We start from the raw sequence: 55,861 nt of genomic DNA, 5'->3' as shown, positions 1-55,861 counted from the left end.
ACAACATGCCAATCCATGCAGGCCTTTTCAATTATATCCTTCTGATTCTTCTGGCTATTTCGTGGGGATCCGTCAGGGTCTGTCCCCGATTAGCCTCCCTGACACGGATGGAACCATGGCAAGGCGCTTCGTTGCCCCTCTCACTGAATCTGAACAACAGACGCTGACCTCTGCCTATCACCATGGTGAGAAGCGCGCCCTACGTCGGCGTGCGCATGCCATCCTGCTGAGTGATCAAGGCCATACAATCAACCAAATCAGTGAGATACTGCAGGTTCGCCGCGATGCTGTATCACGCTGGCTTAAGCAGTGGGAAGCCTCAGGCCTCGACGGGCTGATCGACAAGCCCCGCAGTGGCCGCACGCCGATCCTGGATGAGCACGACCACCAGCGATTGCAGGAACTGGTCGCCGAGCAGCCTCACCAGATTCGATCCTTGCAGGCTCGCTTCCAAGAAGAGACCGGCAAGACGGTCAGCACGGTGACCCTTCGCCGGGCGTTGAAAAAAAAATGATCTCAGCTTCAAGCGCATTCGGCACTCACTCAAGGCAAGGCGTGACGAGACGGATTTCCGCAACACTCAGGGCCTCCTCAAGGCGCTTCACAAGCGGGAAGACCAAGGTGATCATGAGCTCTATTACTTTGATGAATCAGGGTTTTCGCAATCATCGGCGGTACCGTACGCCTGGAGCCCCATCGGTAAACCCTGCGAGGTGACCGCCTACTCACATAGCCGAAGGCTGAACGTATTGGGGTTCCTCAGCCGAGCCGGGAAGCTGGTCTACCACACCACCACCGAATCCGTGACCACCGAGACGGTTATCGAGGCATTTGACCAGTTTGTAGCCCAGAAAGACCCCGATACCTTCGCCGTCGTAGTGCTCGACAATGCCAGCATGCATCGCTCCAAGGCCTTCAGACGAAAGATCGTGGAGTGGATGTCGCATCGTGTGTATCCGATCTATCTGTCCGCCTATTCGCCGGAACTGAACCTGATTGAAATTCTGTGGCGGCAGATGAAGTACGCATGGCTGCCACTGAGTGCATACCTCTCGTTTGACCGCCTCTGTGATGAGGTACACCGGCTGCTCAGTGGCTATGGCACTGAGTGCGCGATTAATTTTGAATAAGCACTTACCAGAGCAACAGTATTCGGCACCGGAACGTGCTCTCCGTATGGCGCTTGGGCCTGGAATGGCTGCGGCGTCATCGTGTCGGTGCTGTCCCTTGGCCTTCCTGGAAAGCGCTTCAAGCAAGCCTTCAGGAGGAGGTCAGGGGGCAGGCTTTATGCAACGGATAGCCGTAGTTCGTGGGGATCCGTCAGGGTCTGTCCCCGATTAGCTTACCCGCACTCAAAGTACGGGGTATCTCGCGCAAGACTGATGAAGGACGCCCCTAACGCCAGCGGCCGGCATTTCTGCCGGCCGCTGGTTGGTTCAGGCTAGGTGGGGAATGGGGGTCTGTCCCCGATTAGCCTTATTATATCCTTCTGATTTTGTTGCCTATTTCCTGGGGATCCCTCAGGGTCTGTCCCCGATGATTAGCCTCCGATCAATGTATTGCCGCTGAGCCGAAAACGCCAGCGGCCGGCATCGCTGCCGGCCGCTGGGTGATTCTGGATCAGGCTAGGTGGGAAATGGGGGTCTGTCCCCGATTAGCCTTCAATTAGCCTTAAGCCCTCTTAGGGATTAATTGCATCGGCGGCAGTATCACTAAAAGTATTTGTTGCAAAATCGTAAGAAATAGTATTTTTCCTTTCAGGAGTAGTTGCAGAAATTTGTCCTGTAATATCTCCAGTAGCAGAATCGTAAGACACGGCATTTTTACCCGTAACGGTCCCACATGCCTCACCTGTCACCTCAAAAGTGGCAGTTGGACTTTGAGTGAGATCTGCTAGATACTTAGTTCTATCAGCCTTAATTTGAGATTGGCACGCAGCCACATCAGCCCTGTCTAAGTAATTCTGATACTGCGGAATCGCAATCGCCGCCAAAATGCCAATAATCGCCACCACGATCAGCAGCTCGATCAGGGTAAAACCGCCCTGCGCCTTGTTGAGCTGAGTCTTCCGGTTCATCATTTCTTTCATCGTCCTGTCCCTTACTCGTTCGTTCCGCCGTGGCGCGTCTGGCGTGAGCCTTCTTCTGCCGCCCGTGCGGGTTTACATTGGTGCCAAAGCAGCTATCGAGGTCTTCATCGCGCTGCAAGCAGCGCTCCCTCGAAGGCTCATGCCCTGCCACCGGTTCGATACAACCTGCCTGTCGCGCTTCCCATCCCTGTGGGTCTTGCTCCATGCTCGCCGACCCTACGCTTACATTAAATTACGCTCCTGCCCCCTGCAAGCAGTATCACCAACGGCAGGCGAGGCATCGGCAGCGGTGTGATGCTAAAGCATTGGTCAAAGTGCTAGAAAAACGTGGAATGGGCATGATACGGCGCTGGGCGGGGGGTGGCCACAGGAGCTAGAATCAGCACTGCCGACGAACTCCTGCTGCCCCCTACCTGCGACACCACGAGGCGCCATGAACGACTACCGTCCCCCGTCCACCGAGCAGCCCCCCAGCGTGCTGGCGCCCGAGCCTTCGGCGCTGCAGGGCGCCGCCCGGCGTAGCGGGCTGCGGGGCCTGTCGCGGCGCCTGGTGGCCGATGGCCTGCTCGGCGAAGCGGCGGCGGCGCGCGCCGAGGACGAGGCCCGCGAGGCGGATCGCTCGCTGCTCGAGCATCTGATCGAGGCGGGCATGGTCCCCGCGCGCCAGGCCACGTTGAGCGCGGCCTGGGAGTATGGCCTGCCGATCATCGATCTCGACGCCCTGCGCCTGGGGAGCCTGCCGCCGGCCAGAGACTACCCGGCCAAGATCCTGCGCCGGCTGGGAGTGCTGCCGCTGGTGCGCCACGGCCACCGCCTCACCGTCGCGGTGCCCTACCCCTCCACGCTGGCGCTGCTCGACGAGCTGCAGTTCGCCACCGGCCTGACCCTCGAGGGGGTGCTGGCGCCGGTGGATCAGCTGCACCCGGTGCTGGAGAGCTATCTCGCCAGCAGCGAGCGCAGCATGCTCGACGAACTGGCCGACGTCGACGACGCCGTGGGGGAGCTCGCCTTCGATGAGGGCGTGGTCGATGCCACGGACGAGCAGGCGATGGCCGCCGCCGGCGACGACGCGCCGATCGTCAAGTTCGTCAACAAGATCCTGCTCGATGCCATCCACCGCGGCGCCTCGGACATTCACTTCGAGCCCTACGAGACGAGCTACCGGGTGCGCTTTCGCATCGACGGCATCCTCCACGACGTGGCCCATCCGCCCTTCGCCATGCGCTCGCGCATCTCGGCGCGCTTGAAGGTGATGTCGCGGCTGGATATCTCGGAGCGCCGCCTGCCTCAGGACGGCGCCATCAAGCTCAAGCTCTCGTCGACCCGCTCCATCGACTTTCGCGTCAACTCGCTGCCCACGGTCTACGGCGAGAAGGTGGTGCTGCGGATCCTCGACCCGAACTCGGCGCAGCTCGGCATCGAGCAGCTGGGCTTCACCCCCGAGCAGCGCGCCCATTATGAGGCCGTGCTCGACGCGCCCCAGGGCATGATACTGGTCACCGGCCCCACCGGCAGCGGCAAGACGGTCTCGCTCTACACCGGCATCAATATCCTCAACCAGGTGGAGCGCAATATCTGTACCGCCGAAGACCCGGTGGAGATCAAGGTGCCGGGCGTCAACCAGGTCAACGTGCTGCCCAAGATCGGCCTGACCTTCGCCAGCGCCCTGCGCGCCTTCCTGCGCCAGGACCCGGACGTGGTGATGGTCGGTGAGATCCGCGACCTGGAGACCGCCGAGATCGCCGTCAAGGCCTCCCAGACCGGCCACCTGGTGCTCTCGACCGTGCACACCAACTCGGCGGCGGAGACGCTGACCCGCCTGGCCAACATGGGCGTGGCGCCCTTCAATATTGCCAGCTCCGTGAGCCTGATCATCGCCCAGCGCCTGGCGCGCCGGCTCTGCCAGCGCTGCAAGCAGCCGGCGGAGATCCCCCGTGAGGCGCTGCTCGCCCAGGGCTTCACCGAGGAGGAGGTGGCCCGCGCCACCATCTATGAGCCGGTGGGCTGCCAACACTGCACCCAGGGCTTCAAGGGCCGGGTCGGCATCTACGAGGTGGTGCCGATCAGTGATGCCATGAGCCAGCTGATCATGACCGATGGCAACTCCCGAGACTTCGACACCCAGGCCCGCCGAGAGGGCTGCCCGGACCTGCGCCGCAGCGGCATCCTCAAGGTGATGCAAGGGCTGACCAGCCTGGCCGAGGTCAACCGGGTCACCAAAGACTGACACCTGAAGCAGAAGCGCTCTTCCTTCATAACGCGACGCAGGGAGCGAGACGATGAACATGGCAACACGACCCACGCGCAAGCACCAGAAGCTCAAGCTCTATCGCTGGCGCTGGACCGGCAAGGGACCCAACGGGCGCAAGGTGGCCGGCGAGATCATCGCGACCAAGCGGGCCGAGGTGGAGGGCGTGCTGGCCGGGCAGAACATCATCGTCAAGCAGATCCGCCGCAAGAGCGGCTTCGGCGGTGGCATGGGCACGATCAAGCCGCGGGACATCATGCTCTTCGCCCGCCAGATGGCCACCATGATCCGCGCCGGCGTGCCGGTGCTGCAGGCCTTCCAGGTGGTGGCCGAGAGCCTCAAGAAGCCGGCGATGAGCGCGCTGGTGCAGGAGCTGATGAATGAGGTGGCGGCCGGCGCCAGCTTCTCCGAGGCCCTCAAGCAGCATCCCCAGCACTTCGACCGGCTGTTCGCCAACATGGTGGAGGCCGGCGAGCAGTCCGGCTCGCTGGACCGCATGCTCGAGCGCGTGGCGGCCTACAAGGAGAAGATGGAGTCGCTCAAGAGCCGGGTGAAGAAGGCGCTCTGGTACCCGGCGGCGGTGATCTCGGTGGGCTTCGGCGTCACCGCCCTGCTGCTGATCAAGGTGGTACCGCAGTTCGAGAGCCTCTTCCACGGCTTCGGTGCCGAACTGCCCGCGCCGACCCGTATCACCATCGCGCTCTCGGAGTTCGCCCAGCAGTACTGGTGGTGGGGGGTGCTTGGCCTGACGGCCTTCATCTTCTTTATGCGCTCCGCCATGCGGCGCTCCGAGGCCTTCCGCTACCGCATGCATCGCATGGCCCTGCGCATTCCGGTGCTCGGCGATATCCTCGACAAGTCCTCGGTGGCGCGCTACTCGCGTACGCTCGCCACCACCTTCGGCGCCGGCGTGCCGCTGGTGGAGGCACTGGAGACCGCAAAGGGGGCGGCGGGCAACCTGGTCTACGAGCGCGCCATCGACCAGATTCGCGAGGACGTGTCCAGCGGCCAGCAGCTCAATTTCGCCATGCGCATGACCGAGCAGTTCCCCGCGCTGGCGGTGCAGATGGTCGGCATCGGCGAGGAGGCGGGCTCGCTTGACGCCATGCTCAACCGGGTGGCGGACTACTACGAGGAGGAGGTCGACAACAAGGTCGACACCCTGACCTCACTGCTCGAGCCCCTCATCATCGTGGTGCTGGGCGTGCTGGTCGGCGGCCTGGTGGTCTCGATGTACCTGCCGATCTTCGAGCTGGGGAGTGTGATCTGACAGCGCCGAGGGGCAAGGGGCAAGGGGCAAGGGCCGTGCGGCCAAGCGGCCAAGCAGCCAAGCAGCCAAAAAGTCAGGATCATCGCATTGTGGCGTGAAGGAGGCGAAGAACCCTTGTGGGAGCGCAATTTATTGCCGGTTCGACGCCTCGACGAATGGCGCCGACAGGCGCCCTGGGCTTAGTGCCTTTTGCCAGGAAGGCCTTCGGCCTTCTTTCGCAATCTGAAGTCGGAGCGCCGAATCGGCGCTCGGCGCTAAATCACGCCGCCTCGCTCTTGAGCAGCGGCCAGGCTCCCTGTTTCGACGCCTCCAGGATCACCACCTCGACGATGGTGCCGTCCTCCGCATAGCTGATATGCGTATTCCAGTCCTGTGAGCGTTCACGAACGATCGGCTTGTCTGCCAGGTGCAGGACCAGGATGTCATCCGCCTCATCGTAGGTGGTGCGCATGGTCAATCCTCCCATTGGAAATGATGCATCACGGTCTTGACGACAAGCTTATCTTCCAGGATTACGGCTGCACAGACCAGATTGTCCTTGCGGCCTGGCATCTCCTTGGCGATCCATAGCCTGGCATCATCCTTGTAGCATGTTGCGCCAGTTTCGAGCAGGTCGTGCAACTCACTCTCGAGGATGTTCCTTTCTGCCATACGCTCACGGGCATGACGTGTGATGTGTACTCTCAAGTCAAACCGTTGACAGTGCATGACTTCTCTCATTCCTGGCCCTGGCTTCTGGTCCCTCATTTTCTCGGCTGGCCGCTTGGCTGCTTGGCCCTCAGTCGTGCAGCCACACCGGGGTGCCCGGCACGGCGATCTCGAAGAGCGCCAGCAGATCATCATCGCGCAGGCGAATGCAGCCGTGGGAGCGGGCCACGCCCATGGGCTCGCTGGGCGGGGTGCCGTGCAGGTAGATGTAGCGGCGCTGGGAGTCGACGCGGCCGCCGCGGTTGTGCCCGAGCTCCAGCCCGCCGAGCCAGAGGAGGCGTGTGAGGATCCAGTCGCGCCCCGGGGACTCGGCGGCCAGGGCCGCGGAGTAGACCTCGCCGGTGGGCCGACGCCCACGGTAGACGCTGCCCGGCGGCTGACCCGCGCCGATGGCCGCGCGCACATAGTGCCAGCCCAGCGGCGTCGCGCCGCTGCCCTCCTCTTGCCCGGTGCCATTCACGCCCGTGGAGACCTCGCACGTCCACTGCCGCTCGCGCCCTCGCCAAACGCTGAGCCGCTGGACGGCGGTATCGATCTCCAGCCATACGGCGTCTTCCGGCGGCAGCTCGGCCAGCACGGGTGTGCGCATCAGCCGGCCTCCCGCTGGGAGGGGAGCGACTCGGGCAGCGGCGCGTTCATCGCCGCCACCACCACCGGGCGCAAACGACGCACCAGGTCGCGCACGCCGACGTGCTCGCCGTAGTCCTGCTCGGCGATATCGCGCAGCGCATCGAGCCCCGAGAGCGTGAAGATCACCGTGCCGAGCATGAAGTGCAGCCGCCAGAAGCGCTCGGCGTCGGGCAGCTCCGGTGTGGCCAGCCGTACCAGCTCGGTGAAGCGAGTAAAGGCGCTGCCGTACTCCTCCTGGATGTAGCGCCGCAGATGCCCCTGCGCCTGGCTGTAGGCGAGCCCCAGCAGGCGCATGAACACCTTCAGGCTGTTGCGCTCCGCCGGCACCTCCAGCACGCAGCGCGCCATGGTCTCGAGCAGTTCCTCCAGCGGAATGACACCGCCCGCATGGCGCGCCTCGAGCTCGTCGAGGGCGGTGTGGAAGCGCTCGGTGAAGGGGTCGAGATAGCGGGCGAACACCGCCTGGATCAGCGCCTTCTTGGAGCCGAAGTGATAGTTCACCGCGGCGAGATTGACCTTGGCCTTGCTGGTGATATTGCGCAGCGAGGTCTCGGCGAAGCCACGCTCGGCGAACAGCACCTCGGCGGTGTCGAGGATACGCGTGACGGTGTCGGGCTGCTGGGCCATGGGCGGCTCCACGTGATTGGAAACAATTGTTTGAATGTCACGCGAGTGTATGACAGCCATAGGGATGGCTCAATGCCGCCAGGGTCGGGGCGTTTGAAACGACTTCGAAGAGCCGCCGAGCGACGAGCGCCGAGCGCCGAGCGCCGAGCGCCGAGCAGCCAAGCGGCCAAGCGGCCAAGCGGCCAAGCGGCCAAGCGGCCAAGCGGCCAAGCGGCCAAGCGGCCAAGAAATTCTTGACGCTTCGAGATTCAGCACCATCCCGATCATTGTCGCTCGGCGCTCGGCCGCTTATCGCTTTTACTGGATGTAAAGACATGCTGTATACTTGACCAGACGCGTGACGATGGCATCGTCCCCCACGGTTACAGACCCCGGAGGCCTTATGAGCCGCTCCCTTACCGCTCGGCAACAGAACGTGTTCGATTTCATCGTCAAGACCATGAACGAGCTGGGCTATCCGCCGACTCGCGCGGAGATCTCCCGGGCGCTCGGCTTCAAGTCGGCCAACGCCGCCGAGGAGCATCTGCGCGCCTTGGAGCGCAAGGGGGCGATCCGCGTGATCCGCGGCACCTCGCGGGGCATCCGCCTGCCGGCCCAGGAGCCCGAGGCGCTCGGTGAGCATCCCCCGGAGGAGCCTACCCAGGGTCTGCCGATCATCGGCGAGGTCGCCGCCGGTAGCCCGATACTGGCCGCCGAGCATATCGATCGCTACTGCCCGCTGCCGCCGGAGTACTTCACCCCGCGCGCCGACTACCTGCTGCGGGTACGCGGCCTCTCCATGAAGGACGTCGGCATCCTCGAGGGCGACCTGCTGGCCGTGCACCGCACCGAGCGCATTCGCGACGGCCAGATCGTGGTGGCGCGCCTCGAGGACGAGGTCACCGTCAAGCGCTTCCACCGCCAGGGGCACGTGGTCACCCTGGAGGCCGAGAACCCCGACTTCGCCCCCATCGAGGTGGACCTGCGCCACGATCCCCTGGAGATCGAGGGCATCGGCGTGGGCGTTATCCGCGGCGGCAACGGCCAGGCGCTGGGCTAACCCTGAAGCGGGCTGCGCTCGGCCATACTGCGTTAAAAATCAGCTTAAAATGCTCATTTACTGACTTGTAGACTCCGCTTTTTCGCTGATTTTTGCCTTGTCTGGCCTTCGCTCGCCTCGCTTCAGAACCTGCCATCTTGATCACATGAGCGAGCTGCGCAAGATCCTCCACGTCGACTGCGACTGCTTCTTCGCCGCGGTGGAGATGCGCGACGACCCGAGCCTGCGCGATATTCCGCTGGCCATCGGCGGCTCCCGGGAGCGGCGCGGGGTGATCGCCACCTGCAACTATCCGGCCCGCGCCTTCGGCATCCACTCGGCGATGCCCACCGCCCGGGCCCTGCGCCTCTGCCCCCACCTCACCCTGCTGCCCGGCCACTTCGAGAAGTATCGCGAGGTCTCGGCGCAGATCCAGGCGGTCTTCCATGAGCTGACGCCGCTGGTCGAGCCGCTGTCGCTGGACGAGGCCTTCCTCGACGTCACCGCGGTCGAGGGCTTTCGCGGCAGCGCCACCTGGATGGCTCGCTGGATCAAGGAGGAGTGCTACCGGCGCACCGGCATCACCGTCTCGGTCGGCGCGGCCTCCTCCAAGTTCCTGGCCAAGATCGCCAGCGACTGGGAGAAGCCCGATGGGCTGACGGTGATCCCGCCGGCGCGAGTCGATGCCTTCGTCCGCGAGCTGCCGGTCAAGAAGCTCCACGGCGTGGGTCCGGCCACCGGCGCCAGGCTCGACGCCATGGGCATCACCACCTGCGCCCAGCTGCGTGAGCTGCCCATCGAGCGGCTGCTCGACGAGTTCGGCAAGTTCGGCCGCCGGCTCTTCGAGCTCGCCCGGGGCATCGACGAGCGTCCGGTGCGCGTCGAGCGCGAGCGCAAGTCGGTGAGCGTGGAGACCACCTTCGACCGCGACCTGCCCGACCTGGCCAGCGCCCGCGCCGCCCTCGCACCACTCTGCGAGCGGCTCGAGGGGCGCCTCGAGCGCCACGGCCACCCGCCGCTGGCGGGGCTCTTCGTCAAGGTACGCTTCGACGACTTCAGCCTGACCACCCTGGAGAGCCGCGGCCTCTCCCCCGCCCCCGAGAGCTACACCCGCCTGCTGGAACAGGCCTGGGCCCGCGCCCGCCGCCCGGTGCGTCTGCTCGGCGTCGGCGTGCGCCTGTTGCCGGAAGATGCGAGGCAGCAGCTCTCGCTGCCGTTATAAGCGCCGAGCGCCGAGCGCCGAGCGCCAAGCGGCCGAGCGGCCAAGCGCCGAGCGGCCAAGCGCCGAGCAGCCAAGCTCTGAGCAGCCAAGGTATCAGTGCGCTATGTTGAAAGCCTATGGAGCTTGGGTGGGAGGCAGGGATGCGATTCGAGGATCTGCTGGTATGGAAGCGTTCAGCAAGGCTGTGCTCAGAGGTTTACCAGTCTTTCAGCCAATCGAGGGACTTCGGGTTTAAGGACCAGATCACCCGATCCGCCTTATCGATTGCAAGCAATATTGCAGAAGGCTACGAACGAGACGGCGACAAGGATCGCGTCAAGTTCTTTAGCTATGCCAAAGGTTCCTGTGCTGAGTTGAGAACTCAGATCTACATTGGCATCGAAATTGGATACATCGATAAATCGTCAGGCCAGCGCTGGGCCGAAGAGACGCGAGAGATTTCTCGTATGCTCTACGGACTCATGACCCGGTTCCGCGACTGAACCGCCCTGCTTGCTCGATGCTCGACGCTCGGCGTCCTCGTTTGATGGTTTATCTTGGCTGCTCGGCGCTCGGCGCTCGGCGCTTGGCTGCTTGGCGCTACCCCCTTGGCCGTTCACTTGGTGTCGATATAGCGATGGTCGTTGAAGGTGGCGACCCAGCCGGGGTGGTAGACCATCAGGATGCTCATCAGCATGCCGGTGATGAAGGCCTCGGAGGGCATCAGCAGCGGCAGGAAGCGCGCGTACTCCAGCGCCTGGCGCAGCGCTTCAGCATCGACAGCCCCCAGCGCCATCAGCCCCACGGCGGACAGGCCGGCGGCCAGGGTGGCGAGCGCCGAGCCGAAGAAGGCGCAGACGAACAGGAAGATCATCAGGTTATCGGGCAGGCGACGGTCGACCAGCCGCCAGACGATGCCCATCACCAGCGCCGGCACTACCCCGGTGATCAGCACGTTGACGCCGAGCAGCGGCCAGTCGATGCGCCCCAGCAGCACCATGGCGACGTTGATGGCGGTGATCGACAGCAGCGCCAGCGGTGCCTTGAAGATCAGGGTCAGTAGCGCCGTGAACATCAGGTGCAGGGTCAACCAGTCCACGGCCTGGGCGCGCAGCTGCCAGAACAGCATCACGATGACGGTCGCGGCCAGCCAGCGATGCTGCAGGGCGGTATCCTCGATCAGCGCCACCCAGGGCCGCCGGCTCAGCGCCAGGCCGACCACGGCCAGCGAGACCAGGCTGCAGAGCCACAGCAGCCAGGGGGCGAGTACCGGTTCGGCGATCGTCATCTCGACTCCCTTTGATCAGGGCAATGCACCTCGCGATTCACCTCACGATCGTCAGCCTAGCCATCACGCGAAGACCACGGTCTTGTTGCCGTGAATGAGCACGCGATCCTCCAGGTGCCAGCGCAGCCCCCGGGCCAGCACCGCCTTCTCCACGTCGCGGCCGAAGCGCACCAGATCGGTGGGCGTGTGGCAGTGGCTGACCCGGTGGATGTCCTGCTCGATGATCGGGCCGGCATCGAGCTCCTCGGTGACGTAGTGGCAGGTGGCGCCGATCAGCTTCACGCCGCGCTGATGCGCCTGGTGGTAGGGCCGGGCGCCGGCGAACGAGGGCAGGAAGCTGTGATGGATGTTGATCATGCGGCCCTGGAAGCGCTCGCAGAGCGCCGGCGGCATGATCTGCATGTAGCGGGCCAGCACCACGCAGTCGGCGCGCGCCTCGTCGACCAGCCGCTGCACCGCGTCGAAGGCGGCCTGCTTGTCGTCGGCCTTGACCGGCACGTGATGGTAGGCAATGCCGTGCCACTCGACAAGGCCACGCATGTCCTCGTGGTTGGAGATCACGCCGGCGATGTCGCAGTCGAGCTCGCCCGCCGTCCAGCGATAGAGCAGGTCCACCAGGCAGTGGCTCTCCCGCGAGACCATCAGCACCACCCGGCGCCGCTGGCGGGTGTCGGTGAGCGCCCAGGTCATGTCGAACTCGGAGGCAACGGGCGCGAACGCCTCACGCAGCGCTTCGGGCGGCATGCCCACGGAGTCGGCCAGGATCTCGTAGCGCATGAAGAAGCGACCGCCCTCCAGGTCGGAGTGCTGGCTGGCCTCGGTGATCGAGCCGCCGTGCCCGGCGATGAAGTTGGAGACCCTGGCGACGATGCCCAGACGGTCCGGACAGGACACCACCAGGCGGTAATAGTGTGACATCGAATGATCCCGGATTGCGGCTGTGACTGGGGGCAGCTGTGACTGGGAGCAACAGTGTAGCCAAAACAGGGGCTTCGGGCACGTGTGGCGCCGAAGCGGTATGGTGACATCAATCCATCCACGACCGACATGAGGCACTGCGGCCGATGCTCAACACCCGCGCCCTCTCCTACCTGAGCGAAGTGATTCGTCGCGGTTCTCTGCGCAAGGCGGCTACCTACCTCGGCATCGATGTCTCGGCCATCAGCCGGCAGATCCGCTACCTCGAGGAACAGCTCGACACCAGGCTGCTGGAACGCCATGCCGGCGGCATCAAGGTGACCGAGGCGGGACGCCTGCTCGTCGATCATTACCATAGTCAGCAGGCGGCAGAAGACGCCGTGATCTCCCGCCTGTCGGCGCTGCAGGGTCTGGTCAGCGGCCAGGTCCGGATCGCGGTGGGCGAAGGCTTCATCGCCGACCTGATCTCCGCTCCCCTGCAGTCCTTCATGACCACCTACCCGGGAATCGAGCTGGAGGTGGTGATGGCCGGAGTCAACGAGGCCATGGCCTTGGTCAAGGATCGCGAAGTCGAGCTCGCCCTCCTCTATGCGCCCCCCGTCGACCCTCAGCTGACCTGCCATGTCGAGACACGCCAGCCCCTGGACCTGATCGTCCCCACCGACCACGAACTGGCCCATTTCTCGCGGCCGGTCGCCCTGCAGGACCTGGTGCGCTGGCCGATCGGCCTGATGGACAACCCCTTCGGCATGCGCCAGATGGTCAATGCCGTGGCCCACCAGGAGCGCATCTTCCTGCAGGCGCGCCTGCACACCAACTCGGTAGCCGTGTTGAAGAATTTCGTGCGCTCGGGCATCGGGGTGACCTTCATGCCCGAGTTGACCGTGGCCGAGGAGATCCAGCAAGGGGATATCACCGTCCTGCCCATGGCCTATCCTGTGCTCAGCGATGCCCGGGCCCAGATCGTGAGCCTCACCGGCCGCGAGCTCACGGTGGCAGCGAAGGCTTGTCTGGAGCATCTGTGCCGGGGGATGCGCTTCTTCAATGCCGATGCCCCGCGCCTGCTGGGCGCCAAGCGTTGATATAAAAGCAACGCTTAAGGGTTTGATTAGTCAACGCAGCAACGCCTAGTCTGCTCATATACCGGCCAGCAGGCCGGCCGTTCCGCCAACAACAACGCCCGGAGTTAAAGCATGAACCCCACTCGTACGTTCGCCGTGTCCTCCCTCACCGCCGCCGTCCTGGCCGCGGGTGTGCTGGCCAGCCAGGCGCAGGCCGCCACCACCGTGGACCTGAGCTACAACGGCGCCCCGGATCCCGACAAGAACGCCGTGCATGTCTTCGCCACCAACCTCAAGGAGCTGGTCGAGGAAAAGACCGACGGCGAAATCGAACTCAAGCTCTACCCCAACAGCATGCTGGGGGAGGAACAGGAGCGCATGGAGCAGACGATGAACAGCCCCAGCCTGAACATCGCCTCCTTCGCCGGCATGTCTCCCCTGGTGCCGGAAGTGTTCGTCAGCGCCATTCCCTTCCTCTTCGACGATTTCGAGTCGGCACGCACCTTCTTCGACGAAGGCCAGTACTGGCAGGCCGTCGAGGACGCCCTGCGCGAGCGCACCGGCGTGGAGCTGCTGGCCGTGGTCGAGGAAGGCGGCTTTCTGGCCTTCACCAACGATGAGAAACCCATCTCCTCGCCCGGCGACTTCGAGGGGCTGCGCTTTCGCGCCATGGACCCCAGCCAGGTCGCGCTCTATGAGGCCTTCGGGGCTTCCGGCACGCCGATTCCCTGGACCGAGGTCTACATGGCGCTCAAGACCGGCGTCGCCGATGGTCAGATGAACCCGCCGATGTACATCATCATGGGCAGCCTCTATGAGGTGCAGGACTACCTGACGCTGGCCAACATCCAGTACTCCGACCAGTTCCTGGTCGGCAACGGCGCGATGATCGACGGCTGGGACGAGACGACGCGCGAGGCCTTCATGGCGGCCGTGGAGGAGGCCAATCAGATGGCCCGCGAACACAACGAGACCCGGGTCGACGAGCGCATCGCCTATCTCGAGGAGCAGGGCATGGAGGTGATCCGGCCCTCCGAGGAGGAGCTGTCCGCCTTCCGCGAGCAGGGCCAGCCGGCCTACCTGGAGTGGCTCGGCGAGCAGGACATTGATCCGTCCTTCATCGACATGGCGCTCGAGGATGCCGGGATGACACATCTGGCCGAGTAAGCCAAAGCGTCCCTGAGACATCCGCAGTTCGGGCAGGGGGCTCCCCCCCCTGCCCCATGACAGATGGCATCCCTCCATGACGTTATCGAACTCTCGCGTGCTGGCCATCAGCCGGTCCGTGTCACTTAGTATTGCCAGCAGCCTGCTGCTTATCGATCTGGCGGTGATCCTCTTCGGCGTGTTCATGCGCTACCTCGCCGGCGGGGCACCCATCTGGACAGACGAGCTGGCCCGCTTTCTGATCATCGGCAGCGTGCTGCTCGGCGCCGGTGCCGTCTGGGTGGAGGGCGGCCACATGCGCGTCGCGCTGATCGAGCGCCTGCTGCCAGCGCCGCTGTGCCGCCTCCTTAACCTCTACCAGTGGCTCCTTACGCTGGGCATTGCCGTCGGCGCCGCCATCATCAGTTATCGCTATGCGATGTCCGTCTCGATGTTCACCAGCCAGGGGCTGGGCATCAGCAGGACGATTCCCATGCTGTCGGTGCCGATTGGCTTCGCGCTGCTGGCCTGGCATGCCCTGTGGCATGGTCCGGCGCCCCTCAAGACACTCACGGAGGACCCCGCATGACCTTGACCATGCTGGCTGTCTTCCTGGTGCACGTCCTGCTGGGGTTACCGCTATTTATCTCACTACTTGCCACGGCGGTGGTGGGCTTCATGTTCGTCGATCCCGCGATGATCCCGCGCATGATGCCCCAGCAGTTCTTCGGCGGCATCAATGTCTTCTCGTTGATGGCCATTCCGCTGTTCATCCTGGCCGGCAACCTGATGAACGTGACGCGGCTGACGGACCGACTCATGGCCTTCGCCAAGCTGCTGGTCGGCCACCTGCGCGGCGGCATGGGCCATGTCAATGTGGTCTCCAGCATCTTCTTCGCCGGCGTGAATGGCTCCGCGGTGGCCGATACCTCGGCGCTGGGCTCGCTGCTCGTGCCGCCCATGCGCAAGGAAGGCTACTCCACCGCCTTTGCCGCGGGCCTCACTGCCGGCAGCTCGCTGATCGGGCCGATCATCCCGCCCAGCATCTTCATGATCCTCTACGCTTCGCTGACCAATACCTCGGTCGGTGACCTGTTTCTCGCCGGCGTGTTCCCGGGCTTGCTGCTGGGCCTGGCGTTCATGACCATGAACGCCTGGTATGCCTGGCACAAGGGACTGGAAAAACGCGGCGGACTCCCTTCACGCCGGGAGCTGGTGGTCACGGCCCTGGGCGCCCTGCCCGCGCTGGTGGCCCCCTTCATCATCGTCTCGGGGATCGTCATGGGCTTCGTCACGCCCACCGAATCCGGGGCGCTCACGGCGCTCTACGTGGCCCTGTGCGGCCTGGCGCAGGGCAATCTGCGCCTCAATGATTTCTGGAAGGCCATGGTCGACACCACGCGCCTGACCTCGGCGATCTTCCTGATCATGGCCGCCTCGGCCACCATCAGCTGGCTGCTCTCCTATGCCCAGGTGCCCAACGAATTCGTGGCGCTGCTGGCTCCCTACATCGAGCAGCCGGTGGTGATCCTGCTGCTGCTGAGCCTGATCACCTTCGTCACCGGCATGTTCATGGAGGAGGTCTCGGCCCTGATGCTGCTGACGCCGATCTTCTCTCCCGTGGCCATGATGGCGGGCATCGACCCGGTGCATCTGGGCATCATCATCACCTTGAACATCACCATTGCCCTGATCACCCCACCGATGGGCGCCTGTGTGTTCGTCGCGGCCGCGGTCAGTCGGATCGAGATCACCTCGCTGTTTCGTACCATCTGGCCATTCGTGGTGACGGCGATCCTGGTGCTGATCCTGCTCATCCTGTTCCCTTCCCTGACCCTCTGGCTACCGACTCAGCTTGGCTGACCCCATGGAGACCGTCGTGAACCGCTCACTGTCATCACCCATCGACCGCCACCCCGACCCCGACTGGTCGGTGGTGAGCCGCATCCCCATCACGGGAAGTGGCGAGCCACTGGTTCCGTTGAGCCTGGCACCGTCACCGATCAAGATCTTCCCGGTCTATGCCAAGCAGGACATTCCCGGGGCAATCAGCGAATGCTATGTCCGTGAAGGGGTCTATCGGCGGCTGCTGAAAGTGGCACGCTCCCTGCCCGCGGAATACGGCCTGGTGATCCTGGACGGCTGGCGACCCTGGCGCGTGCAGCAGTACCTCTTCGATACGCTGCAGGAGGCCATCCGCTCTCACCATCCCGAACTCAGCGACGAGACACTGCTGGAGCGAACGCGGGAATTCGTTTCCGTGCCCAGTCGCGAGGCGAACTCGCCGAGCCCCCACCTCACCGGCGGCGCCGTGGATGTGACCCTGAGCGATGCCGACGGGCTGCCGCTGGACATGGGCACCCTGTTCGACGAGGCCGTGCCGGCCTCCCACACTGCCGCGCTGGAAGAGATTGTTCGCCCGGATGCCCGACAGCGACAGGCCCGCGACAACCGCCGCCGCCTCCATGGCACCATGCGCGAACAGGGCTTTACCAACTTGCCGAGCGAGTGGTGGCACTACGATGCCGGCGACCAGCTATGGGCCCATTACAGCGGGCATGCTCAGGCCCTCTATGGGCCGGCGGAGCTCGAGACCATTGAAAGTCGTTGGCGGCGACAGCTGTGAGCCCAGAGCCTGCTGCGCTGCTGGCCTGACACGAGGGCACTAGGCATGAGGCTCAGGACTGTCGCACATAGCTGCCAGGGGCGTCTTCGAGCGGCGGGAAGCGCTCGCTGCCCATCGGGGGTGGCGAGACCTTGCCGGACGAACGTGAGCCTAGCCAACTCTGCAAGGCCGGCCACCAGGAGCCTTCGTGTTCCGGGGCAATCTGCTGCCAGGTTTCCGGATCCAGGTAGGGCTCGCCCTGACGCTGGGTGCGCATCTGGAAACGCCGGTGTGGGTGCTGTAGCTCGCTGACAATGCCCGCGTTGTGTCCGCCGTTGGTAAGCAGGAAGGTCACCTCCTCGGCATCGGTCAGCAGATGAATCTTGTAGACCGACTCCCAAGGGGCGACGTGATCCTTGGTCGTCCCCACCGCCAACACGGGCACCCGGATGTCCTGGATCGCAATGGGTCGATGATCCACCTGATAGCGACCACTGGCCAGGTCGTTGTTCAGGAACAGGGAGCGCAGGTAGTCAGAATGCATGCGATAAGGCATGCGTGTGATATCGGCGTTCCAGGCCATGAGTGCGTTCATCGGCTGCCGCTTGCCCAGCAGGTAGTCATGCACCATGCGCGACCAGATCAGGTCGTTGGAACGCAGGATCTGGAAGGCGCCGGCCATCTGATAGCCGTCCAGGTAACCCTGGTCCCACATCATGTTCTCGAGATAGGCCACCTGACTCTCGCCGACGAATAGCATCAGCTCGCCCGCCTCGGTGAAGTCCACCTGTGTGGCCAGGGTGGTGAGCGAGGCCAGCCGCTCGTCACCGTCACGCGCCATGCCCGCCGCGGCAATCGACAGCAGGGTCCCGCCCAAGCAGTAGCCCAGGCCATGCACCTTGGGCTGGCCGGTGATCTCGGTCACCACGTCCAGTGCCGCCATGGGGCCGAGCCGGCGGTAGTCTTCCAGGCTCAGGTCGCGATCCTCCGAGTCCGGATTGCGCCAGGAGATCATGAATACCGTATGGCCCTGGTCCACCAGGTACTCCACCAGCGACTGGCCGGGGGCCAGGTCGAGCACGTAGTACTTCATGATCCAGGCCGGCACGATCAGCACCGGCTCGGCATGGACCTGTGGCGTAGTGGGCGAGTACTGGATCAACTCGATCAACCGGTTACGATAGACCACCTTGCCGGGGGTGACGGCCAGGTTCTCGCCGACAGAAAATCGCTCGGCGCCTATCGGTGGCTTGCCCGAGATGTTGCGTTCCCAGTCCTCGAGGAAGTTCTGCCAGCCATCCACCAGGTTCATGCCGCCTGTCTGCAGCGTGGCCGCGGTCACCTCCGGATTCAGCCAGGGCGCGTTGGATGGCGACCAGTGGTCCAGCAGCTGACGGGTCATGAAGTTGACCACCCGTTCGCGAGGCGGCGACAGGCCCTCGACACCGGTCGTGGCGTTGTGCCACCACTGCTGAGTCAGCAGAAAGGACTGATACATGACGTTGTACGGCCACTGCTGCCACGCCTCATCCGCGAAACGCTTGTCCTGCGCCATGGGCTGGATACAGGGGCTGGCCGCCGGGTCGCTGGCGACACGACTCACGTAATGTCCCAGCCGCAGGCTCTTGCGCAGGGCCTTCTCGCCCAGCTCCACCTGCTTGCCCGGCGACAGCGCAAGGTGCGCCAGCCATTCGACGTACACGCTGACTACCCCCGCCGGGGTGATGCCCGCGGTCATCCGCGCCAGGTTCGCCTTGAAGGCGCGGTCGAGGGCATGGGTGGAATAGAGCCCCGGATTCGGCCGTTCCTGCTCGGTCGGGGCTGGCGGACACGAAAGGTCTTCTGCGCCACGGGATATCGTCCGGCTCTCTTCGGTCATCGCCCTGCCCCCTTCAACGAAAAATTGCCAACCGCAGCGCCTTGGTTACCCTTCATGGCACTCGCCCCTCAGCCTAGCAGATACTGCACCGCATCATGACACCTCGTCGCCGTCCAGAGCGACTCCCCTACTCCCCCGCGGAAACCGGTTGGGTGGCGTCGAGGAATTCGATAAGGCGCTCCAGGGGCATGGGACGCGCAACGTAAAAGCCCTGGAAAAGATCGCATCCATGGGTCATCAGCAAGTCGTGCTGCTTCTCATGCTCGATGCCTTCAGCGACCACCTTCAGCCCGAGGTGGTGCGCCATGGAGATGATGCCCTGGATGATCGCCGCGTCCTCCGCACTGTGGGTGACCTCGTTGACGAAACTGCGGTCGATCTTCACCGTGTCGATGGGCAGGTTCTTGAGGTAGCTGAGGCTGGAAAAGCCGGTTCCAAAATCGTCGATGGCGACGCCCACCCCCATGCCCCTAAGGGCGTGCAGGGTATCGATGGCACTTTCGGTATCGTTCATCAGCACGCCTTCGGTCAGCTCCAACGACAGTTTCGGCGCCGGTAAGCCGGTGACGGCCAGGGTCTGGCGCAGGTTGCCGAGAAAGCTCGAACGGTGGAACTGCAGCGGCGAGAGGTTGACCGCAACATTCAGGATGCCCTGCCCTGCCTCGTCGAGCATGCGCAGGTCATGGCAGGCCCTCGAGAGTACCCACTCGCTGATCGGGATGATCTGGCCGGTCTCCTCGGCCAAGGGAATGAACTGTGCGGGAGAAACATAGCCGCGAATGGGGTTTGGCCAGCGCAATAGCGCCTCCACGCCCACTACCCGTCCCTGCCGGTCGATCAACGGCTGATAGTGCAGCTCGAAGGCCTGCACATCGATCGCCTCCTGGAGCTCATTACGCAGTGCGACGCGATCTCCCAGCCGATGGGTGATCTCGGGCGTGAACCAATGGTAGGCATTGCGCCCTTGCTGCTTGGCCAGGTACATGGCCATGTCCGCCTGCTGGATCAGCTCGTTGGGCTGGGACACCTCCGAACTGCTGACGGCGATGCCGATGCTGCAGGAGAGCGAAAGTTCATGCTCGCCGACCCGATAGGGCCGGGCAATGAGCGCCAACAGCCGCTCTGCCACCTGCAGCGCCTGCTCGTCATGGTGCAGGTCCGGCAGCAGCACCACGAATTCGTCGCCCCCCAGGCGCGCCAGGGTATCGCCCGCGCGCATCGCCGCGGACAGGCGCTGCGAGACTCCCAGCAGCAGCTGGTCGCCGATGGCATGCCCCAGGCTGTCATTGATCGGTTTGAACTCGTCGAGGTCGACGAAGAGGACCGCCAGCAGGTGCCCTTGACGCCTGGCCAGCTCGAAATCATGGACCAGCCGATCCTCAAGCAGCGCGCGGTTTGCCAATCCGGTCAAGGCATCGTGGCTGGCGTGGTAGGCCAGGCGGGCCTCATAGGCCTTGCGCTCGGAGATATCATGCTGGATGCCCACATAGTGGGTGACCTGCCCCTCCTCGTCGCGCACCGGGGCGATGTAGAGATCGTTCCAGAAGGGGGCGCCGTCCTTGCGATAGTTGCACAGGGTGACATGCACCTCACACTGGCGTGCCAACTGCTGGCGAACCTGCTGCACTGCCGCCACGTCGGTCTCGGCGCCCTGCAGGAAGCGACAATTGCGGCCGATGATCTCTTCGCGTGTGTAGCCCGTCATGCGCTGGAAGGCATCATTGGCATAGATGATCGGCAGATCGGGCTCGCCTGCATCAGCGATCAGCACCCCGTTGACACTGGCCTCCACCCCGCGCTCGAGAATCCGCAGCCGGGTCTCGTGTTCCCGGCGTTGCGTGACATCCTTGGCGATGCCGTAGACCCCCTGGATGCGCTCATCGATCACGATCGGCAGGTTGGTGATATCCAGACGACGGACCTTGCCGTCTCGATGAGGAATCTGCAATTCATAGCAGCAGGGTTCGCCGGCCGCGGTGATCTCGAACTTCTGCTGAACATGCGCCAGGTCGTCGGGTTGCAGGAATTGCGAAAAGTGCGCGCCCAGGATCTGTTCGACGGGGAAGCCAGTGAGCGCAGAGCAATGATCATTGGCCGTGGCGAAGTGTCCTCGCAGGTCCAATGAAAACACCGCATCCGGGTTATAGGCGAAGAGCGACCGGTAGCGCTGCTCGCTCTCCCACAACGAACGCCGATCCTGCTCGCGCTCCACCGCCAGCGCCACCAGATCCACGGCCTGACGCGTCATTTCCAGTTCGGTACCGTCCGGTCTGGCCGGCCGCCGATAATAGGTCGCAAAGGTACCGAGCAACCGACCATCACTGGCGATCACCGGATAGGACCAGCAGGCCCTGAGCCCCTCACGCGTGGCCAGGGTCCTGACCCCCTTCCAGCGTGGATCATTCTCGAGGTCCTCACAGACCACCACGTCACGGTCATGGGCCGAGCTGCCACAGGCGCCCATGCCGGCGGCGATGGGAACCGCGCCGAGCGCCTCTCGGTAGCCCACCGGCAGACTGTTTCCCGCCACCAGGCGCAGCTCGCGGCCTTCGTCATCGGCCAGCATGATCGAGCATAGCCCTCCGTGCAGCTGATCCTCGAGCATGAGGCAGATGGCGTCGAGGGTCTGACCGAGCGGGACCTCCTCGGCAATCATCGCCTGGATGGAGTGCTGCTGCTCGAGCTGCCCCCGCGCCGCCATCAGCTGACGGGAGTGCCCCAGGACCAGGCGCACCATCCCCAGGCTGAAGACCAGCAGATAGGTCAGCGTCAAACCGCCGAGGCCAACGGCCGACGGCACGATAGCGGCCTGCAGCCAGCTCGCCTCGGACGCGGGGTGCACGGAGGGGCTGAGCATCGGTCCGCCCGGCAGACCGATGTGGCGTGCCGCGAAGATGGGGGCCGTCACATCACGCGCGACCCTGCCCGGTGCTGCCAGGGAGAGAAGCACCACGTCATCACGAGAGAGGTTGACCTGAAAGTCGGCCAGTTGAATGCGCAGCCCACGCTCCAGGAGCGTCGCCATGTCCAAAACGGCCACCAGCTGCTGGTCGCGACGCGGTACCCCGATCACCATGATCGCCAGACCCGGGGCGCTGTCATCGGGCACTATCATGCGCGGCTGGGGAAAGGGCATGTCCAGCCAGTCGCTCACGCGCTCGGCATCCTTCCATTGCGCCAGCCAGCGCCGCGCCGCGCCTCGTCGCTGCGCGCGCGGTGCCAGAGCCAGTCCTGGTCGCTACCCAGCAGGCCGATGACCTCGAGGCTGGGGATATCACGCAGGTAGTTGGCCGTATCGCGATTCAGTACGGCGGGTTCCAAGCCCGCAGCGGAGGCGTCCATCCGCTCGGCCATACGCTGCATCAGCATCAAGTGCGCGCTCATCACCTGCTCGGCATTAAGTCGAACGTTGTCGAGCAGATACCCCGCCTGCTGGTCAATCCGCTGTTGCTGCTGCCAGCCCAGTAGGGTCCACGCCAGACTGCTGGCCACCACCCCGGCCAGGCCTGCCAAGACGGCCGCTCTTCCCAGCTTGAGCTGCCGCTGAGCCGTCCGGGCACTCGCCGCCACCATGGCGCTGCCGAACATCAGCGCGAACAGGGCCACCACCAGCGGGGATGAGGTCATCCCCGCCCATCCAGGACCATCCGCCGAGAAGACGAGCAGCATCCCTAGCAGGATCAGCCCGAAGAACAGCAGCAGACAGCCGCCCACCTGCCACAGCCGGGGCAGCCCCGGCCGCCCGAGCCCCGAGACTAGACAGCCGGCAACCACCACCAGCAAGGCGGCCAGGAGGGAGCCAACCCGCGGCTCCCCGGACAGCCAGGAGACGCCCGCCTGGCTCCCGCCGAGCGCGGCATTGTGCAGCAGAGTATAGCCCATCAGGGCCAGCAGGCCGCCCCCGGCCAGCAACCGCATGCGCCGCCACTGCTGCACCACCGCCAGCAGGCCCGCCCCGCACAAGGCGGCGGCCAGCGCGGCATCCGGGGCCAACAGTGTTTGCAGGGGGTAGTGTAACCACTCCAGCATCCCGGCCAGGCCCATCAGCACAAAGGCCGCCGATACCATCAGCAGCCAGCTATCCAGGGCGATATCGCGGGTCTTGAACGGCATGAACGGGGTGCTCCCTGCGCGTGGCCAACAAGGTATCTGGACGAGCCCGCTCCAGTGGCCTCCTTGTTGCAGTGCTCCAGATGGTGCGGTGCTACGCATGAGAACACCAGCCTCTAGTCTCATCCAATAGGCTGAGAGTCCTCAGCTTACCACTCCCGCGCCACGCTGTTGTCGGCATCCGTCCGGTGGAACAGCCAGGCAGGGGCCAATGCCAACCGGCAGGATGTTGCGGCAACTGCCCACACGACTAATAACCAAAGGCTATTGGAAATCCTATTTCATATTCTCTAGCGTATTTCCCCAAGATCGCCACGGCCACCGTGACGGATTTGCTGGTTTCACCGAATAAACAGGAGTAATCCCATGCTCAAGCGCATAGCCCTTACCGCCCTGGCCGCGGGCCTGATGACCGCCGGCAGCCTGGCCCAGGCCGATGACCACGCTATCCGAGTCGGTATGTCCGGCGGCTATTTTCCCTTCACCTTTGTCGAGCAGGACAAGCTCCAGGGCTTCGAGGTGGATGTCATGGAGGCCGTGGCCGAGGAGATGGATGTCGAGGTCGAGTTCGTCACGGCGAACTTCTCGGGACTGTTCGGCATGCTCGAGTCGGGGCGCATCGACACCATTGCCAACCAGATCACCATCACCGAGGAGCGCGCCGCCAAGTACGCCTTCACCGAGCCCTACGTCTATGACGGGGCGCAGGTGGTGGTAAAGGCCGGCAACGAGGCGATCGAGGGCGTCGAGGACCTGAAGGGCAAGACCGTCGCCGTCAACCTGGGCTCCAACTACGAGGAGCTGCTGCGCGAACTGCCCTATGCCGACGAGATCGACATTCGTACCTACGAGAGCAACATCGAGCAGGATACCGCCCTGGGCCGCGTCGACGCCTTCGTCATGGACCGGGTGAGTGCCAGCCAGGTGATCAAGGAGAAGCCGATGCCGCTGGCGCTGGCCGGCCAGCCGTTCTCCGAGATCCGCAATGCCCTACCGTTCCGCGACACCGAGGAAGACCGCGCCCTGCGTGATCGGGTAGACGCCGCCCTGGCCACCCTGCGCGAGTCAGGCGAGCTCCAGGCGATCTCGGAAGAGTGGTTCGGCACCGACATCACGCGTCCCTGAGGCGCTGAGTCGCTCCCATGCCTTTGCTCGATGTCGACTACATGCTGGGGCTGGTGCCCATCCTGCTGCGCTACCTGCCGCTGACCCTGCAGATGGCCGCCGTGGGAATGGCACTGGCCCTGGTACTTGCCTGCGGCCTCGCCGTGATCCGCGTGCTGCGCATCCCGGGCCTGAACGCCGCCACCCTGCTGTTCATCTCGTTCTTTCGCGGCACGCCGCTACTGGTGCAGCTGTTCCTGTTCTACTACGGCTTGCCCCAGCTGCTGGCCTTCCTGACCCAGATCAATGGCATTACCGCCACCATCATGGGCCTGACCCTGCACTTCTCGGCCTACATGGCGGAATCGATACGCGCCGCCATCGTCGGTGTCGACCGGAGCCAGACGGAGGCGGCGCTGTCCATCGGCATGACCAACGGCCAGCTGATGCGGCGCATCGTGCTGCCCCAGGCCACGCGGGTCGCCGTGCCGACGCTGATGAACTACTTCATCGACATGATCAAGGCCACCTCTCTGGCCTTCACCCTGGGGGTCACCGAACTGATGGGCGCGACCCAGAAGGAGGCCGCCGGCAGCTTCCTCTACTTCGAGGCGTTCATCACCGTGGCGATCTTCTACTGGCTGATCGTCGAGCTGCTGGCCTGGGTCCAGCGGCGCCTGGAAACCCGGCTCAACGAGGCATACCGCCGATGATCAAGGTAGAGGGACTCATCAAGCGTTTCGGCGGCCAGGCGGTGCTCGACGGCATCGATCTGGCCATCGAACAGGGCGAGATCGTCGTCATCATCGGTCCCTCGGGGACCGGCAAGTCGACCCTGCTGCGCTGCTTGAACTTCCTCGAGCGCCCGGATGCGGGGCGGCTGACCATCGGCGACCTGAATGTCGACGTCACGCGCGCGACCCGCGCCGACATCCTGACGGCACGCCGGCGCACCGCCTTCGTGTTCCAGAACTATGCGCTGTTCGCCAATAAGACGGCGCTGCAGAACATCGCCGAGGGGCTGATCGTCGTCAACCGCTGGCCCAAGGAGCGCGCCCACGCCCGGGCGCGGGAGATCCTCGAGCGCATTGGCCTGGCCGACAAGGCCGATGCCTACCCCGCCTCGCTCTCCGGTGGCCAGCAGCAGCGGGTGGGCATCGGCCGCGCCATGGCGGCCCAGGCCGAGGTGATCCTCTTCGACGAACCGACCTCCTCGCTGGACCCGGAGTGGGTCGAGGAGGTGCTCGGCCTGATGAAGCGGCTCGCCGCCGAGCGCCAGACCATGCTGGTGGTCACCCACGAGATGAGCTTCGCCCGGGACGTGGCGGATCGGGTGATCTTCATGGAGGGCGGACGCATCGTCGAACAGGGGCCGCCCGACCAGCTGTTTCGCGCGCCCCAGGATCCTCGCACGCGCGACTTCCTGCGCCAGGTGCTGGCCACCCAGGTCGCCCTGGACGTCCCCGACTAGGCGTTATTCGGCCCCTGGCGGCCCTTGTCGGTCAGGGCTGTCACAGATAGTTTACACGGGGCTAACCTGGCGACAACCCTTCGAGGAGGCGCTGTGAACCCCTCCCTGGGCGCTACCGACGCCATCCCTGGCGTAGGACCTCCTCTTCGGCTTGTCCCCAGCGCCCATTGAGTCCGGTAACGGCGATAGCCCTGCCTCGCCGGGTGGTCGCGTTGTGAGGCGTGGCGGCCATCCCGTATAGTGTTCGTACACGTTTTCAGGCCCACGCTTCCTCGATGCCACAACCCCGCGTCCAGATCCGCCCTCGCCGCCGCCCGCCGCTGCATTTCCTGCCACTGGGGGGCTGTGGCGAGATCGGCATGAACCTCAGCCTCTATGGCTTTGGTGAGAGGGACGGCGAGGACGACTGGATCGCCGTGGACTGCGGCATGATGATCCGCCAGGACCTGCCGGACAATCCGCTCCAGGTCCCCGATCTCTCCACCCTCGAGCGCCTGTCGATCCGCCCCCGGGCGCTGATCATCACCCATGGTCACGAGGATCATATCGGCGCCGCCGCCTGGCTATGGCCAAGGTGGGGCTGCCCGATCCACGCCACGCCGCTGGCGGCGGGCCTGCTGCGCGCCAAGTTCGTCGAGCGCGGGCTCGCCACCGACGCCATCCGGGTGATCGACCCCGGGGAGGCGCTGGAGACCGGCCCCTTCACCCTGCGTTTCCTACCGCTGACCCACTCGATTCCCGAGAGCTGCGCGCTGCTGATCGCCGCGGGCGAGCATCGGGTGCTGCATACCGGCGACTGGAAGCTGGATCCCGAGCCGCTGATCGGCCCGCCGATCTCGGCCACCACCTTCCGCGCCATCGCCCCGGTGGACCTGGTGGTGGGCGACTCCACCAACGCCCCGCTGCCCGGCCATTCGCGCAGCGAGGGCGAGGTCGCCGAGGCCCTGACCCGCACCATCGCCCAGTGCGAGGGGCGCGTGGTGGTGAGCTGCTTCGCCAGCAACCTGGCCCGGGTGCTCGCCATCGGCCGTGCGGCCCGGCGCTGCGGGCGTCGGGTCAGCCTGATGGGGCGTTCCATGGAGCGCATGGTCGGCGTGGCCCGCCAGCTGGGCTACATGGACGACCTGCCGCCGCTGGTTCCGGTCACCGACCTCGGCTATCTGCCGCCCGAAGAGGTACTGGTGATCGCCACCGGCAGCCAGGGCGAGCCCCGGGCGGCGCTGTCACGCCTGTCCCAGGGGCGCCACTCCCACTTCGAGCTGATGACCGGCGACACGGTGATCTTCTCGGCCAAGGCGATTCCCGGCAACGAGCGGCTGATCCAGCGCCTGAAGGCCGGGCTCCGGCACTTCGGCGTGAGCCTCTTCGACGAGGACAATCATCCCGAACTGCACGCCTCGGGCCACCCCGCTCAGGAGGAGCTGCGCACCTTCTACGGCTGGGTGAAGCCGCGCCACCTACTGCCGGTGCACGGCGAGGCTCGCCACCAGCAGGCCCACCAGTCGCTGGCGGCATCATTGGGCATTCAGGCCCCGGTGATCCCGACCAACGGCGACCTGATCCGCCTGGATGCCAGCGGCCTCTCCCTCACGGCGCGCCACCCCCAGCAGCCGCACATCGTCAGCCAGGATGCGGTCGCCGCCCTGCCGGGCCTCGGCGGCGGCGACGGCGGGCATCGCTCGCGCCACGGCAGCCTGTATCTCGCCCTCTCGGTGGCGGCTACCGACACCGGCTGGACGCGGATCGGCCGACTGATGCTCGATACCAGCCAGACGAGCCCCATGGACGAGACCGATTTCGCCGACTGGTTGGATGACTGCCTCGACGAGATCGAAGTGGATTCCCTGGCGGAATTACGGCTAGCGCTGCAGCCGAGGCTGCTCGGCTGGCTGGCCGATCACCTGCACCGAGTTCCCGAGGTGCACCTGCAGATCCTCGCCGTGGAAGCGGAGATGCTGGGAAGGTAAGGCCGAGATTGTGCGGGGTGTAGGAGCGGTCGGTTCGACGCGTCGACTTGCACCGCGAAAAGCTGAGGCCCTTCATCGCCGTGCAAGCACGGCTCCCACAACAGTTCGGTGGCTGTCAGATAAAGCTGGCTTGGGCAATCGCGGTGCAAGCATCGCTCCCAAAGGGCAACCCCATCGCTCGGGCAAGCCGAAGCAGGAGCCCTGCCCTCACCGCGCCTCGAGAAAGAGGCGCGGCATAAAACGGCTCATGACTTGCTGCCGTTCTTCGGCGGACGACCGCGCTTGCGCGTGGGCTGTTCGGTCACCAGATCATCCAGGGAAAGGCCGGCCTCAGTGATCTGCTCGCGGATCTCGGCGAGCTTCCTGGCCTTCTCGGCTTCCTCTTCCTGGCGCTGAATTTCCTCGTCCTTCTTCTGCTCGATGACCTCACCGATGACCTCGGCCAGCTTGTGCAGCTGTTCCATGCTGAGCTGGCGTGCCGCGGCACGAGCCACGTTCTTGTTGCGGGCGATGCGCTCCAGGGTTTCGCTGGACATTGGCGGTCTCCATGCCGGATGTTGGAATGTCGTAATTAAAGTGTGACACGTCAAAAGTATATGCACTGATACCACATTGGCAAGAAGCATTGCGCGAAAAGCGAGAATCTCACCGGGCATAATGATCGCCCATACAGCGTGGCAAACGAGCAGGATTCACGATGTGGCTAGGCGATTAGTGGGGACAAAACACAACGGGCGACACCGAGGTGTCGCCCGAAAAACCTTGCCGGCATCGCCTGATGTTACCGCGCGGCGGATCAGCCCCCGGTCATGTTCATGAAGCGCACCACCTGAACATCGCCATCGGTCGTGAAGTGATGACGCTCCGGCTTCAGCGGCATGGCGCGCACGATGGCCGTCTTCACGGCCTCGATATCCCCCGGGTGGCGGCGCAGCACGGCGCGCAGGTCCACGGAGTGCTCGTTGCCGAGACACAGCAGCAGGCGCCCCTCCACGGTGACACGCACCCGGTTGCAGGTGTCGCAGAAATTGTGGCTATGGGGCGAGATGAAGCCGACGCGCGACTCGCTGTCGGGCATCATGAAGTAGCGTGACGGCCCGAGCGTCGACTCGGTGGTGGGAATCAGCTCATGGCGGGTCTGGATGCGCTCCTGGACCTCGTCGCTCGAGCAGAAGGTTTCGGCTCGGGAGTGGTCGGAGACATCGCCCAGCGGCATTTCCTCGATGAAGCTGATGTCGAGCCCCTCGGCGCGGGCGAAGTCGACCAGGTCGATCACCTCGTCGTCGTTGCGCCCCTTGAGGATCACCGCGTTGAGCTTGATGCGCTCGAAGCCGGCCTCACGGGCGGCACGAATGCCCGCGATGACCTTGTTCAGGTCGCCGGTGCGGGTCAGACGACGAAAGCGCTCGGGGTCGAGGGAATCGAGGCTGATATTGAGCCGCTTGAGCCCCCCGTCGCGCAGGCGACCGGCGAACTTCGGCAGGCTCGCGCCATTGGTCGTCATGGCGAAATCCTTGAGGCCGGGCAGTACGCCGATATCATCGACCAGGCGATCGATGTCGCGACGCACCAGGGGCTCGCCCCCGGTCAGGCGGATCTTCTCCACGCCCATCTCGGTGAAGGCGCGCGCTACCGTCGCCAGCTCCTCGAGGGTCAGCACCTGAGCCCGCGGGAGAAAGGTCATCTCCTCGCTCATACAGTAGACGCAGCGGAAGTCACAGCGATCGGTGACCGAGATGCGCACGTAACTCACCCGCCTGCCGAAATCGTCGATCAGCTCATCGGTCATTAAGAACACTCCCAGCGACTGGCGTCATGATGATCGCCGTCGCGTTCCGACACCCAATAGTCCCCGCTGGCCGTGTGCTCCTTCTTCCAGAAGGGAGCGCGGGTCTTGAGATAGTCCATGATGAAGTCGCAGGCCTCGAAGGCGGCGCGCCGATGGGCACTGGCGACCACTACCAACACGATAGGGTCCGCGGGGGTCAGGCGTCCAATCCGGTGAATCACCGTCACCCCTTGAAGCGGCCAGCGACCCTCGGCTTTTTGAACGATCGCGCCGAGCGCGGCCTCGGTCATCCCCGGGTAGTGCTCCAGGGTCAACGCCTGCACCTCGGGGCGCTCGTTGAAGTCGCGCACCAGCCCTGTGAAGCTCACCACCGCCCCGACATCGCTGCGACCGTCGAGGATCGCGCGCTGCTCGGCGCCGACGTCGAAGGTCTCCTGCTGCACGCGTATCATCACTCAGCCTCCGGTGACCGGGGGAAAGAAGGCGACCTCGTCGTTGTCGGTCAACGGCGTGGCATCACCGGCCATCACCTGATTGACGGCGCACAGCACGCGCCCCTGATCGAGCCCCTCGAAGCTCGGATCCTGCGCCTTGAGCGCGGCCTTGAGCCCTGCCACGTCGGCGCTTGGCAGGTCGCCGATGGGCACCGAGACGTCGCCGACGCCGAGGCGCTCGCGCAGCTCGGCCAGGCACTTGACCCGGATGCAGGGCGCGGCGATGTCGCAGCGCGAGCCCACCGAGACCTCGCCCGCGGCCCCCTCGCCGGTGACGATGGGCGCCGTGGCGGCCTCGATGACGGAGGCGGCCGTCGCCGCTGGCACTTCGCGCCGGTAGTCCCCGGACTTACCGCCGGTCTTGGCCTCCAGGTGGATGGCGCCGATCTCCATGTCCTTGTCCACGGCCTTGCACATGTCGTAGAGCGTCAGGCAGGCCACGGAGACCGCGGTCAGGGCCTCCATCTCCACGCCGGTCCGGCCATTGAGGCGGCAGGTCGCGGTGACGTGCACGCAGGCGTTCGGCTCGTCGAGGTCGAAGTCGACGGCCACCTTGGAGAGCGCCAGGGCGTGGCAGAGAGGAATCAATTCATGGGTGCGCTTGGCGGCCTGGATGCCGGCGATGCGCGCCGTGGCCAGCACATCGCCCTTGGGCAGCCCGCCCTCGGCGAGCAGCGCCAGGGTCGCGGGCCGCATGTGAATGAGCCCGGAGGCCGAGGCTTCCCGGCGACTCTCCGGCTTGTCGGCCACATCGACCATATGCGCCTCGCCGCGGGCGTTGAGATGAGTCAGGGACGGGTTGATCAAGGACATGGGGGGTCAGTGCCTCAAGGCAATCGGTGAAGGGGTTGGATGCTCACCGCCTCGCCGGGGGCCACGCCCTCCCGGTCGTCGGCGAGCTCGATCAGGCAGTTGGCCGCCACCATCGAGGAGAGGATGCCGGAGCCCTGGGCGCCGGTACTGCGCACGTGCAGGCGGCCATCGTCGGCGGCATGGAAGATGCCGCGCAGGAAATCGGTCCGGCCGCGACGGCTGTTCAGGGCCTCGTCGGCGATGGCGGTGAGCCGCCGGGGGCCGACGGCGCCTCGTCCCTGCAGCCGGGCCAGCAGCGGGGCCACGAACTGCAGGAAGGTGACCATCACCGCGACGGGGTTGCCCGGCAGCCCCAGGAAGGGCACGCCGCGCTCGCCCAGCAGGCCGCAGGCCATGGGGCGCCCGGGGCGGATGGCGATGCGCCAGAACGCCAGGCGACCGACCGTTTCCAGTGCCGCTCGGGTGAAGTCGGCCTGGCCCACCGAGACGCCGCCGCTGGTGATCACCATGTCGGCGGTGTCGGCGGCCTCGCGCAGCGCGGCCTCCATGGCCTGGCGATCATCCGGCAGGATGCCGAGATCCATCGGCTCGGCGCCCTGCTCGACCAGCAGGCCCGCCAGGGTGTGGCGGTTGGCATCATAGATGCCGGCCGGCGGCAGCGGCGCGCCCGGGGCGACGACCTCATCGCCGGTGGAGAAGAGCGCGACCCGCGGCCGACGGTGGACCCGGGCCTCGGCCAGCCCGAGGGAGGCCAGCAGCCCCAGCTCGGCGGCGCCCAGCCGCGTGCCGGCAGGCAGCGCCCGATGGCCGCGGGGAATATCCTCTCCGGCACGCCGTACGTGCTGGCCCCGGCGGACGCGCTCGGGACGGTCGATCACCACGCGCTCGCCTTGTGGATCATCGTACGACTCATCGAGCTGCTCGCGCATGACCACGGTGTCGGCGCCCGGCGGCAGCGGGGCACCGGTGGTGATGCGCACGCACTCGCCGGCCTGAAGCCGCTCGCCACGCTGCCCGCCGGCCAGCACCTCGCCGACCCGGCGCCACTCGCCGGGTCGCGCGGCGTCGTCGGGCCAGGCCAGGGCGATGCCGTCCATGGCGGCGTTGGTGTTCTGCGGCACGTCGATGGGCGAGATCGCGTCCTCGGCCAGCACGCGTCCGTGGAGCTCGGATAGCGCGACCCGCTCGGCGGGCAGCGGCGCCTCGATCAGGGTCGCCAGGCGCTCGCCGGCCTCCGTCACCGTCAGCATCCGCTCGCCGAGATCGAAACAGGAGAGCGTCATGACACGGCCTCCTCACGCGGGCACTGGCGGGCCGGCCAGCGCGCGGGCCAGGCGGCGATCCAGTCGGCGAGCGCCTCGAGATCGTTGAGGTCCAGCGCCTCGACGCCCGCGGGCAGCATCAGCGACGCATCGCTCGCCACGGCCCGCACCCAGGGATCCTCGGCGACCCGCAGCGGCTTGCCCACCGTGGGCCGATAGAGCTCCAGCTTGGGCAGCGGCCAGGCCTTGAAGCCCTCCACCAGCACCAGGTCGGGACGCTGGGGGCGCACCATCTCGATCAGCTCGGCCAGGTCGGCCTCGTCGCGCCCCGGGGTCTCCATCATCAGCGCCACCCGCGCCCGGGAGGCGACCAGCATGGGCGAGGCGCCGGCCTGGCGCAGGCGATGGCTGTCCTTGCCGGGCTGGTCGACGTCGAAGGCGTGATGGGCATGCTTGATCACCGCCACCCGCAGACCTCGGCGCCCCAAGGCAGGCAGCAGCCGTTCGAGCAGGGTGGTCTTGCCGGTGCCGCTCCAGGCGGCGATGCCCAGCACCGGGAGGGCGTCGTCGAAGGGCAGGCGGTCGGGCACGCGCTCACTCATGGCTCACTCTCGTCGCCGGTGCCGCCTCGCCGAGGGCGCGCTCCAGGCGCTGTTTCTCGTCGTCGGTATTGAGGTTGGCGAAGGCATCGGGGCAGTCGCTGACATCCACCCGGCACCAGGCGTGGCGCGCGTACCAGCGGTCGATCTTGCGCTCGCCATCGGCCAGGGCCGCGGCCAGGTCATCGGCCAGCGCGGTGCGGATCAGCGCCACCACCGGGTGCAGGCGCTCGCCATCGAAGGCCACGGCGATGTCGTGCTCGCCTTCTTTCTCACCAATGCCGGCGACCAGGCGTTCGACCAGGTCCTCGGGCAGCGCCGGGGTGTCACAGGGCGTGACGATGAGCCAGGGCGTGGTCGCGGCCCGCAGGCCGCTGTAGATGCCCATCAGGGGGCCCTGATAGCCGCCCTCGGCGTCGGACACCACGCGATCGGCCAGCGGCCGGTAGCGCTCGACGTTGCGGTTGGCGTTGATCAGCACCTCGGCGACGCGTCCCGCCAGACGCTCGCGCACATGGGCCACCAGCGGCCGCCCGGCGAAGGGCTCGAGCCCCTTGTCGCGACCGCCCATTCGGCGGCCCTGGCCGCCGGCCAGGATCATGCCGGTGAGCGCTTCTCGGGTGATCATCGGACTCTCCTGACGAATCGATCGTATCAGTCCCCATGATGCCTTAGCCCGCTCACGGGTGCCATGCCGAGCGAGCATGCAGGCCCGCCACCCTGATGCGGGTCAAGGGCCCCTTATCCGGGTGCCGAGGAGTCGGTATGATATGTTGAAAATATTCTACGAACACGGCGACGATCGCCCCGAGGACCGAGACATGGATCAAGACACGGAAGAACCATTCGACGTCGGCGCCCGACTCAAGCAGCTGCGGCTGGCTCGCAGCCTGTCACAGCGCGAGCTGGCCAAGCGGGCCGGCGTCACCAACAGCACGGTGTCGCTGGTGGAGCAGAACCACGTCAGCCCGTCGGTGAGCTCGCTGAAGAAGATACTGGATGCCCTGCCCGTCTCGATCAGCGCCTTCTTCGCCGGCGACGAGCCGAGCCAGCCCAAGCCCTTCTACCGGGCCGGTGAGCTGACCGAGATCGGCGACGGCACCCTCTCCTGGGGACTGGTGGCCGCTCGCCGCCCGGGCCGCCAGATGTCGATCATCCATGAGCGCTATCCGCCGGGTGCCGACAGCGGCGAGGAGATGCTCGAGCACGACGGCGAGGAAGGCGGCGTGGTGATCTCGGGTCGCATCGAGATCACCGTGGATGGCGAGGTGGGCGTGCTTAGCGCCGGCGACGCCTACTACTTCGACTCCCGCCTGCCCCACCGCTTTCGCAACGTCGGCGACGCGGAGGGCGTGATCGTCAGCGCCAGCACCCCGCCGACGTTCTCCGATGCGGGCCAGGAGCGTCACCACGGCGAGCTATTGCCAAGGCCCGAGTCCCGCTCAGCCGCTACGGTTGCCAAGTCGTGACAGCTTCTGTCCAATAGCGCCGTTCTTCTGTCCGTGAGGCGTGCCCGTGTCTGATCCTCTTCCTGAAAACGATTCCCTGGCGTTGTTCATCGCCCTTCACCAGAACGATTGGCAGAGCTTCTTCGATCCCGGTGCCTTGCAACGCGGCAAGCGTTATGCCCAGCAGCGGCGCGTGCGGGGGGCGTTGAGCCTGCAGCGTGAAGAGGAGTGGATGATGCTGACGGGCGAGGTGGAGGGCAGCCAAAAGCGGCCCTACCTGACCGAGGTCGAGATCGGTGTCCTCGGCCCCGGTGAGGAGCTGTTCACCGATTGCAGCTGCCCGGTGGGCATGGGCTGCAAGCATGCGGTCGCGCTGATCCAGACGTTCCTCGACCAGATGGACCAGGGCCCCGAGGCCTTCGCGGAGCGTCAGCCACCCCACCCCGATTCGACGCCAGGCGAGGGCGAGGAGGAGCGGCTCAAGCAGCATTGGGACCACTGGATCGGGCAGCTGGAGAGGCCGGCCGAGCCGGTGCTCGATGGCCAGCGCGTCGGCGCCGAGTATCGGCTGGGACTCTTCCTGGATAGCGGCGGTCGTCTCGGCAACGAGTCCGTGCTGGCGGTGCTTCCCGTATGGCTGCGGCCGTCCAAGCAGCGGACCCGCGGTAATGGCTGGGTCTCGCCACGCGGGATCGAGCTAAGTCCCTCGGGGGAGCTACTGCCGGCCCCCGAGGAAGGCTGGGTGGCCGAACAGGAGGAGGCGATCGATCAGCTGATGCACGGCGAGGTCGAAATGACCTGGTCGAGCACTCAGCGCATGTGGGCGCTGGTGTCGCACCCCTTTCAGGCCCGGGCCCTGTGGGCGCTACTGGAGAGCGATGAGCCACCGCTGCTGTTTTACCGCAAGCAGACCGGGATCCAGTTGACCCAGGGTCCCGCATGTCGCCTGGTGCCCAGCTGGCAGGCGGATGATCAGGGGATTCAGCGACTGCAGCCGTCAACGGACCCGCCGGGCATTCTCTCACCCGACGCGGTCATCGCCCGGGCCGGACGCCAGCTCTGCTATCTGGATCCCGAGAGTGGCCAGTTCGGTCGCATGGACGGCTCCCCCGAGCTGTTGACCAGGCTGCGCCGGGCACCACCGCTGCCGCCGGAGATCAGTGACTGGCTGGGGGAACGGTTTCGTCGGTCCTCGACGCTGGCCGGCCAGTTGCCGGCGCCCAGCCGGGTAGAAGAGCAAACGCTGGAAGACGTGGTGCCGCGACTCAAGGTGACCATGACGGTGGCCGAGGGGCAGATCGGGTTCCGCCACGGTGCGCCGCTACCGCGCTGGATACAGGCCGGTGCCGGCGTGGTCAGCTTCGACTATGACGGCATCGAGGTGCCGCCCGAAGAAGGCCAGGTGGCCAAGGGCTACCGTGACGGCCAGCGGCTGACGATTGCGCGTGACCCCGAGGCGGAGCTGGCGCTGGTGCGTTCCCTGCCGCCGGGCATGGTGACGCTCGAGCGACTGGCCGAGATCGAGGCGCTGCCCGACTATCTGGAGGTGCCGACCTGGACGTTGCTGCTGCCCCTCGATGGAACGCCGCCGACCCGCGCCACGGAGTGGCCGACCCACCTGGCGGGTCCCGATGGCTGGTGGGAGATGATCGCCCAGCTGCGTCAGGTCGGCTGCCTGGTCGAGTTCAGCGATGAATTCCCCGAGGAGCCGATCCTCCTCGAACCGGAGACTTGGCACGGTGAGCTCGAGCCGGCCGGCAACGGCTGGTTCGATCTGGCGCTGGATATCGACGTCGAGGGGGAGCGGCTCAATCTCCTGCCGATCCTGCGTCAACTGCTCAAGCGTGCGGATTTCCCGCTCGAGCCGGCCGAGGGGGAAGCGGAAGACGCCACCTGGACGCTGAGCCTGCCGGAAAACCGGCGACTGGTGCTGCCGCTTGCCAGGCTGCGCGCGCTGATGGCGCCGATCCTCGATTGGCTGGGGGATGAAAGCGATCCCGAGGCGGCGCTCAAACTCCCGCTGACGGCGGCCGAGAACGTGGCGCCGCTGGCCGAGAACGAACGCTGGGCGGGGCGCGAGGATGTGACCGCCCTGGCCCAACGCCTGCGTGCGTTGCCCGACAGCCTGCCCGAACCCCCCGGCTTCGCCGGGGAGCTTCGCGACTACCAGGCCCGCGGACTGGCCTGGCTGCGCTTCCTCTCCGAGCTCGGCACCGGCGGCATCCTCGCCGACGACATGGGGCTCGGCAAGACGGTGCAGGTGCTGGCCCACGTCCTCGATGAGCGCGCCCGAGGCACGCTCGAGAGGCCGACGCTGATCGTCGCCCCCACCAGCCTGGTCGGCAACTGGTGCACCGAGGCGGCACGCTTCGCCCCTGAGCTCGAGGTGGTGGCGTTGCAGGGCGGTCGGGCACAACGGCAACGCCAGTTCGAGGAGGCGCTCCCCGCGGCCGACCTGGTCGTGACGACCTATGCCCTGTTGATCCGGGATCTGGCGCACCTGCGCGAGCACGACTTCGGCCTGCTGGTGCTCGACGAGGCCCAGGCGATCAAGAATGCCGCCAGCCAGACCGCCCGGGCGGTGCGCGAGCTCAACGCCAGGCGGGCCGTGGCCATGACCGGCACGCCGCTGGAGAACCATCTGGGCGAGCTGTGGGCCCAGCTGGATGCCGTGGCCCCGGGGGCATTGGGCAGCCAGCAGTGGTTTGGCCAGCGTTTCCGCACGCCCATCGAGAAGGAGGGGGATGTCGCCCTTCGCACGCGTCTCACGCGGCGGATCGCGCCGCTGATGCTTCGGCGCACCAAACAGCAGGTGCTGGCCGAGCTGCCGGAGAAGACCGAGTCTCGCCGTGAGATTACCTTGACCGGCGTCCAGCGCGAGCTCTACGAAAGCCTGCGCCTGGCCCAGCACGAGCGGGTGCAGCAGGCGGTGGCCGAGCGCGGCCTGGCCGGCTCGGGCATCGTGATGCTGGACGCGCTGCTCAAGCTGCGTCAGGTGTGCTGTGACCCACGGCTGGTCAAGCTGGACAGCGCCCGCCAGGTCACGCGTTCGGCCAAGTTGGATCAATTGCGCGAGCTATTGCCGCCCTTGCTCGAGGAGGGGCGGCGCATCCTGATCTTCTCGCAGTTTACCGAGATGCTCGGGCATATCGGCCAGACCCTGGAGAAGGACGGCGTTCCCTATACCACGCTGACCGGTGATACCCCGGGCAAGACCCGCACCCAGCGGGTGGCGCTGTTCCAGCAGGGCGAGATTCCGGTGTTCTTGATCAGCCTGAAGGCCGGCGGAACAGGCCTCAACCTGACGGCTGCGGATACCGTGATCCACTACGATCCCTGGTGGAATCCGGCGGTGGAGGCCCAGGCCACCGGTCGTGCCCACCGCATGGGGCAGCAGAATCCGGTGTTCGTCTACAAGCTGGTGTGTGCCGGCACCGTGGAGGAACGCATCCTCGACCTGCAGGCGCGCAAGGCGGACCTGGCGGCGTCAATTCTGGAGGGCGGTGCAGAGCGTCAGGATGACGGGCCACTGTTCGACGAGGAGGACCTGGCGTTGCTGTTCGCGCCGGTGGCATAACATCGTGTTTTCACCATTTCAGGTGGGCCCGTGGGAGCCGTCGCTCCTACAAGATGCATAGGGGCCTTGTGGGAGCGGTGCTTGCACCGCGATGGGAGGCCTCCGCTCCTACAAGGATCCAGACCAACCCCACCGCCGCTTCGCGGCGGATCGCGACGCAAGCGTCGCTCCCACAATAGAGGCGTTGTACTCCGCCTTTCGCGGTGCAAGTCGAGGCGTCGAACTGCCCGCTCACACAACGGCCGCCAGTGCCTATTCAGGAGCGATCACTCCTCCTCGGCCCTGGGCAGCACCCAGTTCAGCACGATGCCGACCAGCGCGGCGAGGCTGACGCCCTGCAGGGTGAACTGGCCGTTGCCGAACTGCATGCCGCCGATGCCGAAGACCAGCACCAGGGAGACCACCACCAGGTTGCGCGGCGCGGTGAGCGGCTTGCCGGCCCGCACCAGGGTATTCATGCCGACCACGGCGATGGAGCCGAACAACAGCGTCATGATGCCGCCCATCACCGGCCCCGGAATGGTCTGCAGCAGCGCGCCGAGCTTGGCGACGAAGGCCAGCACGATGGCGATGCAGGCGGTGGTCACCATGATCCAGGGATTGAAGGCGCGGGTCAGGGTCACCGCGCCGGTGACCTCGGAGTAGGTGGTGTTGGGCGGCCCGCCGAAGATCGCCGCGGCGGTGGTGGCCAGGCCATCGCCCAGCAGGGTGCGATGCAGGCCGGGCTTCTCCAGGTAGTTCTGGCGGGTCACCGAGCCGATGGCGACCATGTCGCCGATATGCTCCACCGCCGGGGCGATGGCCACCGGGATCATGAACAGGATCGCCGCCCAGTGAAAGCTCGGCGCGGTGAAGGACGGCAGCGCCAGCCAGGCCGCGTCACGCACCGGGGAGAAGTCCACCACGCCCATCAGCGTCGCCAGCGCGTAGCCGGTGAGGATGCCGCCCATGATCGGGATCAGGCGGATCAGGCCGCGCCCGAACACCGCCAGCACCAGGGTGACCAGCAGGCTCGCCATGGAGAGGAAGATGGCGGTGCCATAGCCGATGGCCTCGCTGGTCTCGCCGGTGGCCATGTCCACCGCCACCGGCGCCAGCGCCAGGCCGATCACCATGATCACCGGCCCCACCACCACCGGCGGCAAGAGGCGATGCAGCCAGGCGGTGCCCTTGAGGCGCACGAACTGGGAGATCACCACGTAGACCAGGCCCGCGACCATCAGCCCGCCGAGGGTGGCGGGAATGCCGTAGTTGGCCACCGAACCCTGGATGGGCGCGATGAAGGCGAACGACGAGGCCAGGAATACCGGCACGCTGACGCGGGTGACGCCGTGGAAGATCAGGGTGCCGATGCCGGCGGTGAACAGTGCCACGTTGGGATCGAGGCCGGTGAGCAGCGGCACCAGCACCAGGGCGCCGAAGGCGACGAAGAGCATCTGCGCCCCGGTCAGCAGGGTGCGAAGCGGGCTTTCGGTCGGCATGGCGGCCGCCGCCGTGTTGTCGGTCATGGTCCATGGGCTCCGGAAAGGTCGAGGGGAAGGAATCGCGCGGCATTCTACCAGCCTGGCTGCCCCAATAGCTTCTCGTCCCCTGGGCTATCGCAGTAGCGAAAAGCGAAAGGGCGCTGGGGGCAAGCCGAAGAGGAGGTCCTACGCCATGGATGGCGTCGGTAGCGTACAGGGAAGTATTCACAGCGCCTCCTCGATGGTCCGGCACCCCGGGGCTTGCCGACAGGTCAGCCCTGAGCGATAGCAACCACTGCGATAGCCCTGTCAAAACTCGGGTGTCGCCGTCTCCAGATACTCCGCCAGCCGCGCCTCGGCCAGGTCGTCGAAGAGGATGTCGCAGGCCTCGCGCAGCCCCGGCGAGTGGCGGATGCTCTCCTCGGGCACCACCAGCGAGACCTTGGCTCGACGCCGCAGGAAATCCTCGAGCTTGGTCACCATCTCGCGGCGCCTGGCCTGCTTGAGTTCGCAGCGCAGGTATTCGGTGCCCTCGATGAGCACCTCGCCCTGTCGCGGGTCCTGGCGAATGTCCTCGAGCATCTCCAGTGCCTGGGCGCCGTAACGCCGCCACAGGCGCCTGCTCAGCGGCTCCGAGGCGCCCTCCCCGGTCATGGCGTCCAGGTCCATCAGCCGCGCCTGGTGCATGAAGGCCTCGCGCACCGAGGCCTCCGGCTCGCCGTACCAGCGGAAGGTCGGATAGGGGATCGCGACGCCCAGGCGCGCCACCTCCTCGACGACCTCCTCGCCGACGTTCAAGCAGTCGGTGAGCTTGCCGCCGAAGATGCTGAGGTGGCGCATCTCGGGGTCGACATCGATGGCGTGCTTGCGCGACAGGTGGAGGAAGTCCCGGTCGTCGCCGCCGCTGGGCTTCACCGCCAGCGGACGCACGCCGCAGCGGGTGGCGATGATGTCCGCCTTGCACAGCGGCTTGTCGAGGGCGAGGCGGGTGTTGATATTGTCGAGCACGAAGCGAATGTCCTCCTCGGTGGCCCCGACCTCGGGTTTCTCGACCCGGGTGTCGGTGGTGCCGATGCAGGTGCGCGGCCCCATGGGAATCACGAAGAACAGCCGGCCGTCGTCGGCGAAGAAGGCCAGCACCCGCTGGCTGTCGGTCAGCCGCGGCACGATCAGATGGATGCCCTTGGAGAAGACATGCCGATGGTCGGTCCGCTGGCCCGAGAGGCTGTTGTGCTGATCGACCCAGGGCCCGGCGGCATTGATCAATACCCGGGAGCGAATCTCGAAGGTCTGATCGCTGATACAGTCGCGGACGGTGGTGACCCACAGATCGCCCTCGCGTCGCGCGCCCATCGACTCGACGTAGTTGGCCGCCACGGTGCCGAAATCCAGCGCCCCGCGCACGAAGTTGAAGACGAAGCGGGCATCGTTGTCGTGCAGGTAGGCATCGGAATACTCGAAGCCGCCCTGCGCCCGTTCGGTGTCGATGATCGGCTCCCGCGCCTTGATGCTGGCGGGGCGCAGGTAGTTCGGCCGCCGGGTGAAGGCGCTGCCCATCAGCCAGTAGAGCCAGGTGCCGGCCCAGGGGTAGAGGGGATGGTGGCGAAAGCCCCGGTTGATGGTGGTCAAGAAGCGGATCTCCTGCACGGTGGAGGGGTAGCTCTCGATCAGGTGGTTGCGGCTCTTGCAGAGCTTGCGCACCAGCGCGAAGTCGCCACTCTCCATGTACTTGATGCCGCCCCACACCAGGTTGGACGAGTGCATGCTGGTGCTGCCGGCGAAGTCACCGCGGTCGATCAGCGCCACCCGGGCGCCCTTGCCGCTGAGCGCGGCGGCGGCCGCCGCGCCGTTGATGCCCCCGCCGATGACCAGCGCATCGAAGACCCGCTCGGGCAGCTTGCGGATATTGTTCTCTCTGAGTTGCATGTCTGGCCCTTTTTTCGAAGCACCTCGTATAAAAGCGAAAGGCCCCGCTCGGCATGCACCGAGCGGGGCCCTCCCGTTCAGGCAACCGGTCACACGATCTGGAACTGCCCCGGGAACACCCGGGGCAAGGGTGGGCGGGTCAGGCGACCCGCCCGCCGATCATTCGCGCGAGCCGGCGGCCATCCACTCCTCCATCATCTGGTCGTAGGGCACGGTGGTGCCCTGGGGCATCTCGTCGTCCAGCTTGGCCTTGGGCGAACCGGGCTGGGAGAGCCAGTACTCGGGGTCGCGCTCCTCGTTCAGGTTGGGCGCGTAGGTGGCGAAGACCTTGGCCCGCGCCAGGCGTGCCATGATGCTGTCGAGATCCGCGGCCAGGTTGTCCAGGCCCTCCTTGGGCGAGATGTCGCCACTGACCGCCGGCGCCAGGTTCTGCCACCACAGCGGCGCCATGCGCGGATAGTCCGGCACGTTGGTCGAGGACGGCGTCCAGTTCGACTCGTTGGGGCTGCGATAGAACTCGACCAGGCCACCGAGGGTGGGTGCCATCTCGGTCATCTGCTCGGAGAACACGTCCGACTCGCGGATCGGCGTGAGGCCCGCCATCAGCTTTTCGAGCGATACCGTCTTGGAGACGGTGAACTGGGCGAACAGCCAGGCCGCGGTGCGGCGATCCTCGGGAGTGGAGTCAAAGAAGGTCCAGGAACCCACGTCCTGATAACCGACCTTCATGCCCTCCTCCCAGTAGGGCCCGGCGGGCGACGGCGCCATGCGCCACTTGGGCGTGCCGTCCTCTTCGGTCACCGGCAGGCCCGGGTCGGTCATGTCGGCGGTGAAGGCCGTGTACCAGAACATCTGCTGGGCGATCTGGCCCTGGGCCGGGACCGGGCCCGCCTCGCCGAAGGTCATGCCGCTGGCCTCGGGGGGGGCATACTTCTCGAGCCAGTCGACCATCTTGGTGACGGCGAACACCGCGGCCGGCGAATTGGTGGCCCCGCCGCGGCTGACGCTCGCGCCCACCGGCTCGCTCTGCTCGTTGACGCGGATCCCCCAGTCATCCACCGGGTTGCCGAAGGGCACGCCGGGGCTGCCCATGCCCGCCATGGAGAGCCAGGAGTCATGGAAGCGCCAGCCCAGCGAGGGATCGCGGCGCCCGTAGTCCATGTGGCCATACACCTGGGTGCCGTCGATCTCGCCGACGTGCTCGGTGAAGAACTCGGCGATGTCCTCGTAGGCGGTCCAGTTGGTCGGCACGCCCAGGTCATAGCCATACAGCTCGCGGAACTGGTTCTGCAGGTCCTCACGTTGGAACCAGTCGTAGCGGAACCAGTAGAGGTTGGCGAACTGCTGATCGGGAAGCTGGAAGAGGCTGCCGTCGGGGCCGGTGCCATACTGGAGGCCGATGAAGTCCTCGAGATCCAGCGTCGGCAACGTATAGTCGGCCCACTCGTTCTCCATGGCCTGGGTGAGGTTCACGGTGGTGCCGTAGCGAATATGGGTGCCGATGGCGTCGGAGTCGTTGACGTAGGCATCGTAGATATTGCGACCCGACTGCATCTGGGTCTGCATGTTGTTGACCACGTCCCCTTCGCCGATGATGTTGTGCGTCACCTCGATGCCGGTGAGCTCGCTGAAGGCCTCGGCCAGCACATCACGCTCGTAGATGTGCGTGGTCAGGCCCTCCGCCACGGTATTGATCTCCATGCCGCGGAAGGGCTCGGCCGCCTGAGCGAACCACAGCAGTTCCTCGATCTGTTGCTCACGGCTGAGCGTCGAGTCCTGGAAGTGTTCGTCGACCAGGCGTTCGGCGATGGCCCGGGCATCGTGAGTGTCGGCGTGCAGGGCCGCGCTTGCCAGCATGACACTGGCCGCCAGCAGAGAGCGTCGCATTGTTGTCGCTTTCATATTGACCTCTTCGTTTGTTGTGATCGTTCATCCGTGAACGTTCAGCTCCATGCGTGCTATCAGCCCCAGCGCATCAGCACCAGCATCCAGAGGATGGCGGCACCAAAGGCGATCCAGATACTCAGCGGCGTGAATCCCACCACCAGTAGATGGATGTAGGCGGCGGAGAGCAGGCCGATGAATAGCCGATCTCCCCGCGTGGTGGCGATCGGCAAGAAGCCCTTGCGCTCGATCGAGGGTGAAGCAACTTCCCATGCCGTCATTCCGGCCAGCATGGCCGCGATGGCGGAGAAGAAGATCGTGGTGGGCGTGGTCCAGACCATCCATTCCATGTCGAGCCCTCCTCAGGTCCGGCCCAGGGCGAAGCCCTTGGCGATGTGGTTGCGAACGAAATAGACGACGACGATACCCGGCAGTATGGTCAGGGTGCCGGCGGCAGCCAACGTGCCCCAATCGATTCCCGAGGCGCCCTTGGTCTGGGTCATGACCGAGGCGATGGGCTGGGCATTGGTGGAGGTCAGGGTGCTCGCCAGCAGCAGTTCCACCCAGGAGAACATGAACAGGAAGAACAGGGTGACGCCGATCCCCGAGCTGATCATCGGAATGAAGATCTTGACGAAGAACTTCGGGAAGCTGTAGCCGTCGATGAAGGCCGTTTCGTCGATCTCCTTGGGGACGCCGCTCATGAAGCCCTCGAGGATCCATATCGCCAGCGGGATATTGAACAGGCAGTGGGCCAGGGCCACGGCGATGTGGGTGTCGAAGAGCCCCACCGTGTAGTAGAGCTGGAAGTACGGCAGCAGGAAGACCGCCGGCGGCGCCATCAGGTTGGTCAGCAGCCAGAAGAACAGGTGCTTGTCGCCGATGAACTTGTAGCGGCTGAAGGCATAGGCCGCCGGCAGAGCCACCACGATGGTGATCACCATGTTCATGGCCACATAGGTGATGGAGTTCACATAACCCATGTACCAGCTCGAGTCGGTGAAGATCTTGGCATAGTGCTCGAGGGTGAAGTCCTCGGGCAACAGGGTCAGCCCGCCGAGAATCTCGGTATTGGACTGGAAGGACATGTTGAGCAGCCAGTAGATCGGCAGCAGCACGAAGACGATGTAGGCCGTCATCAGGCCGCGGCGGCGCCACTGGCGAGAGGCCGGGCGCGCCTGGCGGCGACGACGGTTGTCGACGGCTGCGGCACGCTGGCGCACGGCCTCGGGCGTGGTGGGCAATGAATCGGTCATCTCAGGCCTCCCCATCCTTTTTGTCTTTTTGCATGTTCATGATGGCGGTGTAGAACACCCAGCTGACGAGCAGGATGATCAGGAAGTAGATCAACGAGAACGCCGCAGACGGTCCCAGGTCCTGCTGGCCGATGGCCATGGTGGTCAACGACTGACTGAGGAAGGTGGTCGAACTGCCAGGCCCTCCCCCGGTGAGCACGAAGGGCTCGGCGTAGATCATGAAGGAGTGCATGAAGCGCAGCAGTACGCCGATCACCAGCACGTTGGTGAGCTTGGGCAGCTGGATGTAGCGGAACACGGCCCACTTGGAGGCGCGGTCGATGCGTGCCGCCTGATAGTAGGCATCGGGGATCGAGCGCAGACCGCTGTAGCAGAGCAAGGCGATCAGCGGGGTCCAGTGCCACACGTCCATCAGGATGATGGTCGCCCAGGCATCCACGGGGCTCGCCGTGATGTTGTAGCCGTAGCCCAGCTCGCGCAGGCTCCAGCCCATCAGGCCGATATCGCCCCGGGTGAAGATCTGCCAGATGCTGCCCACCACGTTCCAGGGAATCAGCAGCGGCATGGTCACCAGTATCAGCATGGCCGAGGCCTGCCAGCCCTTCTTGGGCATGATCAGGGCGATGCCGATCCCCAGCGGCACCTCGATGGCCAGCACCGTCAGCGAGAAGGCGAACTGGCGCAGCACGGCCGCCTGCAGGGCCGGATCGTTGAGCATCTCCCGGAACCACTCGGTGCCGGTGAAGAAGCGGGTATTGGCGTCGAAGACGTCCTGGACCGAGTAATTGACCACGGTCATCAGCGGGATGATGGCCGAGAAGGCCACCAGCAGCAGCATGGGCAGGATCAGCCACCAGGCGCGATTGTTCTGGACTTTAGTCATGATCGATCTCCACGCGGTATTCGTCGACATAAAGGCCGAGGCGAGCGTCGGGGAAACGCAGGTAGGCACGCCCCTCGGGGGTCGGCTGATCTTCCTCGATACGCGCCTTGAGAGGCGTGTCGCCGAGCCTCAGATAGAGGATCGAGTAGGTACCGAGATCCTGGGCATGCTCGACCTCGGCCTCCATGCCACCCGCTACCGGGCTCTCATGCACCTCGATGAACTCGGGCCGGATGCCCAGCTTGACGTTGTGCGAGCGGGCCCCATCGATGGCCCGACGCACGCCCTCCCCTACGCTCAATGCGGTATTGCCGGCCATTACCCGACCGTCATGCAGCGCGACATCGAAGAAGTTCATGCCGGGACTGCCGATGAAATAGCCGACGAAGGTATGGTTCGGCGCCTCGAAGAGTTCACGGGGGGTGCCGAACTGCACCACCTGCCCCTCGTACATCACGGCGATCTTGTCGGCGAAGGTGGAGGCCTCGAGCTGGTCGTGAGTCACGTAGACCATGGTGATCTCGAAGCGCTGGTGGATCTCCTTGAGCTTGCGGCGCAGTTTCCACTTGAGCTGCGGATCGATGACGGTGAGCGGTTCGTCGAAGAGGATCGCCGAGACATCATCACGCACCAGCCCGCGCCCCATGGAGACCTTCTGCTTCTCGTCGGCCGTGAGGTTCTTGGCCTTGCGCTTGAGCTGGGCGGTCAGCTCCAGCACGTCGGCGACCTCCATGACCCGCTCATGGACCCGGGCCTCGGGGGTCTTCACGTTGCGCAGCGGAAAGGCCAGGTTGTCGTAGACCGTCATGGTGTCGTAGATGACGGGGAACTGGAAAACCTGGGCGATGTTGCGCGCCTCGGGGGGCAGCGCATTGACCACCTCCCCGTCGAAGAGCACCTCGCCGCTGGAGGGCTCCAGCAGGCCGGAGATGATATTGAGCAGGGTCGACTTGCCACAGCCCGAGGGCCCGAGCAGCGCATAGGCCCCGCCCTGGTGCCAGACGTGATCCATCTCGCGAATGGCATAGTCTTGGGGCGACTGGGGATCGGACAGGTAAGTATGGGCGAGGGATTGCAGGGTAATCTCTGCCATGTCAGATGCCCCCCAGGTGAGTCGGTATATGCACCACCGCGCCCTGGCGGTCGAAGGCATAGACCTTGTGGGTCGGGAAATAGAGCGTCACGGGGGCATCGACGTCGAACTCGTGGACACCCTCGAGGTGTACCGTCAAGTGGAAGAGCTCGTTGTGCACGTGAAGGAAGGTCTCTGAGCCACTGATCTCCGCCAGGTCGACGGTCATCTTCACCTCGATGTCATCCTTCTCCCGGGGCGTGAGCGAGATGTGCGAGGCGCGTACGCCGAAGCGGTACTCACCCGGTGTCAGGCTGCGCAGATCGTCGTTGATGGGGAAATGCAACGTCTTGTCGAAGGTCACCTCGGCTCCGGAGATGATGCCGTGCACGATATTGATCGGTGGTTCGGAGAACATCTCCGCGGTCAGGATGTCGTGCGGACGATGGTAGACGTCTTCGGTGCGGCCATACTGCAGCAGGCGTCCCTCGTGGAGTACGGCAGTGTTGCCGCCGAGCGCCAGCGCCTCGGCGGGCTCGGTGGTCGCGTAGACGGCGATGCAGTTGCGTTCGCTGAATACGCTGCGCAGCTCGTCGCGAAACTCCTCCCGGAGCTTGTAGTCCAGGTTGACCAGCGGCTCGTCGAAGAGCACCACGTCGGCATCCTTGACCAGCGCCCGCCCCATGGCGGTACGCTGCTGCTGACCGCCGGACAGCTCGAGGGGCAGGCGATCGAGGAGATGCTCGATGTGCAGCATCTCGGCGACCTCCCGCACCCGCCGGTCGATCTCGGCACGCTCGACCTTGGCCAGCTTGAGGGGCGAGGCGATGTTGTCGTAGACGGAGAGGGCCGGATAGTTGATGAACTGCTGGTAGACCATGGAGACGTTGCGCTTGCGCACCGAGCGCCCGGTGACGTCTTCGCCGTCCATCAGGATGCGCCCGCGGGTCGGGGTGTCGAGCCCCGCCATCAGCCGCATCAGGGTGGTCTTGCCGGCCAGGGTCCGTCCCAGCAGGACGTTGAAGGAGCCCGGCTGGAGCTCCAGGTTCACGCCCGCGATGTGAGTGGCGCCACCGACCACATGATTGATGTGTTCTAGAATCAAGGACATACAGATCTCGACGGTTCGTTGTTATGTGATGGGTTCGGAGACTGCTGAACACAACCTAGTCGAGATTCGCTTTCAAACACAAATGTCGCCAACCGAAAATACTGAGAATCGGCATGACACTCGCCCCTATAGGCATCTATGATGCTGTTTTTGAGACCTTTTATTTTTTTATTAAACTTTTGTCTAACGGATAGAGCGGGAAACGGGGAATACCGAATCGGAATAGCGTGTCGCTAATGATCGAAAACGAACATTCGAACACATCACGAGAGAGTCAGGACAGGCGGGGGACGACGACGCCAGCCTCCTCGACAGGGGAGCTCGTCGCGGAGGCTGGCATCAGGAAGACGTTCGGGGTAGAGAAAGACGTTCGGGGTGGGGTAGAGAAAGCCGTTCGGGGTGGAGATGTAGCGCCGTTCAACGGGTACCGAAGATCTTGTCGCCGGCGTCGCCCAGGCCCGGGACGATGTAGCCGTTCTCGTCGAGATGGTCGTCGACCGACGCGGTATAGAGTTCGATGTCCGGATAGCTCTCCTGGACGCGTTTGATACCCTCAGGGGCCGCCACCAGCACGATCACCTTCATGTGCTTGCAGCCACGCTCTCGCAGCATGTCCAGCGTCGCCACCATGGTGCCGCCGGTGGCCAGCATCGGGTCGATGACGATCGCCATGCGCTCTTCCATGTCATTGGCGAACTTGGCGAAGTAGGGCACCGGCTCGAGAGTCTCCTCGTCGCGGTAGAGACCGACCACGCTGATCCGTGCGCTGGGAATCAGGTCGGTGACGCCATCGAGCATGCCCAGGCCCGCGCGCAGGATCGGCACGATGCTGACCTTCTTGCCCTTGAGCAGCTGGACCGGGATCGGCTCGCCGCTCCAGCCATCGATCTCCTGGTTCTCGAGCTCGAGGTCGCTGGTCGCCTCGTAGGTGAGCAGCTTGGCCAGCTCACCGGCCAGCTCGCGGAAGGTCTTGGTGCTGATGCCGGCTTCGCGCATCAGGCCAAGCTTGTGCTGGACCAGGGGATGCTGGATGGCGTGGACGCTCATGGGGATGACCTCTTCGATGGCGGCAGGAAGACGGCGACCATCGTCTGATGGACGATGGCAACAAATTGCGCGCCATTCTAACCGCATCCGGCGTCGAGGTTAAGGCTGGGGCCCGACAGTGAGTGCCGCACAATCTGGCGAGGGGCGCCGGGAACAGGTCGAAGAGGAGGTCCTACGCCAGGGATGGCGTCGGTAGCGCCCAGGGAAGGGTTTACAGCGCCTCCTTGTAGACCTGTTGCCGGATCAGCCCCGAGCAGGCGGGGACACTGGCGTCTCTGGCAGCTGCCAGTCGATGGGCTCGCGGCCCTGCTCGATGAGGAAGGCATTGGCGCGCGAGAAGTGGTGGTTGCCGAAGAAGCCGCGATGCGCCGAGAGCGGCGAGGGGTGCGGGGATTCCAGCACCAGGTGGCGTCGGGAGTCGATCAGCGCTTTCTTCTGGCGGGCATGGCCGCCCCACAGCAGGAACACCGACGGCGCGGCGTGCTCGCTGACCGTGGCGATGGCGCGATCGGTGAAGGTCTCCCACCCTTTGCCGCGGTGCGAGCCGGCGCTGCCCTGCTCCACCGTCAGCGAGGTGTTGAGCAGCAGCACGCCCTGACGCGCCCAGGCCTCCAGGTTGCCGTGGGCCACCGGGCGGGTGCCGACGTCTGCCGCCAGCTCCTTGTAGACATTGGAAAGCGACGGCGGCACTCGCACCCCGGGGCGCACCGAGAAGCACAGGCCGTGCGCCTGATCCGGGCCGTGATAGGGATCCTGACCCAGGATCACCACCTTGACCTCATCCAGCGGCGTCAGCTCGAAGGCGCGAAACCAGTCGGCCGAATGCGGGTAGATCACCTTCCTGGCCGCCTTCTCGGCGGCCAGGAAATCACGCAGCGCCTGCATGTAGGGCGCGTCGAACTCCTCGCCCAGCCACCGCTGCCAGCTGTCGGGAAGGGGGCATGTCATGGCTCAGCGCTTCTCCTGGTCGACCAGCGGCTCGACATAGGCCACGCCCATGTCCCAGGGAAACTGGATCCAGCAGTCCTGGGCCACCTCGGTGAGGTACTGATCCACCAGCGGCTTGCCCTCGGGCTTGGCGTAGACCGTCACGAAATGCGCCTTGGGCAGCATCTGGCGCACCGCCCGGGCGGTGCGTCCCGTATCGACCAGATCGTCGACCAGCAGCCACCCCTCGCCGTCGTGATCGACGCCCTTCAGCACCTCCAGGCCACCCTGCTCCATGCGCTCGTAGCTCTTGATGCAGACGGTATCGATGAGGCGCACGTCGAGCTCGCGGGCGATCAGCGCGGCGGGAATCAGCCCGCCGCGGGTGATCGCGACGATGCCCTTGATATCACGTTCGACCAGCCGCTGGCAGAGCTCGCGCACGTCGCGATGCAGCTGGTCCCAGGAGATGATCAGGCGCTGGTGATAGCGTGAGCCGCTCATGGTGTCATTCGTCCTCGGTGAAGGAGCAGACCGCGAACACGCTGTAACCCGCCTCGCGGATACGCTGCGCGCCGCCCAGATCCGGCAGGTCGACGATGGTGGCGGTCTCCACCACCTGTCCGCCGCTGCGGGTGATCAGCTTGGCGGCGGCCAGCATGGTGCCGCCGGTGGCGATCAGGTCGTCGACCACCAGGATGCGATCCCCCTCACGGAAGGCGTCGGAGTGCAGCTCCACCTCGGCCTCGCCGTACTCCAGGGTATAGGTCTCGCTGATGGTGCGAAACGGCAGCTTGCCCTTCTTGCGCACCGGCACGAAGCTGCAGCCGAGCTCGTAGGCCAGCGGCGCGCCGACGATGAAGCCGCGTGCATCGATGGCGGCGACGGCGTCGATGTCCATCTCCTGATAGCGATGCACGAAGCTGTCGACCAGCTTGCGGAAGGCCGCGCTGTTCTGCAGCAGCGGGGTGATGTCGCGGAAGTTGACCCCCGGCTGCGGCCAGTCGGGGACGGTGCGGATCACGGACTTGATGTAGTCGCCGTAGATGCTCATCGGATACAGCCTCGGTCGGTGAATGCGGTCAGCCAGATCAGCTGAGAAACAGGAACTTGGCGACGAACAGCAGCGCCAGCACGATCACCGCCGGGTTGAGGTCCTGGAACCGCCCGGAGAGCGCCTTGATGGCGGCGAAGCTGATGAAGCCCAGGGCGATGCCCTCGGCGATGGAGAAGGTCAGCGGCATCGCCAGGGCCGCGATCAGCACCGGGGCGGCCTCGGTGGGGTCGTCCCAGTTGGCGTGGGACAGGCTACCGGCCATCAGCACCGCCACATAGAGCAGTGCCCCGGCGGTAGCGTAGGACGGGATGGAGCCGGCCAGCGGCGCGAAGAACAGGCTGATCAGAAACAGCACCGCCACCACCACGGCAGTGAGGCCGGTGCGGCCGCCGGAGACGATACCCGCCGTGGACTCGACGTAGCTGGTGGTGGTGGAGGTGCCGAGCACCGCGCCCGCCATGGAGGCGCCGCTATCGGCCATCATGGCGCGACCGAGGCGCGGCAGCTTGCCGTTCTCGTCCAGCAGCCCGCCCTTGTGGGCCACGCCCACCAGGGTGCCGGAGGTGTCGAACAGGTCGACGAACAGGAAGGCGAAGATCACGCTCAGCATCGCCACGTCAAACGCCCCGGCGAGGTCGAGAGCCATCAGGGTCGGCGCGATGGAAGGCGGCATCGACACCACCCCGCCGAACTCGTTGTGACCCAGCACCATGGCCAGCGCGGTGATCCCGAGGATGCCGATCATCACCGCCCCGGTGACCCGCAGGTAGGCCATCGCGGTGATCGCGAAGAAGCCCAGCAGCGCATAGAGGGCCGACGGCTCGGTGAGATCGCCAAGCGACACGTAGGTCGCCTCGTTGGCCACCACGATGCCGGCGTTCTTCAGCGCGATCATCGCCAGGAAGAGGCCGATGCCCGCGGCGATCCCCAGGCGCAGGGAGAGCGGGATCGAGTTGATGATCCACTCGCGGATCCGGAAGACGCTGAGCAGGAAGAAGATGAAGCCGGAGAAGAAGACCGCGCCGAGCGCCGCCTCCCAGGTGTAGCCCATGCCCAGCACCACACCGTAGGTGAAGAAGGCGTTCAGGCCCATGCCCGGCGCCTGGGCGATGGGATAGTTGGCCCACAGCCCCATGATCAGACAGCCCACGGCCGCGGCCACACAGGTGGCGACGAACACCGCCCCGTAATCCATCCCGGTCTGGGAGAGGATGCTCGGGTTGACGAAGATGATGTAGGCCATGGTCAGGAAGGTGGTGATCCCGGCGATGACCTCGGTCTTCACGTTCGTGTGGTGCTCGGCGAGCTTGAAATGGTTGTCGATGAGGCGTTTCAACATGGGGATCCTTCCTGCGCGCGATGACGTCTGGGCGTCCGGATGTCATGAGCCGTCTCATGGCCCGGGACACCGGAGGGTGGCGAGAAAAGCGGCCTATGGTACCCAAAGCCTCTGCACGTTGCGAGGCGTCCGGGCGACCCGCCCCGCCCGATCTGCCCCGCGGCGTCAGGCTCCGCGCGCCTCGAGCACCCGCTCCACGGTCTCGACGATGGCCTGGGTCTGGGGGTCGATCTCGATGTTGACGACATCGCCGGGCACTCGATCGACGAGGATGGTCCTGGCCAGGGTCTCGGGAATCAGGTCGACGCAGAAGCGCGGGCCGTGGTCGGCGGTGGCGCGGCGCGTCGCGCCGATGGTCAGGCTGATGCCGTCGACGCCGATGTAGCCCTTGTCGAACAGGTAGCGTCCCAATGCCGCGGGCACCTCGAACCACAGCCGGCGATTGTTGGGCGCCTCGTCGAGCTCCACCAGCTCGGCCATGCCCATGACGTGACCGGACATGGCATGGCCGCCGATCTCGTCGCCGAAGCGAGCCGCACGCTCGATATTGACGCGACCGCCCTCCTTCAGCGCACCGAGATTGGTCACGCACAGGGTCTCGCGCATCAGGTCGAAGCTGACCCGCTCGCCCTCGATGGCGGTCACCGTGAGGCAGACGCCGTTGTGGGCCACCGAGGCGCCGAGCTCGAGCCCCTCGTTGAGCGGCGCCGGCAGCGCCAGCACATGAGTACGGAAGGCCTCGGCCTCATGGATGGCCACCACCTCGGCGGTGCCCTGTACGATGCCTGTGAACATGGATACTCCTCGTGCGCGTCGACCCCTGGTGGGCCGCCAAAGCGACCAGTCTAGGAAACCCGGCGGTGCGCGTCCATGCGCGGCACCGCCCGACGACCACCACGACGCGGCTCGATACGCAAGGATCACCAATGCCTGGCGCGGCAACAGCAAATATCACCACGGCAATGCCATCCCGCTGGCCACATGCCCTAGACAGCTTGACGATCGGGCGTTTGAAACATAAAATGCCCCGCTACATTTTGAAGGCGCCGATTTGTACCCGGATTGCGGGCGCCGACGTCGTGGAGCGCCTCTCGAGGCAAACCGCGGCGTGAAGTGCAGCTAAAAGGGTGTGTCCAGCGTTGATGGCCACCCGTCAGGGTGGCCTTTTTTTCATGCCTGACCGCTGCCCCGCCCGCCCGGCCGGCGCCCCACCGGCGGCTGCGATGATTCGACTACACGACGTTTCCAAGACCTACTATCCCAAGGGACGCAGCGGCGGTCCCGGCGCGGTGACGGCGCTCAAACACGCCAACCTGCACGTGCCCAAGGGCGAGATCCACGGCGTGATCGGCCTCTCCGGTGCCGGCAAGTCCACGCTGATCCGCTGCGTCAACCTGCTCGAGCGCCCCACGACGGGCACCGTGACCGTGGACGACCAGGAGCTGACCGCCCTCTCCGGGGCGGCGCTCAACCAGGCCCGCCACCGCATCGGCATGATCTTCCAGCACTTCAACCTGCTGACCTCGCGCACCGTCTTCGCCAATGTGGCCCTGCCGCTAGAGCTGATGGGCATGAAGCGCGCCGAGATCCAGGAGCGGGTCATACCACTGCTCGACCTGGTCGGCCTCTCCGACAAGGCGCGCCAGTATCCGGCCCAGCTCTCCGGCGGCCAGAAGCAGCGCGTGGCCATCGCCCGGGCGCTGGCCAGCCGCCCCAAGGTGCTGCTCTGCGACGAGGCCACCTCGGCGCTGGACCCCCATACCACCGGCTCGATCCTGGAGCTGCTGCGCGACATCAATCGCAAGCTCGGCCTGACCATCCTGCTGATCACCCACGAGATGGAGGTGGTCAAGTCGATCTGCCACCGGGTCAGCCTGATCTCCGACGGCGAGCTGGTCGAGGAGGCCGAGGTCGGCGACTTCTTCACCGCCCCCCGCACCCGCCTCGGCCGCGACTTCCTCAACGACTTCCTCGAGCTCGAGCCACCCCAGGCGCTCATCGAGCGCCTCGAGGAGACGCCCGGCCCCACCAGCCACCCGGTGGTGCGCCTGGCCTTCTCCGGCGATGCCGTCTCGACCCCGCTGATCTCGCGGCTGGCACGGGAGTGCGGCGTCGACATCAGCATCCTCCAGGCCAAGGTGGAGTCGATCCAGGAGCGCACCCTGGGCCTGATGATCGCCGAACTGATGGGGCCGGCGGAGAAGACCCGCGAGGCCCTGGACTATCTCGAATCCCACGACCTGCAGGTGGAGGTGCTCGGCCATGTCCAGCGCGATGATTGAACTGATTCTCGAGGCCACTCTCGACACCCTCTATATGGTGGCGGTGTCGGGCGTGATCTCGGCCCTCGTCGGCATCCCCCTGGGGGTGCTGCTCTACGTCACCCGGCCGCGGCAGATCCTGGCCGAGCCGGTGCTCAACCGGGTGCTGGGCGCGATCACCAACGTCGGTCGCTCCATCCCCTTCATCATCCTGATGGTCGCCATCATCCCCTTCACGCGGATGCTGGTGGGCTCGTCGATCGGCACCAACGCCGCCGCCGTGCCGCTGACCATCGCGGCGATCCCCTTCGTGGCGCGCCTGGTCGAAGGCGCACTCAACGAGATCCCGCCGGGCCTGGTCGAGGCCGCCCAGTCCATGGGCGCCACGCCGTGGCAGATCATCACCAAGGTGCTGGTGCCCGAGGCGCGCGGCGGCATCTTCACGGCGCTCACGGTGACCGCCGTCACCCTGGTCAGCTACTCGGCCATGGCCGGCGCCGTGGGCGGCGGCGGGCTCGGCGACCTGGGCATCCGCTACGGCTACAACCGCTTCAACCCGACCATCATGCTGATCACCGTGGTGATCCTGGTGGTGATGGTGCAGGGCTTCCAGAGCCTGGGGGATTACTTGGTGCGCAAGAGCGACCACAAATGAATCACTCGGCCTGATAACCAGAATGCATTATAATTTTTCTGCTTATTCCGCTACCATCGATCCCGACTCGTCTTCCACAAGGAGCATCGCGACATGCGCAAGACCCTGATCGGCACCCTGACCGCCTCCGCCCTGACCCTCTCCGCCGGCGCCGCCCTGGCCGATGAGCATGCCATCAAGGTCGGCACCGTGGCCGGTCCCGAGACCGACGTCATGAAGGTCGCCGCCGAGATCGCCGAGCGCGAGCATGGCCTCGAGGTCGAGATCATCGAGTTCACCGACTACGTGACCCCCAATGCCGCCCTGGCCGACGGCAGCCTCGACGCCAACGCCTACCAGCACGAGCCCTACATGCGCTCCATGGTCGAGGATCGCGGCTACGACTTCGCCATCGCCGGCTACACCTTCGTCTACCCGATCGGCGCCTACTCCGCGAAGTACGACAGCATCGAGGAACTGCCGGAGGGTGCCACCATCGCCCTGCCCAACGACCCCTCCAACGAGGGCCGGGCGCTGATCCTGATGCACAACGAAGGCCTACTCACGCTCCAGGATCCGACCTTCCTGGAGGCCACCCCGCTGGACATCGCCGAGAACCCGCACGACTTCGAGTTCCGCGAGATCGAGGCCGCCCAGCTGCCCCGCGTGCTGCCCGACGTGGACATGGCCTTCATCAACAACACCTTCGCCCAGCCGGCCGGCCTGAGCCTGGATGACGCCCTGATCAAGGAAGGCGCCGAATCCCCCTACGTCAACCTGATCGCGGTCCGCGGCGGCGACGAGGAGCGCGAGGACATCCAGCAGCTGGTCGAGGCCTATCAGAGCGAGGAAGTCGAGGCCAAGGCGAGCGAGCTGTTTGGGCCGCAGGCTGTTCCCGGCTGGAAGTGAGGGCCGCCCGCCAGACAACGGATGTAACGAAGCAACAAGGCCGGCCGGTGCGCCGGCCTTTCCTGTTCAAGGAGCCGACATGACACCGGATCACGACCACCCCGACTATCCCCTGCTCGCCCGCCAGCTGAGCGCGCTGCTCGACACCCGCGACTGGCTGACCAACAGCGCCCAGACCTGCGCCTTCCTGATGCAGGAGATCCCCGAGCTCAACTGGGCCGGCTTCTACCTGCAGCGCGAGGCGCAGCTGCTCTGCCTGGGCCCCTTCCAGGGCAAGCCGGCCTGCCATCCCATCCCCTTCGACAAGGGCGTATGCGGCGCCGCGGCGCGCAGCCGCGAGACCCAGCGCGTCGACGACGTGCACGCGGTCGCCGACCACATCGCCTGCGATGCGGACTCCCGCGCCGAGCTGGTGGTGCCGATCGTGGTGGAGGATCGGCTGTGGGGCGTGCTGGATCTCGACAGCCCGACGCCGGCTCGCTTCCGCGACGCCGACCGCCAGGGCATCGAGGCGCTGGTCGCCGTGTTCGTGGCGCGCACCGACCTGGCATGAAAACGCCCCGCCGTCAGTGACGGCGGGGCGTTTTCGAATCTGGTAGGACCAGGCGGATTTGAACCGCCGACCTCCACGATGTCAACGTGGCGCTCTAACCAACTGAGCTATGGTCCTGCAAGGCGTGCCAGGGTGCGTGATGGTAGGACCAGGCGGATTTGAACCGCCGACCTCCACGATGTCAACGTGGCGCTCTAACCAACTGAGCTATGGTCCT

Annotated in this window: 52 protein-coding genes and 2 tRNA genes; 21 read left to right on the top strand and 33 right to left on the bottom strand. The window is 65.6% G+C overall.

Annotation, left to right across the window (positions count from 1 at the left end):
* Positions 1 to 115 precede the first annotated feature (115 nt).
* A protein-coding gene (locus FEI13_RS15825; protein WP_138182484.1) for an IS630 family transposase occupies positions 116 to 1,130 on the top strand; the annotation gives its coding sequence in 2 pieces (ribosomal slippage) (positions 116 to 502 and positions 504 to 1,130; 1,014 coding nt in all).
* 551 nt (positions 1,131 to 1,681) lie between these two features.
* On the opposite strand, the gene FEI13_RS19670 is transcribed toward FEI13_RS15825, so the two are convergent.
* Positions 1,682 to 2,089: a prepilin-type N-terminal cleavage/methylation domain-containing protein gene (locus FEI13_RS19670; RefSeq protein WP_275668758.1), complete on the bottom strand. Its 408-nt coding sequence runs from the start codon at positions 2,087 to 2,089 to the stop codon at positions 1,682 to 1,684.
* A gap of 433 nt (positions 2,090 to 2,522) precedes the next feature.
* On the opposite strand from FEI13_RS19670, the gene pilB reads away from it, so the two are divergent.
* Positions 2,523 to 4,316 carry a type IV-A pilus assembly ATPase PilB gene (pilB, locus tag FEI13_RS15815; protein ID WP_138182483.1) on the top strand — a complete coding sequence of 598 codons (1,794 nt, stop codon included), beginning with the start codon at positions 2,523 to 2,525 and terminating at the stop codon, positions 4,314 to 4,316.
* Positions 4,317 to 4,374: 58 nt separating this feature from the next.
* Positions 4,375 to 5,607 carry a type II secretion system F family protein gene (locus FEI13_RS15810; RefSeq protein WP_138182482.1) on the top strand — a complete coding sequence of 411 codons (1,233 nt, stop codon included), beginning with the start codon at positions 4,375 to 4,377 and terminating at the stop codon, positions 5,605 to 5,607.
* Positions 5,608 to 5,866: 259 nt separating this feature from the next.
* Here the strand turns inward: FEI13_RS15810 and FEI13_RS15805 are convergent, their stop codons facing one another.
* The 4 genes from FEI13_RS15805 to FEI13_RS15790 all read right to left on the bottom strand — a co-directional run bounded on the left by FEI13_RS15805 (position 5,867) and on the right by FEI13_RS15790 (position 7,572).
* Entirely contained in the window at positions 5,867 to 6,058 is a 192-nt protein-coding gene (locus tag FEI13_RS15805) for a DUF2283 domain-containing protein (RefSeq protein WP_138182481.1), read from the bottom strand.
* 2 nt (positions 6,059 to 6,060) lie between these two features.
* A complete protein-coding gene (locus FEI13_RS15800; protein WP_138182480.1) occupies positions 6,061 to 6,315 on the bottom strand; it encodes a DUF4258 domain-containing protein in 255 nt (84 codons plus the stop codon).
* 70 nt (positions 6,316 to 6,385) lie between these two features.
* On the bottom strand, positions 6,386 to 6,904 hold the full coding sequence (locus FEI13_RS15795; RefSeq protein ID WP_138182479.1) for a L,D-transpeptidase: 519 nt from the start codon (positions 6,902 to 6,904) through the stop codon (positions 6,386 to 6,388).
* On the bottom strand, positions 6,904 to 7,572 hold the full coding sequence (locus tag FEI13_RS15790; RefSeq protein ID WP_138182478.1) for a TetR/AcrR family transcriptional regulator: 669 nt from the start codon (positions 7,570 to 7,572) through the stop codon (positions 6,904 to 6,906). Before FEI13_RS15790 ends, FEI13_RS15795 begins: the two co-directional genes overlap by 1 nt.
* Before the next feature lie 382 nt (positions 7,573 to 7,954).
* On the opposite strand from FEI13_RS15790, the gene lexA reads away from it, so the two are divergent.
* The 3 genes from lexA to FEI13_RS15775 all read left to right on the top strand — a co-directional run bounded on the left by lexA (position 7,955) and on the right by FEI13_RS15775 (position 10,294).
* The gene (gene lexA, locus FEI13_RS15785; RefSeq protein ID WP_138182477.1) at positions 7,955 to 8,611 is read left to right on the top strand and encodes a transcriptional repressor LexA; all 657 of its coding nucleotides are present in this window, start codon (positions 7,955 to 7,957) and stop codon (positions 8,609 to 8,611) included.
* A 154-nt stretch (positions 8,612 to 8,765) separates the two neighbouring features.
* Positions 8,766 to 9,812 (top strand): DNA polymerase IV, encoded by a 1,047-nt coding sequence (dinB, locus tag FEI13_RS15780; protein ID WP_138182488.1) that lies wholly within the window; start codon positions 8,766 to 8,768, stop codon positions 9,810 to 9,812.
* 140 nt (positions 9,813 to 9,952) lie between these two features.
* A complete protein-coding gene (locus tag FEI13_RS15775) occupies positions 9,953 to 10,294 on the top strand; it encodes a four helix bundle protein (RefSeq protein ID WP_138182476.1) in 342 nt (113 codons plus the stop codon).
* A 113-nt stretch (positions 10,295 to 10,407) separates the two neighbouring features.
* Here FEI13_RS15775 and FEI13_RS15770 read toward each other — a convergent pair whose 3' ends face one another.
* A complete protein-coding gene (locus tag FEI13_RS15770; RefSeq protein WP_138182475.1) occupies positions 10,408 to 11,079 on the bottom strand; it encodes an energy-coupling factor ABC transporter permease in 672 nt (223 codons plus the stop codon).
* Between the two features lie 63 nt (positions 11,080 to 11,142).
* Positions 11,143 to 11,997 carry a formyltetrahydrofolate deformylase gene (gene purU, locus FEI13_RS15765; RefSeq protein ID WP_138182474.1) on the bottom strand — a complete coding sequence of 285 codons (855 nt, stop codon included), beginning with the start codon at positions 11,995 to 11,997 and terminating at the stop codon, positions 11,143 to 11,145.
* 146 nt (positions 11,998 to 12,143) lie between these two features.
* Here purU and FEI13_RS15760 point away from each other — a divergent pair, with 146 nt between their 5' ends.
* The 5 genes from FEI13_RS15760 (at position 12,144) to FEI13_RS15740 (ending at position 16,830) form a co-directional block, all read left to right on the top strand.
* Positions 12,144 to 13,079, top strand: coding sequence for a LysR family transcriptional regulator (locus FEI13_RS15760; protein WP_138182473.1), 936 nt, complete (start codon positions 12,144 to 12,146; stop codon positions 13,077 to 13,079).
* A 111-nt stretch (positions 13,080 to 13,190) separates the two neighbouring features.
* Positions 13,191 to 14,225: a TRAP transporter substrate-binding protein DctP gene (dctP, locus tag FEI13_RS15755; RefSeq protein WP_138182472.1), complete on the top strand. Its 1,035-nt coding sequence runs from the start codon at positions 13,191 to 13,193 to the stop codon at positions 14,223 to 14,225.
* A gap of 76 nt (positions 14,226 to 14,301) precedes the next feature.
* The gene (locus tag FEI13_RS15750; RefSeq protein WP_138182471.1) at positions 14,302 to 14,793 is read left to right on the top strand and encodes a TRAP transporter small permease; all 492 of its coding nucleotides are present in this window, start codon (positions 14,302 to 14,304) and stop codon (positions 14,791 to 14,793) included.
* Positions 14,790 to 16,067 (top strand): TRAP transporter large permease, encoded by a 1,278-nt coding sequence (locus FEI13_RS15745; RefSeq protein ID WP_138182470.1) that lies wholly within the window; start codon positions 14,790 to 14,792, stop codon positions 16,065 to 16,067. The genes FEI13_RS15750 and FEI13_RS15745 overlap by 4 nt, the downstream gene beginning before the upstream one ends.
* Before the next feature lie 16 nt (positions 16,068 to 16,083).
* Positions 16,084 to 16,830 (top strand): M15 family metallopeptidase, encoded by a 747-nt coding sequence (locus FEI13_RS15740; RefSeq protein WP_240036546.1) that lies wholly within the window; start codon positions 16,084 to 16,086, stop codon positions 16,828 to 16,830.
* Positions 16,831 to 16,882: 52 nt separating this feature from the next.
* On the opposite strand, the gene FEI13_RS15735 is transcribed toward FEI13_RS15740, so the two are convergent.
* The 3 genes from FEI13_RS15735 to FEI13_RS15725 all read right to left on the bottom strand — a co-directional run bounded on the left by FEI13_RS15735 (position 16,883) and on the right by FEI13_RS15725 (position 22,801).
* Positions 16,883 to 18,688: a PHA/PHB synthase family protein gene (locus tag FEI13_RS15735; RefSeq protein WP_138182468.1), complete on the bottom strand. Its 1,806-nt coding sequence runs from the start codon at positions 18,686 to 18,688 to the stop codon at positions 16,883 to 16,885.
* A 127-nt stretch (positions 18,689 to 18,815) separates the two neighbouring features.
* Positions 18,816 to 21,842: an EAL domain-containing protein gene (locus FEI13_RS15730; RefSeq protein WP_240036545.1), complete on the bottom strand. Its 3,027-nt coding sequence runs from the start codon at positions 21,840 to 21,842 to the stop codon at positions 18,816 to 18,818.
* Positions 21,839 to 22,801 carry a hypothetical protein gene (locus FEI13_RS15725; RefSeq protein ID WP_138182467.1) on the bottom strand — a complete coding sequence of 321 codons (963 nt, stop codon included), beginning with the start codon at positions 22,799 to 22,801 and terminating at the stop codon, positions 21,839 to 21,841. The genes FEI13_RS15730 and FEI13_RS15725 overlap by 4 nt, the downstream gene beginning before the upstream one ends.
* A gap of 363 nt (positions 22,802 to 23,164) precedes the next feature.
* Between FEI13_RS15725 and FEI13_RS15720 the strand changes: the two genes are divergently transcribed.
* The 4 genes from FEI13_RS15720 (at position 23,165) to FEI13_RS15705 (ending at position 27,340) form a co-directional block, all read left to right on the top strand.
* Positions 23,165 to 23,923 (top strand): amino acid ABC transporter substrate-binding protein, encoded by a 759-nt coding sequence (locus tag FEI13_RS15720; protein ID WP_138182466.1) that lies wholly within the window; start codon positions 23,165 to 23,167, stop codon positions 23,921 to 23,923.
* Between the two features lie 17 nt (positions 23,924 to 23,940).
* The gene (locus FEI13_RS15715) at positions 23,941 to 24,615 is read left to right on the top strand and encodes an amino acid ABC transporter permease (protein WP_138182465.1); all 675 of its coding nucleotides are present in this window, start codon (positions 23,941 to 23,943) and stop codon (positions 24,613 to 24,615) included.
* Positions 24,612 to 25,373 carry an amino acid ABC transporter ATP-binding protein gene (locus FEI13_RS15710; protein WP_138182464.1) on the top strand — a complete coding sequence of 254 codons (762 nt, stop codon included), beginning with the start codon at positions 24,612 to 24,614 and terminating at the stop codon, positions 25,371 to 25,373. Before FEI13_RS15715 ends, FEI13_RS15710 begins: the two co-directional genes overlap by 4 nt.
* Before the next feature lie 359 nt (positions 25,374 to 25,732).
* Entirely contained in the window at positions 25,733 to 27,340 is a 1,608-nt protein-coding gene (locus tag FEI13_RS15705) for a ribonuclease J (protein WP_138182486.1), read from the top strand.
* Between the two features lie 245 nt (positions 27,341 to 27,585).
* Here the strand turns inward: FEI13_RS15705 and FEI13_RS15700 are convergent, their stop codons facing one another.
* The 7 genes from FEI13_RS15700 to mobA form a co-directional block, all read right to left on the bottom strand.
* On the bottom strand, positions 27,586 to 27,876 hold the full coding sequence (locus FEI13_RS15700; protein WP_138182463.1) for an H-NS family histone-like protein: 291 nt from the start codon (positions 27,874 to 27,876) through the stop codon (positions 27,586 to 27,588).
* Between the two features lie 260 nt (positions 27,877 to 28,136).
* A complete protein-coding gene (gene moaA / locus FEI13_RS15695; RefSeq protein ID WP_138182462.1) occupies positions 28,137 to 29,129 on the bottom strand; it encodes a GTP 3',8-cyclase MoaA in 993 nt (330 codons plus the stop codon).
* Positions 29,129 to 29,581 carry a molybdopterin synthase catalytic subunit MoaE gene (moaE, locus tag FEI13_RS15690; protein ID WP_138182461.1) on the bottom strand — a complete coding sequence of 151 codons (453 nt, stop codon included), beginning with the start codon at positions 29,579 to 29,581 and terminating at the stop codon, positions 29,129 to 29,131. The genes moaA and moaE overlap by 1 nt, the downstream gene beginning before the upstream one ends.
* Before the next feature lie 3 nt (positions 29,582 to 29,584).
* Positions 29,585 to 30,436 carry a cyclic pyranopterin monophosphate synthase MoaC gene (gene moaC, locus FEI13_RS15685; protein ID WP_138182460.1) on the bottom strand — a complete coding sequence of 284 codons (852 nt, stop codon included), beginning with the start codon at positions 30,434 to 30,436 and terminating at the stop codon, positions 29,585 to 29,587.
* 14 nt (positions 30,437 to 30,450) lie between these two features.
* Positions 30,451 to 31,719 (bottom strand): molybdopterin molybdotransferase MoeA, encoded by a 1,269-nt coding sequence (moeA, locus tag FEI13_RS15680; protein ID WP_138182459.1) that lies wholly within the window; start codon positions 31,717 to 31,719, stop codon positions 30,451 to 30,453.
* Complete coding sequence (mobB, locus tag FEI13_RS15675) at positions 31,716 to 32,300, bottom strand: molybdopterin-guanine dinucleotide biosynthesis protein B (protein ID WP_138182458.1); 585 nt, start codon at positions 32,298 to 32,300, stop codon at positions 31,716 to 31,718. Before mobB ends, moeA begins: the two co-directional genes overlap by 4 nt.
* On the bottom strand, positions 32,293 to 32,925 hold the full coding sequence (mobA, locus tag FEI13_RS15670) for a molybdenum cofactor guanylyltransferase MobA (protein ID WP_138182457.1): 633 nt from the start codon (positions 32,923 to 32,925) through the stop codon (positions 32,293 to 32,295). Before mobA ends, mobB begins: the two co-directional genes overlap by 8 nt.
* Positions 32,926 to 33,118: 193 nt before the next feature.
* Here mobA and FEI13_RS15665 point away from each other — a divergent pair, with 193 nt between their 5' ends.
* Positions 33,119 to 33,766, top strand: coding sequence for a cupin domain-containing protein (locus FEI13_RS15665; RefSeq protein WP_138182456.1), 648 nt, complete (start codon positions 33,119 to 33,121; stop codon positions 33,764 to 33,766).
* 46 nt (positions 33,767 to 33,812) lie between these two features.
* The gene (locus FEI13_RS15660; protein ID WP_138182455.1) at positions 33,813 to 37,322 is read left to right on the top strand and encodes a DEAD/DEAH box helicase; all 3,510 of its coding nucleotides are present in this window, start codon (positions 33,813 to 33,815) and stop codon (positions 37,320 to 37,322) included.
* A gap of 266 nt (positions 37,323 to 37,588) precedes the next feature.
* Here the strand turns inward: FEI13_RS15660 and FEI13_RS15655 are convergent, their stop codons facing one another.
* The 14 genes from FEI13_RS15655 to FEI13_RS15585 form a co-directional block, all read right to left on the bottom strand.
* On the bottom strand, positions 37,589 to 38,830 hold the full coding sequence (locus FEI13_RS15655; RefSeq protein ID WP_138182454.1) for a uracil-xanthine permease family protein: 1,242 nt from the start codon (positions 38,828 to 38,830) through the stop codon (positions 37,589 to 37,591).
* A 264-nt stretch (positions 38,831 to 39,094) separates the two neighbouring features.
* Positions 39,095 to 40,711: a glycerol-3-phosphate dehydrogenase/oxidase gene (locus tag FEI13_RS15650; RefSeq protein WP_138182453.1), complete on the bottom strand. Its 1,617-nt coding sequence runs from the start codon at positions 40,709 to 40,711 to the stop codon at positions 39,095 to 39,097.
* Positions 40,712 to 40,870: 159 nt separating this feature from the next.
* Positions 40,871 to 42,613: an ABC transporter substrate-binding protein gene (locus FEI13_RS15645; RefSeq protein WP_138182452.1), complete on the bottom strand. Its 1,743-nt coding sequence runs from the start codon at positions 42,611 to 42,613 to the stop codon at positions 40,871 to 40,873.
* A 59-nt stretch (positions 42,614 to 42,672) separates the two neighbouring features.
* Complete coding sequence (locus FEI13_RS15640) at positions 42,673 to 42,945, bottom strand: DUF2160 domain-containing protein (protein ID WP_138182451.1); 273 nt, start codon at positions 42,943 to 42,945, stop codon at positions 42,673 to 42,675.
* 12 nt (positions 42,946 to 42,957) lie between these two features.
* Positions 42,958 to 43,851 carry a carbohydrate ABC transporter permease gene (locus FEI13_RS15635; protein ID WP_138182450.1) on the bottom strand — a complete coding sequence of 298 codons (894 nt, stop codon included), beginning with the start codon at positions 43,849 to 43,851 and terminating at the stop codon, positions 42,958 to 42,960.
* 1 nt (position 43,852) lies between these two features.
* Entirely contained in the window at positions 43,853 to 44,734 is an 882-nt protein-coding gene (locus FEI13_RS15630; protein ID WP_193555747.1) for a carbohydrate ABC transporter permease, read from the bottom strand.
* The gene (locus FEI13_RS15625) at positions 44,727 to 45,827 is read right to left on the bottom strand and encodes an ABC transporter ATP-binding protein (protein ID WP_138182449.1); all 1,101 of its coding nucleotides are present in this window, start codon (positions 45,825 to 45,827) and stop codon (positions 44,727 to 44,729) included. The genes FEI13_RS15630 and FEI13_RS15625 overlap by 8 nt, the downstream gene beginning before the upstream one ends.
* Position 45,828: 1 nt before the next feature.
* Entirely contained in the window at positions 45,829 to 46,917 is a 1,089-nt protein-coding gene (locus tag FEI13_RS15620) for an ABC transporter ATP-binding protein (RefSeq protein ID WP_138182448.1), read from the bottom strand.
* Positions 46,918 to 47,334: 417 nt separating this feature from the next.
* Positions 47,335 to 47,964: a uracil phosphoribosyltransferase gene (upp, locus tag FEI13_RS15615; protein ID WP_138182447.1), complete on the bottom strand. Its 630-nt coding sequence runs from the start codon at positions 47,962 to 47,964 to the stop codon at positions 47,335 to 47,337.
* Positions 47,965 to 48,207: 243 nt separating this feature from the next.
* Positions 48,208 to 48,912 (bottom strand): uracil-DNA glycosylase, encoded by a 705-nt coding sequence (ung, locus tag FEI13_RS15605; RefSeq protein ID WP_138182445.1) that lies wholly within the window; start codon positions 48,910 to 48,912, stop codon positions 48,208 to 48,210.
* 3 nt (positions 48,913 to 48,915) lie between these two features.
* Positions 48,916 to 49,395: a xanthine phosphoribosyltransferase gene (gene gpt, locus FEI13_RS15600; RefSeq protein WP_138182444.1), complete on the bottom strand. Its 480-nt coding sequence runs from the start codon at positions 49,393 to 49,395 to the stop codon at positions 48,916 to 48,918.
* Positions 49,396 to 49,399: 4 nt separating this feature from the next.
* Entirely contained in the window at positions 49,400 to 49,945 is a 546-nt protein-coding gene (locus FEI13_RS15595; protein WP_138182443.1) for an adenine phosphoribosyltransferase, read from the bottom strand.
* 37 nt (positions 49,946 to 49,982) lie between these two features.
* On the bottom strand, positions 49,983 to 51,287 hold the full coding sequence (locus tag FEI13_RS15590) for an NCS2 family permease (RefSeq protein ID WP_138182442.1): 1,305 nt from the start codon (positions 51,285 to 51,287) through the stop codon (positions 49,983 to 49,985).
* Between the two features lie 165 nt (positions 51,288 to 51,452).
* The gene (locus FEI13_RS15585) at positions 51,453 to 52,082 is read right to left on the bottom strand and encodes a riboflavin synthase subunit alpha (protein ID WP_138182441.1); all 630 of its coding nucleotides are present in this window, start codon (positions 52,080 to 52,082) and stop codon (positions 51,453 to 51,455) included.
* Positions 52,083 to 52,510: 428 nt separating this feature from the next.
* Here FEI13_RS15585 and FEI13_RS15580 point away from each other — a divergent pair, with 428 nt between their 5' ends.
* The 4 genes from FEI13_RS15580 to FEI13_RS15565 all read left to right on the top strand — a co-directional run bounded on the left by FEI13_RS15580 (position 52,511) and on the right by FEI13_RS15565 (position 55,644).
* A complete protein-coding gene (locus FEI13_RS15580) occupies positions 52,511 to 53,569 on the top strand; it encodes a methionine ABC transporter ATP-binding protein (protein ID WP_138182440.1) in 1,059 nt (352 codons plus the stop codon).
* Complete coding sequence (locus FEI13_RS15575) at positions 53,550 to 54,203, top strand: methionine ABC transporter permease (RefSeq protein WP_138182439.1); 654 nt, start codon at positions 53,550 to 53,552, stop codon at positions 54,201 to 54,203. The genes FEI13_RS15580 and FEI13_RS15575 overlap by 20 nt, the downstream gene beginning before the upstream one ends.
* A 93-nt stretch (positions 54,204 to 54,296) precedes the next feature.
* Positions 54,297 to 55,091, top strand: a complete 795-nt coding sequence (locus FEI13_RS15570) for a MetQ/NlpA family ABC transporter substrate-binding protein (protein WP_138182438.1) — start codon at positions 54,297 to 54,299, stop codon at positions 55,089 to 55,091.
* 79 nt (positions 55,092 to 55,170) lie between these two features.
* Entirely contained in the window at positions 55,171 to 55,644 is a 474-nt protein-coding gene (locus FEI13_RS15565; RefSeq protein ID WP_138182437.1) for a GAF domain-containing protein, read from the top strand.
* A gap of 40 nt (positions 55,645 to 55,684) precedes the next feature.
* On the opposite strand, the gene FEI13_RS15560 is transcribed toward FEI13_RS15565, so the two are convergent.
* Positions 55,685 to 55,761 (bottom strand) — tRNA-Val (locus tag FEI13_RS15560).
* Between the two features lie 23 nt (positions 55,762 to 55,784).
* Positions 55,785 to 55,861: transfer RNA gene (locus FEI13_RS15555), tRNA-Val, on the bottom strand.

Source organism: Halomonas urmiana (assembly GCF_005780185.1).
Lineage (GTDB): Bacteria > Pseudomonadota > Gammaproteobacteria > Pseudomonadales > Halomonadaceae > Halomonas > Halomonas urmiana.
This window is presented reverse-complemented; position numbering and strand designations above follow the sequence as displayed.

What these genes read in the sequence shown, in the direction of transcription:
- FEI13_RS19670 (WP_275668758.1), bottom strand. Translation starts at nt 2,089, where the DNA reads ATGAAAGAAATGATGAACCGGAAGACTCAGCTCAACAAGGCGCAGGGC.
- pilB (WP_138182483.1), top strand. Translation starts at nt 2,523, where the DNA reads ATGAACGACTACCGTCCCCCGTCCACCGAGCAGCCCCCCAGCGTGCTG.
- FEI13_RS15810 (WP_138182482.1), top strand. Translation starts at nt 4,375, where the DNA reads ATGGCAACACGACCCACGCGCAAGCACCAGAAGCTCAAGCTCTATCGC.
- FEI13_RS15805 (WP_138182481.1), bottom strand. Translation starts at nt 6,058, where the DNA reads ATGCGCACCACCTACGATGAGGCGGATGACATCCTGGTCCTGCACCTG.
- FEI13_RS15800 (WP_138182480.1), bottom strand. Translation starts at nt 6,315, where the DNA reads ATGCACTGTCAACGGTTTGACTTGAGAGTACACATCACACGTCATGCC.
- FEI13_RS15795 (WP_138182479.1), bottom strand. Translation starts at nt 6,904, where the DNA reads ATGCGCACACCCGTGCTGGCCGAGCTGCCGCCGGAAGACGCCGTATGG.
- FEI13_RS15790 (WP_138182478.1), bottom strand. Translation starts at nt 7,572, where the DNA reads ATGGCCCAGCAGCCCGACACCGTCACGCGTATCCTCGACACCGCCGAG.
- lexA (WP_138182477.1), top strand. Translation starts at nt 7,955, where the DNA reads ATGAGCCGCTCCCTTACCGCTCGGCAACAGAACGTGTTCGATTTCATC.
- FEI13_RS15775 (WP_138182476.1), top strand. Translation starts at nt 9,953, where the DNA reads ATGCGATTCGAGGATCTGCTGGTATGGAAGCGTTCAGCAAGGCTGTGC.
- FEI13_RS15770 (WP_138182475.1), bottom strand. Translation starts at nt 11,079, where the DNA reads ATGACGATCGCCGAACCGGTACTCGCCCCCTGGCTGCTGTGGCTCTGC.
- purU (WP_138182474.1), bottom strand. Translation starts at nt 11,997, where the DNA reads ATGTCACACTATTACCGCCTGGTGGTGTCCTGTCCGGACCGTCTGGGC.
- FEI13_RS15760 (WP_138182473.1), top strand. Translation starts at nt 12,144, where the DNA reads ATGCTCAACACCCGCGCCCTCTCCTACCTGAGCGAAGTGATTCGTCGC.
- dctP (WP_138182472.1), top strand. Translation starts at nt 13,191, where the DNA reads ATGAACCCCACTCGTACGTTCGCCGTGTCCTCCCTCACCGCCGCCGTC.
- FEI13_RS15750 (WP_138182471.1), top strand. Translation starts at nt 14,302, where the DNA reads ATGACGTTATCGAACTCTCGCGTGCTGGCCATCAGCCGGTCCGTGTCA.
- FEI13_RS15745 (WP_138182470.1), top strand. Translation starts at nt 14,790, where the DNA reads ATGACCTTGACCATGCTGGCTGTCTTCCTGGTGCACGTCCTGCTGGGG.
- FEI13_RS15735 (WP_138182468.1), bottom strand. Translation starts at nt 18,688, where the DNA reads ATGACCGAAGAGAGCCGGACGATATCCCGTGGCGCAGAAGACCTTTCG.
- FEI13_RS15725 (WP_138182467.1), bottom strand. Translation starts at nt 22,801, where the DNA reads ATGCCGTTCAAGACCCGCGATATCGCCCTGGATAGCTGGCTGCTGATG.
- FEI13_RS15720 (WP_138182466.1), top strand. Translation starts at nt 23,165, where the DNA reads ATGCTCAAGCGCATAGCCCTTACCGCCCTGGCCGCGGGCCTGATGACC.
- FEI13_RS15715 (WP_138182465.1), top strand. Translation starts at nt 23,941, where the DNA reads ATGCCTTTGCTCGATGTCGACTACATGCTGGGGCTGGTGCCCATCCTG.
- FEI13_RS15710 (WP_138182464.1), top strand. Translation starts at nt 24,612, where the DNA reads ATGATCAAGGTAGAGGGACTCATCAAGCGTTTCGGCGGCCAGGCGGTG.
- FEI13_RS15705 (WP_138182486.1), top strand. Translation starts at nt 25,733, where the DNA reads ATGAACCTCAGCCTCTATGGCTTTGGTGAGAGGGACGGCGAGGACGAC.
- FEI13_RS15700 (WP_138182463.1), bottom strand. Translation starts at nt 27,876, where the DNA reads ATGTCCAGCGAAACCCTGGAGCGCATCGCCCGCAACAAGAACGTGGCT.
- moaA (WP_138182462.1), bottom strand. Translation starts at nt 29,129, where the DNA reads ATGACCGATGAGCTGATCGACGATTTCGGCAGGCGGGTGAGTTACGTG.
- moaE (WP_138182461.1), bottom strand. Translation starts at nt 29,581, where the DNA reads ATGATACGCGTGCAGCAGGAGACCTTCGACGTCGGCGCCGAGCAGCGC.
- moaC (WP_138182460.1), bottom strand. Translation starts at nt 30,436, where the DNA reads ATGTCCTTGATCAACCCGTCCCTGACTCATCTCAACGCCCGCGGCGAG.
- moeA (WP_138182459.1), bottom strand. Translation starts at nt 31,719, where the DNA reads ATGACGCTCTCCTGTTTCGATCTCGGCGAGCGGATGCTGACGGTGACG.
- mobB (WP_138182458.1), bottom strand. Translation starts at nt 32,300, where the DNA reads ATGAGTGAGCGCGTGCCCGACCGCCTGCCCTTCGACGACGCCCTCCCG.
- mobA (WP_138182457.1), bottom strand. Translation starts at nt 32,925, where the DNA reads ATGATCACCCGAGAAGCGCTCACCGGCATGATCCTGGCCGGCGGCCAG.
- FEI13_RS15665 (WP_138182456.1), top strand. Translation starts at nt 33,119, where the DNA reads ATGGATCAAGACACGGAAGAACCATTCGACGTCGGCGCCCGACTCAAG.
- FEI13_RS15655 (WP_138182454.1), bottom strand. Translation starts at nt 38,830, where the DNA reads ATGACCGACAACACGGCGGCGGCCGCCATGCCGACCGAAAGCCCGCTT.
- FEI13_RS15650 (WP_138182453.1), bottom strand. Translation starts at nt 40,711, where the DNA reads ATGCAACTCAGAGAGAACAATATCCGCAAGCTGCCCGAGCGGGTCTTC.
- FEI13_RS15645 (WP_138182452.1), bottom strand. Translation starts at nt 42,613, where the DNA reads ATGAAAGCGACAACAATGCGACGCTCTCTGCTGGCGGCCAGTGTCATG.
- FEI13_RS15640 (WP_138182451.1), bottom strand. Translation starts at nt 42,945, where the DNA reads ATGGAATGGATGGTCTGGACCACGCCCACCACGATCTTCTTCTCCGCC.
- FEI13_RS15635 (WP_138182450.1), bottom strand. Translation starts at nt 43,851, where the DNA reads ATGACCGATTCATTGCCCACCACGCCCGAGGCCGTGCGCCAGCGTGCC.
- FEI13_RS15630 (WP_193555747.1), bottom strand. Translation starts at nt 44,734, where the DNA reads ATGACTAAAGTCCAGAACAATCGCGCCTGGTGGCTGATCCTGCCCATG.
- FEI13_RS15625 (WP_138182449.1), bottom strand. Translation starts at nt 45,827, where the DNA reads ATGGCAGAGATTACCCTGCAATCCCTCGCCCATACTTACCTGTCCGAT.
- FEI13_RS15620 (WP_138182448.1), bottom strand. Translation starts at nt 46,917, where the DNA reads ATGTCCTTGATTCTAGAACACATCAATCATGTGGTCGGTGGCGCCACT.
- upp (WP_138182447.1), bottom strand. Translation starts at nt 47,964, where the DNA reads ATGAGCGTCCACGCCATCCAGCATCCCCTGGTCCAGCACAAGCTTGGC.
- ung (WP_138182445.1), bottom strand. Translation starts at nt 48,912, where the DNA reads ATGACATGCCCCCTTCCCGACAGCTGGCAGCGGTGGCTGGGCGAGGAG.
- gpt (WP_138182444.1), bottom strand. Translation starts at nt 49,395, where the DNA reads ATGAGCGGCTCACGCTATCACCAGCGCCTGATCATCTCCTGGGACCAG.
- FEI13_RS15595 (WP_138182443.1), bottom strand. Translation starts at nt 49,945, where the DNA reads ATGAGCATCTACGGCGACTACATCAAGTCCGTGATCCGCACCGTCCCC.
- FEI13_RS15590 (WP_138182442.1), bottom strand. Translation starts at nt 51,287, where the DNA reads ATGTTGAAACGCCTCATCGACAACCATTTCAAGCTCGCCGAGCACCAC.
- FEI13_RS15585 (WP_138182441.1), bottom strand. Translation starts at nt 52,082, where the DNA reads ATGTTCACAGGCATCGTACAGGGCACCGCCGAGGTGGTGGCCATCCAT.
- FEI13_RS15580 (WP_138182440.1), top strand. Translation starts at nt 52,511, where the DNA reads ATGATTCGACTACACGACGTTTCCAAGACCTACTATCCCAAGGGACGC.
- FEI13_RS15575 (WP_138182439.1), top strand. Translation starts at nt 53,550, where the DNA reads ATGTCCAGCGCGATGATTGAACTGATTCTCGAGGCCACTCTCGACACC.
- FEI13_RS15570 (WP_138182438.1), top strand. Translation starts at nt 54,297, where the DNA reads ATGCGCAAGACCCTGATCGGCACCCTGACCGCCTCCGCCCTGACCCTC.
- FEI13_RS15565 (WP_138182437.1), top strand. Translation starts at nt 55,171, where the DNA reads ATGACACCGGATCACGACCACCCCGACTATCCCCTGCTCGCCCGCCAG.